This window comes from Stappia sp. WLB 29 (genome assembly GCF_023507705.1).
Lineage (GTDB): Bacteria > Pseudomonadota > Alphaproteobacteria > Rhizobiales > Stappiaceae > Stappia.
The window spans coordinates 402899-456475 of the sequence record NZ_JALBGD010000002.1 but is presented as its reverse complement, the minus strand read 5'-3'; the positions used below and the strand labels follow the sequence as shown (position 1 = coordinate 456475).

Here is a 53577-nt window from a genome sequence, read left to right as displayed (position 1 = left end):
TGCGCCGGCTGATGCCCGGGTCCTCGTCGCTGACATAGGTAAGGGTGCCCATTGCATCTTCCGCCGGCTGCCCATCGGGCGTTGTCGTCACGACAAAGACAACGCCGGCACCCCCGGCAGGTTCCGCGTCCGGGTCCACCGCCCGCTATTCGGCGGCCTTGTAGGTGAGGTTCTCCGCGACCGCATCGAGCGGGTTCGCGCTGCCGTCCTTGCGCAGCGCCGACCAGGGCGCATGCAGCGACCAGTAGAGCCCGTCCGGCCGGTACTCCAGCGTCACGCTGGCCGAGAAGGCCGCCGCCGCATGCCGCTCGATGATCACCGAGCCGAAGCCGCTCCGCTCGGGCGGCGAGACGGGCGGTCCGCCCTCCTCCGTCCACTCCAGCAGCACGCCCGGCTCGTCCCGCCGGTCGCCGGCGCTCCTCCAGGAGATGCGGATGCATCCGTGCGGGCTCTGCAGCGCCCCGTACTTGATGGAATTGGTGGCAAGCTCATGCAGCACGAGGCCGAGATTCTGTACCGCGCTGACCCCGAGCACGAAATCCTCGCCGTCGATTGCCCGCTGGTCGAGCGACACGCCGACGGTCGTCAGATGCTGGTCGATCAGGCTGTGCATCGACACGCCGTACCAGTTTTCCTGGGCCAGCAGCTCGACGGACTGGGCCAGGCCCTGCAGCCGGCTGTCCGCCGCCTCCTGGAACTCTTCCTTGGTGGCGGACTGGCGGGCGATCTGCCGCAGGATCGCCTGCACCAGGGTCAGCACGTTCTTGGTGCGATGGACCAGCTCGCGCAGCAGCAGATGGACGCGGTTTTCGGCCTCGCTCCGGTCGAAGGAGGCATTGCACAGCGCCACGGCGATCTGGTTCACCTCCAGCACCCGCGTCTCCAGCGGCGCGACAACCTCGCCGCGCCCCATCCGCTCGGCCATTCGCGACAGCTGCCGCACGGACCGGCTGAGCTGGCGGGCCACCAGATAGGCCAGCAGCATGCTCATGGCGATGAAGGCGATGCTGCCGAAGACCAGCACCTTCCACGTCACGACCGACGACTGCACCGAGGCGACCGGCCCCGACACGACCACCACCCAGGGAAAGCTGGGCAGCCGGGCATAGCCGCTCACCATCGCCTCGCCGCCCTGCTCGAACTCCACCGCATCGCTGTACCGGCTGAAGCCGTTGTGCGGATCGGCGGGAAAGGAGGACGCAGTAGGCAGACCGCTGGCGCCGCTGGAGGCGATGACCATGTCGGTCTGGTCGATGACGGCGGCGCTCCAGCCGGGCGGGATCGCCTCGCGCGACAGCACGGCCTGCACCTGATCGGTGCCCTGGGTCAGGACGAGAGCGGCGCCGACATCGCGCAGGCTCTCGGGAAGCGGCATGGTGACGTTGAACACCCACTCTCCCCCGGTCTTGCCGAAGAAGATGTCGGAGACGGTGGTCTTGCCGCTCGAAAGGGCCGTTTCCAGCGCGGCGACATTGGAAGTGGGGCCGAGCGGCGTGCCGTAGGGAACGCGGGTGTTGAGCAACTGCTGCCCGGTCTCGTCCATCAGGATGAGATACATGGAATGCGACGACAGGATGTGCTGCGTCCGGTTCTGGAAGCCGCGAAGGTCGCCGTCCTCCAGTTCCGGAAAGACCGCCAGCAGCCGCAGCGTCGACGTCATGTCGGTGAGGTGGCGCTCGACGATGCGCCCGAGCGCGCGCGCATCCGTGGTCGCCCGTTCGCGCAGCTCCTTTCGCTCGTTCGTCTCGATCTCCAGGAAGAGAAAGGTCGCGAACGCGATCAAGGGAACCGCAATGGCGGCCGCGAGCAACGTCAGATACGACGTGATGGATGCCGTTGCCGGCGCAAGCGAGAACGCAGAAAACAGTTTGCGCAAACGTGTCCGGTGCCGCCCACGCCCGCACATGCCCTCACGCGCGGCCCGACAACACCCCTTTCCGGCTAGACGTTCACCCCCCGATCCGTTGCAAACCGTACTATCAAATCGCAGGCTTGGCCATAACGCCATTTTTGCGAAGCTGTGAACAAAGGAACATCGACCGGTGCCGCGCGGTTCGACAGGGTCGACCCCCAGCCGCAGGAGCACGAAATGGCAACACCCAACCGCAAGACCACGACCGAGGCGACCGCCGGACGCCAGCGCAGGATCCAGGACGAAATCGACAAGGGCGGCGGCACGGCGCACGCAAAGAGCGGCGCCATGCAGGCCGGCGCCCGGCTCTATCCCGAGCCGCCGCTGCCCGAACAGCACCAGCCCAAGCCCGGCGCCGAATGGGCCCTCGATCCTCCGCCCATGTGCGATGCCCCCTATTACGAAGGCTCGCGCAAGCTCGCCGACAAGGTCGCGATCATCACCGGCGGGGATTCCGGCATCGGCCGCGCCGTCGCCATCCTGTTCGCCAGGGAAGGTGCGGATGTGGTGATCTCCTACCTGAGCGAAGACAGGGACGCCAAGGATACGGCCGAGATGGTGGAGAAGGAGGGCCGCCGCTGCCTGATGAGCCGGGGCGACCTGCGCGATCCCGCCTATTGCGCGCAGCTGGTGGACAAGACCGTCGACACGTTCGGCCGGCTCGATGTCCTGGTCAACAATGCCGCCTTCCAGGTGCATGCCGATGCGATCGAGGATCTGTCGACGGAGCATTTCACGGAAACCATCGAGACCAACCTGCACGGCCTGTTCCACATGTGCCGGGAAGCGGTGCCGCACATGAAGGCCGGCGCGGCGATCATCAACACCGGCTCGGTGGTCGGGCTCGAGGGCAAGGGGCAGCTGCTCGACTACGCGATCACCAAGGGCGGCATCCACGCCTTCACCAAGTCGCTGGCCGAGCAACTGCTGCCGCGCGGCATCCGGGTGAACGCGGTCGCCCCCGGCCCGGTCTGGACGCCGCTCAACCCGTCCGACCAGGCGGCCGACAGGATCGCCCGGTTCGGCGCCTCGGTGCCGATGAAGCGTCCGGCCCAGCCGGAGGAACTGGCCCCGGCCTATGTCTTCCTGGCCTCGTCGCACTGCTCCAGCTACATCACCGGCGAGATCCTGCCCGTGGTCGGCGGCTGAGGGGCGGACAGGCAGCACAGACGCGAAACGGGGCGGCCGAAGCCGCCCCGTTTCTCCAGCGAGGGCCTGTTACGGACCAGGCGGATCAGGTGGCCGCCCCGCCGACAGCAAGCAGGCCATTGCGTCGACGATCGCATGATCGTTGTAGGGCTTCGTAAAGAACCGGCTTTCCTCGGGAAGGCTGCTCTCTTCGAGGATCGCCTTGCCCGAAGCGACGATCAGCTTCACGGGAGGCCATCGGTCGCGGATGTAATGGGACAGCCTGATGCCGTCCATCGTCCCTGGCATCTGCACGTCGGTGAACACCAGATCGATGTCGGATCGCGACTCCAGAATGCGAATTGCCTCGTCCGCATTGTGTGCCTCCAACGCCTCGTAGCCCGCAGACAGCACCAGGCCGACAGCCCCCATGCGAAGGATCGCGCTGTCTTCGACCACCAGGACGACCGCCTTGCCGTTATGCATCTGTCACCCGGATCGATTGAGCCGATCAGATTAGCCGGCTTTTGATGAGATGGCGCTTTGCTGGCATGACGGCTCCTACTCTGCCGGTTGAAGGTCGGCCGGGAGTTCGCGGGAACTCCGGTGGCTGATGGTCACGGCAGTCCCGGGACCTGCATCGCTCAACCGGATTTCGGCCTCGCGGTTCCTGACGAGCGCCTCGACGATGCCGGTGCCCAACCCCGCCTTCGGGGCATCGCTGCCCGTGGGCATGCCTGTTCCGTTGTCGGTCACCGACAGGGTCCAGTCCGCACCGGTCGAGCTGTAGGCAATCGCGATCATGCCTTTCGACTGCTCCGGAAAGGCATGCTTGAGCGCGTTGATCACAAGTTCCGTCACGATAAGACCCAGGCTGACAGAAACGTCGGCCTGCACTGCGCTGTCGTCGACCGTCACCGATATCGAGAGCCGGTGCGGGTCGGCGATCATCGACGCACCGAGGCTTTCGCAAAGCTGCGTGAAGTAGGTGCGCAACTCGACAGTGCCGCCGCTGGACGTCGAGAGTTGCCGCTGCAAGGCTGCGATCGACATGACCCTGTGATGCGCGTTCTGCAGGTGGCCGCGCACTTCTTCCGACTGAACCTGACGCGCGCTCTGCATGAGAACGCTCGCGATGATCTGAAGGCTGTTGGCAACCCGGTGCTGGACCTCCTGAATCAGGATCGCCTTTTCCCGGACGAGGTCATCTTTCAGCCGGCCTTCGGCGCGCGCATCAGTCACATCGGTGACCGCCAGCAGAAGCCGAACATGGTCCTTGTCGCCATCGTCGAGGGTCTGCGCGGTGACGACCAGGTTTCGTGTTGCGTGGTTCGGCCGCTTGAGATCGATTTCGTAGGCTTCGATCTGGGCACTTCCGGACGCGGTTGCCTTCAGCAGCGAGGCAAGCTTTGGCATCGCCCATTCGCCGTTTCCAAGATCACTGAGGCGTCTGCCCGGAATTGTCGCCGGATCGACTTCGAAGGCCCGGCAGAACGATGTGCTCGCCGCGATCACCTTCTGGTCTTCGGTCAGGAAAAGCAGCGGCTCGTGCGACGAAACCACCACGGCGAGCGTGCTCGCCGCTTCGAAATGGATGAACGGTTCGTTGGACATGAAAATGGCCCTCATGGGCCGAAAACTCGCGGGGCGAGCCATCACTCGGCAGGAACGCCGTCAAACACAAACCCTGAGGCTGACGCTCCAAGACATCCTATCATATCTACCGCGGATCGGCACCACGCTTAATCCGGCGGCTGAGGGAAGGGCGAGCGGGCCGCACACGCGGAACGGGGCGACCGAAGCCGCCCCGTCTGCGTTGAAAGCCTGTTTCGGGTCATCGAAGGCCTGTTCCGAACCAGGCGGATCAGCTCGCCGCCGCCTGGTTGTGCGCCCCGCCGGGACGCACGACGCCGCTGAAGCCGATGCCCGTGACAGCCTGGTCCTGCTGCACCGCATCGGCCAGCGAGACGACGCCGGTCAGCCGCTTCTCGGCGTTCAGCACGACGAGGCGGCGCACCTGGATGTCGCCCATGTTCATCACCACGTCCTCGATCTCGTCGTCCTCGTGGCAGTATTTCACGTCGCGCGACATGACGTCCCGCACGCGGCCGGAGCCGTCGAGACCCCTTGCCACGCCGCGCACGACAATGTCCCGGTCGGTGATCATGCCGACCAGATGGTCGCCCTCGCCGACGGGAAGCAGGCCGATATCGCTTGACGCCATGCGCGAGGCGACGGCTTCCAGCGTGTCGTCGGGGCTCGCGATCTCCACGTCCCGCGTCATGATCTGAGAAATCTTCATGTCGGTCTCCCGGTGTCTGATGCCAGCGGTGCCGCCGCCCGCAAGGGGCAGCGAGACCTGGAAAGGCCGGCCCCCGCGGGCTGTCTCGTGTCCCGCGGCCCGGCACCTCCCGAACCGCAGCCGCATCCGGAATGTTCCCGGCCGGAAAGCGCCCGAGAGCGCCTGAGAGCGCCTGAGAGCGCCTGAGAGCGCCTGGAACATTCGCGCCACCTCGCCGGTTGTGCCCCAGTGAGGACGATCCGGCGAAGAGGATCCGAAACGGACCGAGCAAGGAGGCAAGCATGCCGTATCACGACGACGACATCCGGCAGGACGCCAGGCTGAGGGAACAACGCGCACGCGAGGCACTGCGGGACGAGCGGGAAGGTCGCCGCCGCCGCTCTCCCGGCATCGGCGCGCTGTACGGGCCCTATCCGATGATCGGCGAGGGGCTCTATCCCCCGTATCCGGGCTATTATGGCGAGGATTACGACGAGTACCGGCGCGACGACCCGTGGCGCGGGGCCGGCTATGCGGAACGGTATGGCGACCGGTATCGCCGCCGCGGCCGCGACGAGCGCGACTTCTGGGACCGCGCCAGCGACGAGGTCGCCTCGTGGTTCGGCGACGAGGATGCCGAGCATCGCCGCGACATGGACAAGCACCGCGGTAAGGGGCCGCGCGGCTACAAGCGCTCGGACGCACGCATCAGCGAAGACGTCCACGACCGGCTGAGCGACAATCCCTATCTCGACGCCAGCAACATCTCGGTCGAGGTCAACGACCGCGAGGTGACGCTGAGCGGGCTGGTCGACCACCGCCACGACAAGCGGCGGGCCGAGGACTGTGCCGAGTCCGTCTCCGGCGTCACCCATGTGCAGAACAACCTGCGCGTCCGTCCGCATCCGGTTCCGCCGCAAAGCGACCTGGCATGACGGACGCCGCGGCCGGCCCCTCTCCCGTTTCCTCCCCTCCCCGGGAGACGAGAGAGGGAGCCGGCCGCCGGCGCTTTCCCCCGCCCCCTTCGGCCTCCTTCCCCTATTTCCGTTCGAGGACGGCGAGCAGCGGCAGGTGGTCGGAGGCGAGGCGCGCCGGCGGCGTGCGCAGAGGCGTGCAGTCGAGGCAGCGCAGGCCCTTCGACAGGAAGATGTGATCGAGCCGCAGCAGGGGAAGGCGCGCGGGAAAGGTCGGCCCGGCAAGCCGGCCGGTTCTCGGCCGGGCAAGCTGCAGCACCGAAGCGACCTGCGCGAAGCTGGGCGAGGAGGGCACCGAGTTGAAATCCCCCATCAGCACCGTATCCTGTCCCCGGCACTCCGGATGGCCGAGCCAGGCCGGCCCGAGCAGCGTGCGCACCTGCGCCAGCCGCTCGCCCCGCCACAGGCCCAGATGCGTGTTGAAGACGTGGAGCGGGCGCGCGCCGTGCTCGATCTCGCACCAGATCGCGCCGCGCGGCTCGCCCCGCGAGGGGATCGGCCCGGTCTTGACCACGCGCATCGGCAGCGAGGTGAGGATGGCATCGCCGTATTTCTCCTCCGCCACATGCATGGCGGGATGGAAGACGGAGGTCATCTCCAGGGCCGCAGCGATCTCCTCCGCCTGGTCGATGCCGCCGCTGCGCAGGCGGCCGACATCGAGCTCCTGCAGGGCGACGACATCCGGCTGCGCCGCGGCGATCACCTCGACGATGCGGGCAAGATCGAGACGCCGGTCGCCGCCGACGCAGCCGTGCACATTGTAGGACAGGAGCCTCAAGCTAGAACCACGCCTTCAACATCCCGGTGAGGCGCGCGGCGGCAAAGCTGCCGACTTCGCGGAAGCGCTGCAGCGGCCAGTAGCGCCGTTTCGGATCGACGATGCCCGAGCCCAGATGCAGCAGGCCGGCGCGCTTGCGCGGATTGACCCGGTAAGGCCGCAGGCCGCGTTCGTTGACGTTGAGCTCGTCGATGACGGCCGTAAGCGAACCGGTGCGCGCGATCACCCGTTCGACCGCAGCCGGATCGGCGTCGAGATGCTCGGCCAGCAGAGAATTGCGCAAGCGCACGATCGCCTGCCGGCAGGCCTCGCCCTCCCCCGCGCCCTCTCCCGCGCTCGGGGCCTCGACCGCCAGGTCGCATTCCGTGTCGAAACCTTCCGAGCGGTTGTTGAGGTTCGACGAGCCGACGCGCACGAAGCGGTCGTCGACGATCACCAGCTTGGCGTGGATGAGCACTTCCTGCTCGCCGCCCTCGCCGTCGGGAACGACCGCATAGGCGATGCGCAGCCGGCCCTCGCCGTTGGCCCGCATCAGCCGGCGGATCGCCAGGGTGCGGCCGTAGCCCATCGTCCACTGCTCGAGAAGGCCGCGCGTGTCGCGGGTGACGAGGATCACCACTTCCGGCCCGCCCGGCTCGCGCAGGCGCGCGGTCAGATGCCGGACCACCCGCGTCGATACGAGATACTGGGTCTCGATATAGATGCTCTCGCGCGCCGCATCGATGGCGTCGCAGGTAAGCTGGATCGGATCCGTGCGCCGCTTGTGGTCGCTGCCGCCGGCCTCGGCCAGGGCGATGGCGATGTCGCACCCCGTAAGGTCGGGCTCCAGTTCGTCCGGCCAGGTCTCACCCGGCGCCTCGGCGGAGGGAAGCTCGTCCGGGACCGCCCGCCCCCAGCGCCGGCGTACAACATCCGCAACGACGCGCGCGCCCTCGCCCGACAGCGCCACCTGGATGTCGTGCACGGGTCCGTAAGGATCGCCGTTCGGCCGGCAGCGCAGCGGGTTCTGCGCCACGTGATCGGACGTGTCCCAACGCTGCGAGGTCAGGTCGATGCCGCCGACGAAGGCGAGTTCCTCGTCGATCACCAGCAGCTTCTGGTGATGGGAGGCGCGCAAGGGATGCTCGAAATCGTAATGCAGCGCGATGCGCGGATGCTCGCACCACTGGGTGTCCTGCAGCACCGGGATGCGGCCGCTGGAATAGACCGGCCCCTCGCCCCACACGAGGATGCGCACGTCGAGATCCGGCAGCGCCTCGACCCGCGAGCGCAGCAATTCGCCGAGCGTCATCGCGCCCTCGTTCTGCGGCTGCAGGCGGATCTCGGGATCGAAGTCCCAGCCGACGATCCAGATAGAGCGGCGTGCCTGCATCAAGGCAGCCTCGACCTGGCGGTAATAGGCGTCGCCGTCCACCAGGAAGGCGAGACGGTCCGCCCGCGCCACCCGCCAGGCATTGCGGTCGGTATCGATGATCGGGGAAGGGTCGGAAAAGGTGTCTGTGCGTGTCATCCGGGTGCCGCTGTTGCCTTGAAACATCAAGACGGGGAACATCAGGGGAAGGGGGCGCGCGCCGCGCTCCCTCTTCCGCGATGCGACGGACAAGCGTCAGCTGTCCCGCACGATCCGGTTGGACTCGTGATCCTGCCGCTGGTCGTTCTGCACACCCTTGCTGTCGAGGCCGCGCTCCTTGCCGTGGCGGGACTTGTCGCGGTTGGAAAGGGTCATGTTGTCGCCGAGGACGTCCTTGTCGGCGATGGTGCGCGCGCCGCTGCCGCTGCCCTTGCCCTGCGAACCGGCGCCCATGTGCTTCTTGCTTGCGTTGGCCATCTGGTTCTGTCCTCCTGCTGTGTGCGATCGGGCATGCGCCCGGATGGCGCCTGCCTCTAGGGATAAGTCGCGAGACAGGAAAACGTTCCCTGCCGCGGCGGCAGCCGCCATGAGGCGCGCCTTACGCGCTGCGCCGTTCCGGCACGGCCGCGACCTCCGCGCGGGTGCGCGGCAAGGCCTGCGGGAAGGTTTCACGGATATGGTCGATGAGCTTCTCGCGCACCTCGCAGCGCAGGTCGAAGGCGCGCCCGGCATCGCTGGCCGAGACGAGGATGCGGATCTCCATGACCTCCTCGCGGAAGTCGACCACCGCGACGTTGACGACCTGCCGGTCCCACAGCGGCGAGGCCGCGGCGATTTCCTCCACCTTCTCCCGCACCGCCTGAACGGGAATGGTGAAGTCGAGGAAGATCGTCACCGAGCCGATCAGCGAGGCGGTCTCGCGCGTCCAGTTCTGGAACGGCTTCTCGATGAAATAGCTGAGCGGCAGGACCAGCCGGCGCCAGTCCCAGATCTTCAGCACGACATAGGTGGAGGTGATTTCCTCGACCCGCCCCCACTCGCCCTCCACCAGCAGCGCATCGTCGATGCGGATCGGCTGGGTGATCGCCAGCTGGATGCCGGCGAACAGGTTCTTCAGCACCGGCTGCAGGGCGAGGCCCGCCACCAGGCCGGCCGCGCCCGCAGAGGCGAGCAGGCTGACGCCGTATTGGCGGATCGGCTCGCAGGTCATCATCACCCAGGACACGACGATGGCAACGATCAACACATTGGCGACACGCTGCAGGATGCGCGTCTGGGTGACATGCTTGCGGGCGAGAAGATTGTCCTCCGCATCCAGCTTGAACCGGCGCAGGTAGAGGACGAGCCAGATGTTGATGGCGGTGCGCGCCACCCAGCCGGCCAGCAGGATGAGGCAGACCGTCAACAGATGCTGGACCACATCCGCCTGGCGCGCCGACAGCGGGGCGAGCGAGGAGGCGATGACCAGCGCCAGGGCGAGCACCGCAAGCTGGCTCGGCCGGCGGGTGCGCGAGACGATGGACCGCCACACCAGGTCCTTGTCGGAGACGAGATAGGTCAGCGAGCGGAAGACGAGCCGCTGCACCACAAGCCCGGCCAGCAACGCGCCCGCGAACAGGGCGATGCCGACCACGTCCGGCCGGTCGAACAGGCTCTCGAGGCGCTCCATATAAAAGGTCATGACATGCGAACGGAGACGGGCACGACAGGTTCCCCAAGCCCCTCAGCCCGCCCGCAAGGTCTGGATGGAGGCGACCGGATGGTCGGCATCGCGCTCTACGGAGGAATTCGGCGAGCCCTCCCCCAGCTCTTCCAGCAGCCGGTGGCGGGCCCTGTTGAGCCGGCTCTTGATCGTGCCCATCGCGCAGCCGCAGATTTCCGTCGCTTCCTCGTAGGAGACGCCGCGCAGGCCGATGAGAACCAGGACCTCGCGCTGCTGCTCGGGAAGACGATCGATCGCTGCGGCGATCTCGTGCCCGCGGCACGACCATTCCTGCGTCGGGTCGGCGGCCGGGCGCAGGGACACGCAGTCGACCGCCCCCGGTGCCTCGCGCATGTCGATCTTGATCTTGGTGTAGAACGCGTTGCGCATGATCGTGAACAGCCACGACTTCATGCTGGTACCCGGACGGAACTGATGAATGCTGGTAAGCGCGCGCGTCAGGGTCTCCTGGACCAGGTCGTCGGCATGGGTCGGTTCCCGGTAGAACGTCCTTGCGAAGGCACGCAGGGCGGGGATCAGGTGGACGATCTCGGATTGCGGACCGCTTAGACGGGCGCGTGTGCGTATTCCCGGCATCGGGGCTCCTCCTCGACTGCAAGATCTGGCTGGCCCCCGATACCCCGTACACGGACTCAACTTTTCGTGAGCGGCAAGGTTCCCGATCCGCCGCTCTTTCTGTGCGCCCCAGGCAGTTCCGACAGGTCTCGATGCCGGCCCGGCAGCTTTTTCCGCAAAGTCCGCGTATCTACGGAACACCTGGGCCTGCCGCTTGTTCCATCCCGAGCATTCTTTCCCTGTCCGAAGCGGAGAAAAACCATGGGATCAGCGACCAGAACCACCGATCACGACACGATCCGCACATGGGCCGAGACCCGGGGCGGCCGGCCCGCGCGCGTGCGCAGCGAGGAGCCCGGCGGCATCCTCAGGATCGATTTCGGCAAGCCAGAAGAACGGCTGGAGGAAATCGGCTGGGACGAGTTCTTCGAGATCTTCGACAGGAACGGGCTGACCTTCCTCTACCAGGAGGAAACCGAGGACGGCGAAACGAGCCGCTTCAACAAGTTCGTGCACGGGGACGGATGAGCGGGCGCGGGCGCAACTCGGGACGACAAGAGGAAACGGGCGAATGGCGGATCTCGGGCTCGACATCGATCTCCTGTTTCACGATCTCCAGTTCGTCGTCACCGCCTTCCTTCTTGCCCTGCCGATCGGCTGGGAACGCGGCCGGGGGCCGCACAGCCCCGGTTTCCGCACCTTGCCCATCGTGGCGATGGCGTCCTGCGGTTTCGCGCTGATCATCGACTTCGGTGCGGACGACACGGAAGCCAGGGCCCGCGTTCTGCAGGGCGTGGTCACCGGCATCGGCTTCATTGGCGGCGGCGCGATCATCAAGCGCGGGCGCGACGTGCGCGGGCTCGCCACCGCGGCCAGTATCTGGAACGCCGGCGCTATCGGCCTCGCCGTAGGCCTCGGCCGCGTCAACGTCGCCATCCTGCTCAGCCTCATCAATCTGCTCGGCCTGTGGCTTCTCGCCGGCCTGAACGGAGAAGACCGGGATTGAACCGCTGTGGCAGGGGCGTGGAACAGGATTGCCGGTCAAGGGTTTGGAACACTGTGGCCTGCCGCGACAGCGGCAGGCCGCAACGGGCGGAAGGCCCGTTGCGGATCATGGGCCTTCCGCCTGCGGCCCCGGCACGGTTCGGTGCCGAAACCCCTGCCCGACCGCCAGCAAGGAGAGATGCCGTGACCCATCACGCAGCCAATGACAGCCATTCGCGCATCACCGGGTGCTTCGCCACGCGCGGCGACGCCGAGCGCGCCGTGGAACACCTCGTCCAGGAGCACGGCATCGACCGCTCTGCCATCTCGGTCGGTGCGGCCCGTCAAGCCAACAGCGCCGGCACGAAGGCCTCCGGAGCGGACGCCGCCGCCAATCCGGACGAAGGCTCCGCCTTCGAGCCGGCGCTGGGCGGGCCCATCGAGGTCTCCGTCCAGTTGAAGGACGCGAACGGCGCCCAAGCGGAAAAGGCCTTCCGCAGCGCCGGCGCAACCGACATCGTACAAAGGTGAGCCGCCATGTCGCAGCTGGAACCGTTCGAACTGGAAGGCCGTCTCAACGGATTGCGCGATGCGCTGGAGATCGTCCTGCGCCACCTGATCGCCCAGGGCGGAGCGCAGGACCTGCGCGCGCAACTGGAGGCGCGGCGGGAGCTTGCCGACCAGCAGGAGGATCCCGGCGCGGTGCCGCAGGCCGCCTTTGCCGTGGAAGCGGCGGCAGCGCGCGAGATCAAGCTGCTGCTGGAACGGGTCGAGGCCGGCCTGGAGCAGCGCCGGACATGAGACGAAGGCAGTTCGGCGGCAGCACTCCGCCGCCGCCGGACCGGGTTGCCTGACCTTATTCGATGACGGCGCAGGCCCGCCGGTCGCCGGCATCGCCGGTCGGCTGGCTGGAATAGTCGTCCTTGCCGCCATGGATCATCAGCGCCTTGCCGCGAATGGCCTGCTCGCCGTCCAGCGTCACCTTGGCGTTGAATACCTGCGCCCGCAGCGTGCCTGCGTCGTCGACCCACTGGTTCGGCATGTCGCCCGCATGCGGGCCCTTTTCCGCAAGGTAGCCGTGATCGGCGCCGCCCGGATTGAAGTGGCCGCCGGCCGACTTGTGGCCGTCGGAGGCATCGCACGTGCCGGTCTCGTGCACATGGAAGGCCACCCACTGGCCGGCGGGAAGGCCGCTCACCTCGAGGTCGATGAGCACGCCGGAAGACGTACCGGTGAGGGTGGCGCGGCCGGTCTCCTGGCCGTCCTGGCCGATGAAGGTGGCGCTCGCCTCCTGCCGGGCCTCATCCTGCGCGGCCGCTGGCAGCGCGGCAATGGCAATGAGGCCGGCGGCGATCATGACAGATTTCATCCCTGGATCTCCTGCATTTGGCGGTGACGGCGACGGAACGGCGAAGGCCGCCGTCCGCCCGTCTGCGACGAACCAGCGAACAGCAGGCATGTTCCGCGTTTCTTTCCCGCAGCTTTCCGCCCGCTGGTCCCGCTTCGCCATCCTGCAGGGAACATGCGGCGCCCTTGCGGCGTTGGAATCGAAATCGCCCAAACCATAGTCCGAACCCTCATCCGAACCAGGGAGGCTCCCGTGACAGCGAGATCCGCACCTCTTTTCCTTGCCGCGCTGCTGGCCCTTGCCGGACCGGCGAGCGCCCAGCAGCAGGACGCCGAGCCGCCCGCCATGGGCGACGAGCGCTGCCGCCTCAGTCCCGATCCGGACGGCGAGGGCCTCACCGGCCAGCCGGGCACGGAGGGCGAAGGCGAGACGCTGTCCGGCATGCTGGACGACTGCGAGGGCGTGCTGGAGCCGCCGCCTTCGAACAATGGCGAGTTCGTCCAGCCGGCGCCGGATGCCGGCGAGACCCCGGTGATCCCGCCCGGCGCCCTGCCCGGGCAGCAGACGCCGGACGGCGAAACGACAACCCAGTAACGGAACGGCACGCAAGGTGGGAGGTTCGCCAGACATGACCCGCAGGATCTACAAGCTCGTGCCCATCGCCGCCGCATGGGATCCGAACTGGGAGCGCGCCGGCGGCAGCGGCATCGTTCTGGTGCGCGCCGACTCGGCCGGCGATGCAAGGCTCGTCGCCAGCGAGGCCGAGCCGGATTTCCTCGACATCGACCGCAAGCCCTCGCACGGCGTCTCGACGCGCTTTGCCAGCGCCTTTCGCGACGAAAAGCTCTACGCGGTCGAAGATTGCGAGAGCTCCGGCCATTCCCCCGACGGGCCGCGCGAGGTGGTGGAAGGGACGATCCGGAATCCGCTTCAGGACTAACGGTGGAGGACGGCGGAAGCCGCCTCCCTCCTGCCGCCCCCATGGACCGCGTGAACGGGCGTCAGCTGTCGACCTCGGTCTGCGGCCGGTCGTTGCCCGCCTCCTGCTCGACATGCCAGGCGCCGGTCTCGTCCTGATATTCGATCCACTCCGCATCGCCCGGCCGGGTCTGTTCGCGCGCGGCCTGCACCGCGGCAAGGCGTGCCTCGTCGGCCGTGGCGAAGGTCTCGGAAAAGACGTCCTCGACGCGGTAGGCCCAGCCGCCGTCATGCTCGACGACGTGATAGACGACCTTGGTCATGTTGCGCTCCTTTGCGGTCGGCGGATGCTCAGCGGGCGCTGAGCACCATTTCCCGTACCCATCGCAGCAGCAGCTCGTCGTAGGAGCGCCGGCTTTCGGCGTCCGACAGGCCGTGGTCCGCGCCCTTGATGATGCGGTGGGTGATCGAGCAGGCATTGCTGAAGGCGGCGAGATAGCTGGCGATGGTGGGATGCGGAACGAGATGGTCGTTCTCCGATTCCACCACCAGCACGTCGCCGGAAAAATCCTGGCAGTGGCGCAGGGCCCGGTTGGCATCGCGCGCCACCTGCCGGCTGCGGTATTTCTGCAGCTCGCGCCGGTCGAGCGAGACCTTTGGCGTGTCCCAGTCCTCGTCGCGGTAGAGCGCCGGCACGCGCAGCGCCAGCCACCTGACCCGCCGCGAGGTCGCAAGAAAAGTGCTCAGATAGGCGCCGTAGCTGCTGGCGATGACGGCGATGGACGAGGTGTCGACCGCCGGATGCGAGGCAAGCACGTCATAGGCGGCGCAGATGTCGGCCAGATTGTCCGCGCGGCTGACCTTGGTCTTGTCCGAATCCATGGCGCCATGGCCGCGCATGTCGAAGGTGAGGCAGATGCAGCCGAGCCGCGAGATGGCGCGCGAGCGCTTTTCGTCGCGCTTCTGGCTGCCGCCCCAGCCGTGGACGAAGAGGACGCCCGGCCAGCCGGTCTGCGGCTCGAAGATCTGGCCGGCAAGCCGGGCGCCCGCAACCTCGATATGTGTGTCGGTCTTCCTCAAGGTGCGTCCTGTACGAAAGCGTATTTCAGGACCGGCCCGACCTCGGCATCGGTGCCGTGGAAATAGAGCCTGGCGTTCTCAGGGGGAACGGCCGTGGCGCCGTATCGTTCCACGGAAGCTGCGATAACGTGGCGGCGCGCCGGATCGCGGTCCAGCACCTCCAGCGCGGCAAGCTCGGCCGGGCTCGCCCCGCCGACCCGCCAGGACTGTTCCAGCACCGCGCAGCGCTGCTCGCCGGACTGGTCGGTGCCGACGATGATGTCGTAGTTGCGCCGCGAGGCGACGAGGCCGAGCTCGCGCTCGGCCAGCCGGTCGAAGCGCATGGCCATGGCGCAGAGTTTCGCCACGTCCGGCGGCACCAGCTTCAGCAGGTCGGCATAGCCGCCGCGGGCGACGAACAGGCGCGAGCCGCCATAGACCTGATCGCCGGTGTTGCTGAGGGTGAGCTCCTGCGTGCCGACATAGGCCGCATGCAGGTCGCCGAGCATCACCTCGCCGACGCTGTAGGTCTTCACATTCTCCAGATGCTCTTCCAGCACCAGCCCTTGCGCGAGCAGGCCGATCTCCTCGACCCGCGCCAGCACCCGGTCGAGCTCGCCCGGCGAGCGTGCCACGAACTGGCCGAGGCCGCCGCTGGCGCCGACCGCCTTGACCCGCACCGGACCGCGCTCGAGCAGCCGGCGGCCCGCCTGCGCCGCCCCCTCTGTGGTGAAGGCGCTCGCCCCGACCAGAACCACGTCGCAGGCAGCTGCAGCAAAGGCGGCGGGCCAGCCCTCCGGCGGCGTTTCGCCGGGCGCCAGCGGATGGACGATGGCCTTGGTCGCCAGGAGCCCGGCCGGCACCCACCCGCCGAAGAAGCGCGCAGGATCGGGCCCGGCGGGGCCGAACACCGCCGAGCCGTCGTCGGCAAGGAGCGTGCTACGGGGAATGCAATAGCAGGCCTCGGCGTCGCCGACATCTTCCAGGCGGCCGCCGTAGCGGCGGCGCAGGAGCACGGCGGCATGCCGGGCAAGGGCCATATGGGTCTGCGCCTGATGGGTCGGCACGTCCTCGCACCCCCATGTCACGAGCAGACCCTCATCTGAAGATCCGCGATCTTCGGTGCTGGACGTCATCGCAGTGTCCCCAAGCATGCGCGGGGCCGGAGGGAGGCAGGCCGCGCAGGCCGCCTCCCTCGATCCGGCAACCGCCGATCAACAGCGGTTACTCCTTGATCCAGCCGCAAGCCTGCTGGATGGACGCGGTGTGGTCCGACTTCGCGGTCGGCAGCGCCGTGCCCGCGGGCGGCTGGCCACCGGCGGACCCGGTCGAGCCGGTCACGTCGCTGCCCGCACCCGGCGTCGTGCTGACGTTGCTGGCGGTGTCGACGCTGGCGCAGTGGGAACGCACCTGAGCCTGCTGCTCGCTGCTAAGCGTATCCCAGTTCGCCCGCACCTCGCCTTCCGAGCGCAGCGTGCCGGCCTCGGTGTCGCTGAAGAAGGCATCGCCGATGGCGCCGTCCCAGCCCATCGGAAGGCCGGAACCGGTGCTGGTGCCGGTGCTGGTGCTGGTGCCGGCCGCTGCCGGATCCGTGCCGGTCTGGGGCGCGGTCTGGGCCACGGCGCCGGTGGCAAGACCCAGCGAGAGCGAGGCGGCGATCAGAAACTTGCAAGACATGGACAGTCCTCCTGTTGCGTGGAGCCCTGCCAACACGCGGCGACGGGTTATGTTCCGAAGATCCGCGCTGATGCCGCATTATTTTGCGAAGGCCGTCGCCTCACTGGCAGGTGGACAGGAAGAAGACGCCGGCAAAGGAAAAAACGCTGGCGCCGAGCGCCGCGATCGCCGCGAAATAGGCAAGCGGATAGAGAAAACCCCGGTCCTTCCACAACCGCAGCACCACGACCACCGCCGCCCCGGCCGCCAGGTGCACGAGGAAGATCGCAATCAGTTGCAGACGCTGCAGCGACAGGCCGCCGGCCATGTCGAGGGCCACCTCGTGCCAGCCGAAGCGACAGCCGACCGACAGCATGGCGTAGAGCGCGACGAAGGCCACCGCCCAGACCGTGAAGCCGGCCCCGAGAAGCAGGAGGCTGCGCGGCCTCACGAGCCCGCCCCCCCAGATGTCGCCAGCCAGGCGAAGGCGAAAGCGGCACCCAGGCCGATGAGGCCGGTGGCGGCGGCATAGTCGTGCCAGACCCGGCCGATGCGAAGGTCGAGGCTGCGCGCCGCCGATAGGAAACCGGCCCGCAAGCGCCAAAGCCCATAGCCGGCAAGGACCGCGCCGAAGCCGGCCCTGAGACCGCAAAGGGCCAGCAGCACCAGCGCCGTCGCGTTGTGCGCATGCGCTGTCGGCGTTGGCACGCGCGCCGCCATCAGCGCGAACAAAAGCGCCGCCCCGCCATGGGCGAGCGCGCAAAGGACAAGGCCCAAGGCGGGAGAGCGCTCGCGGAGCAGCGAGGCAAGACCGCCCCGCCCGGACAGTGCGGCCAGCACCAGGAGGACGGCGCAAGCGGCGGCAAGCAAGGGATCGGGCATTGCCGGGCGGGCCGGCGGCCATTGCGGCGCGACGAGCCACAGGAACAGCCCGCCGAACAGCAGCGAGGAGAACAGCGTCGCCTCGGCGGCACAGGTGAGCACCATCGCCCACCAGGAGGGAGGCCCCTCGGTCTCCCAATGCGGGCGGGCGGAGGCACCGTTGCCGATGGGAAGCGCTCCCACGTCCTGCCGCGCGCCGGTGGCGCCGGTCCAGGCCAGCAGCGAAACGACGACGGCAAGGAAGGCCGCGAGCGCCAGCCAATAGACCTTGGCGAGCAGGCACAGGACCATGGCGGCGGTGAGGAGCCCGCTCCACAGCGGCAGGAAGGTCTGGCGCGGCAGCACGATCAGCTGGTCCGGCCGACCGCCGACCATGTCGACGCCGAGCGTCTCCATCCAGCCGTTGCGGGTGAAGCCGAGATAGCCGCGCCCGCCGGCGAGCCGTGCGCCCTCCCGTGCGGGCGAGAGCCGGTCGCCCCGCTCCTCGATATGCGGCAGCGAGGCGAAGGCATAAGAGGTCGGGGGCGTCGGCATCGCCCATTCCAGCGTGCGCGCGGCCCAGGGATTGCGCCGGAACCTGCGCCCGAAGCGCATGTGGACCACCAGGTCGACGACGAACAGGGCAAAGCCGATGGTCATGACGAAGGAGCCGACGGAGGACAGGAGGTTGAGCCAGTCGAGCCGCGCCTCGACGGGATAGGTATCGACCCGGCGCGGCATGCCGCGCAGGCCCGTCAGGTGCATGTGGAAGAAGGTCAGGTTGAAGCCGATGAAGATCGCCCAGAACGCGGTTTTCGACAGCCGGTGCTCGGCAAGCCGCCCGGTGAAGTGCGGCAGCCAGTAATAGGCGGCGGCCATCATCGGGAAGACGAAGCCGCCGACCAGCACGTAGTGCAGATGCGCGACGACGAAATGCGTGTCGTGCGCCTGCCAGTTGAACGGCACCATCGCCAGCATGACGCCGGTCAGTCCGCCGACGACGAAGATGAAGAAGAACCCACCGAGATAGAGCATCGGCACGTCGAAGCGCGGCCGCCCCGCCGCCAGCGTCGCGATCCAGGCGAAGATCTGCACCGCGGTGGGAATCGCCACCAGCCCGCTGGCGGCGGAGAAGAAGGCCAGCGCCAGATGCGGAATGCCGACGGTGAACATGTGGTGGACCCACAGGCCGAAGGACAGGAAGGCCATGGCGATCACCGCGACGATGACCGCGCGGTAGCCGACCAGCTCGTGCCGGGCGAAGGTCGGGATCATCATCGAGATCGCCCCGGCTGCCGGCAGGAAGATGATGTAGACCTCCGGATGGCCGAACAGCCAGAACAGGTGCTGCCACAGGAGCGAGTCGCCGCCTCTCGTCGGATCGAAGAACGGCAGATCGGCGGCCCGCTCCAGCTCCAGCAGGATCGAGCCGAGGATCAGCGGCGGAAAGCCGAACAGCATCATCAGGGCGGTGATGAGCAGGTACCACGCCAGGATCGGCATGCGGGCAAGGCTCATGCCCGGCGCACGCACCTTCAACACCGAGACGGTGATCTCGACCGCCGCCGACAGCGCCGAGATCTCCACGAAGGTGATGCCGAGCAGCCAGACATCGGCATTGATGCCGGGCGAGTAGGTCGCGGAGGACAGCGGCGTGTACATGAACCAGCCGCTGTCGGGCGCAACGCCGGCGATCATGGCGAAGAGCAGGATCGTGGCGCCGAAGATGTAGCACCAGAAGCCGTAGGCGGTGAGGCGCGGGAAGGCGAGATCGCGCGCGCCCAGCAGCTTGGGCAAGAGGTAGATCGCGAACCCTTCGAACATCGGGATCGCGAACAGGAACATCATCACCGTGCCGTGCATGGTGAAGAGCTGGCCGTAGATCTCCGGCCCGACGAAAGCCGTGCCGGAGGTGGCGAGCTGCACGCGGATCAGCATGGCGAGCAGTCCGCCGACCCCGAAGAAGAAGAAGGCGGCGAGGATGAACCGCTTGCCGAGGATGGAGTGGTTGACGGCACCGAGCTGCTGCCTGCCGGCCGGCGTGTCCCACAGGGCGGCAAGCTCCCGGTGCAGGCGGATCGGATCGGCGGGGGGCGGTGTGGGGGTCTCTTCCCCCTGCGGCGGCAGGTTCCGGTTCATCGTCCGCCCTCCCCGTCAGCTGCCATGCCCCCTGCCTCATCCGGCGGCAGGCCGACGGCCCGTGCGAAGGCTTCCGGCTCGTGCGCCTCGACGGAAAAGCGCATCGGCGCATGACCGATGCCGCAATATTCGGCGCAGACCCCGCCATAGGTGCCGGGCCGGTCCGCCCTGAGGCGGATGATGTTGGTATGGCCCGGAATGGCGTCGAGCTTGCCGCCGAGACGCGGCACCCAGAAACCGTGGATGACGTCCTCGCTGGTCAGGACGATGTCGACATCGCGCCCGGCCGGCAGGTGGAGAAGGTCGACCGTCTCATGGCCGCCCGGATAGCGGAAGTGCCAGGACCACCGGCGCGCCATGGCCTCGATTCGCAGGGCCTCGTCCTGGCGCACCACCAGAACCCGCTCGCCCAGCGCGAAGGCCGCCGTCACCAGGCCGGCCAGGACGACGAGCGGAACGACGAGCCCGCCCCACAGGATCAGCCGTGTCCCGCCGAAGCGGCGCAGCCAGGCGGGTCGGACGAAGGCCAGCACCAGCACCGCGGCGACGGCGAGGAAAATCGCCGTTCCGGCAACCAGCATGATCCACCACAGCGTGCCGATGCCGCGCGCCGCCGGCCCTTCCGGCTGCAGCGCCGACAGCGGTCCGTCGCAGGCCGACAGGACGAGACCGCCGGCCAGAATCGCGCCGAAGCGGAACAAAACCCTCGTGCCGCGGCTTTTCCTGACAAAGGAAGGGATACAATGAACGAAATGGACGACACGGACAGCCCGGTCATCGAGGCGGTGGCCGACGAGCCCGTCGCCTCCACCGTTGCCGTTGCGGGGCACCCGCTGCATGCCATGAGCGTGCATTTTCCCATCGCCCTGGTCGTCGCGACGCTGGGCTGCGACGTGTTCTACTGGTGGTCGGGCGATCCGTTCTGGCTGCGTGCCGGCCTGTGGTCGGCGGGCATCGCCTTCTTCGCCGGCGTGGGGGCAGGACTTGTCGGAACCGCCGAGCTGCTGCTGGTGTCCGGCATCCGCATCCGCGTGGCGAGCTGGACCCATGCCGTGGCCGCGATGATGCTGATCGCAACCGCCGGCACCAATTGGGGCCTGCGGCTGACCGACCCCGACGCGGTGCTGCCGCAAGGCCTGATGCTGTCGGTGCTGGCCAGCGTCTTCACCGGGCTGGCGGGCTGGCATGGCGGCAAACTCGTGTTCGATCACGGCATCGGCCTCATCATCTCCGAAAAGGACTGAGCGCGCCGGCAAGACGCCGGAGCCCGCCGGGCTCGGACAGGATCGGCGGCAGCAGGTCCGCAAAGTCCGGCTTGGCGAGCACCACGACGAGGATCGCGGCAGCCGTGACCGAGACGGCCGTCGTGGCGATCATCCCTCGCCAGAGCGGATAGGCACTGCCCCGCCGGAACAGCCCGATGATGACGGTCCCGGCAAGGACGTGCAGCGCGACCAGGACCGCGACGAAGGCGAGCTTGAGCTGGAACCACGCATCGAAGGTCTGCCGCAGGAACACCAGCGCGGTGCCGCTGCCGACGGCGACGAAGGCCGCCGGCGAGACGATCGCCACATAGAGGAACCGCACGGTGACGTGCAGCGTGTTGAAGGCGGTCTCGTCACGGACATGAGCGCGGCGCAGATAGAGCCCCGGCAGGCAGACCAGCCCGGCGACCCAGACGGCGATGGCGGCGATGTGCAGCGCCTTGACCCACAACATCAGCGCACGCGCCGCGAGGCGGGCGCCAGCTGCGCCGAGAGCAGCAGGAGCGCGGCCACCAGATAGGGCAGCGAGGCGGGAACCCACATGATCAGGCCCGCGAGCTGCTGGTCCGCCAGCGGCGAGAGGCCGAAAGGCTGCGTGGTGAGCGAATGCGCCGCATAGAGCGGCGTGCGAGCGAAGGTGAGCAGCGCGCCGAGCATGCCCATCTGCACCATGGTCGCAAGCAGGGCGAACAGCGCGGATCCGGGATGTGCGGTCGGCGCGAGCACCCCGCGCCACAGGGCGAAGGCGGCGAAAAGCAGGCTGAGCTGCATGGTCCAGTAGGGCAATGCGCCGACGATGGCGACGTCATAGACCTGCGGCACGTGCCAGAACCACAGCAGCAGCGCGTTGAGCACGGTCAGCACGCCGAGCGGCAAGGCGGGCGCGAGAAGACGGACGCTGCGAAAGGCCAGCGCCAGCAACGGCGCGGCAACGCCGATCAGCAGCGCATGATGGGCGACACGGGCGGAAAACAGCGAAACGGTGAGGGCGCAGAGCGGGGAGAGAAACAGCAGCGCCAGCACGCCGGTGCCGGCGAAGGCCAGCGACCGGCCGTCCCGCCGGCCGGAAGCGGCATGGGCCCCGAGGATCGCCGCGCAGAGCGCGATGGCGACCAAGTCGAAGTTCCAGGCAAAGAGCAGGGTCTGCGGCGCTGGCGCCGGTCCGCAATAGACGTCTGGCATATCGGTTCCCCCTCGCGGTCGAAACCGAAACGCCGTTCCGGCCGGATTGTTCCCGAACCTGCGACGGGCACAGCGAGGAAACGGGCCTGCGAGCCCGTTCCGGTACCCGTCTTGCTACGTCGTCACCCCTTGTCGGGGTCGCCGTTTTCCGGTTTGCCGCCGCGCTTGCCGTGCCGCTCAGCCAGCGCTTGCTCCAGCTGATGCGCAAGATCGAGAAGCCGGTCCGGCACGGGCTCGTTTTCGACGTTTTTCAAAAGGTCGGCGAAATAGCGCCCGCCCAGCGGACTGGGCTGGTGGGGCCGGCGTGTCGTCTTGCCGGCTTTATCGTCGTTGCCAAAGGTCATGTCGGTCCTGCATTCCTGCGCCTCGTTCCCGGCGCCTCGTCCCGCCCCCGCCGCAGCCTTGGCGAGCAAGTCATAATACACCTTGCCCGACCAAGCGGGCCTATCGCCCCGCTCTTTCCAGGCATCTCGTGCATGCTGCGGCGGGCTATCGGTTTCGTCCGGATTGGGCAAGGGATCCTCGTCCGGCAGCCGCCCGGGATCCGGCTCGCGCACGGGCGGCGGCGGAAAGGGCGTCGGCGCCGGTGTCGGCCCCGGCTCGGGACGGGGATTTTCCTGACACGAATTTCGCATGCTCATGGCGCTGTCTCCTGCTGCATAACCTGCGCCGGCCCGGCTTGTTCCCGCCGCACGCGATCTTTTCCCGGCAGCGAGACGGGCTCGCCCAAGACCCGGCCGGTCCAGATCTGCTTGACCACGACCAGGCAGACGACGGCGAGCGGCGTTGCAAGCAGGACCCCCAAGGGTCCGAACAGGACGCCGAAGGCCAGCAGCGCGAACATCGTCACGGCGGGGGGCAACGAGACGGCCTGCTGCTGGATCAGGGGGTTGAGCACATTACCCTCGAACTGCTGGATCCCGAGATAGAGCAGCAGCACCCAGATCGCGGTCGTGGTGTCCACGCCCAGCGCCAGGGCGAGCGCCGGCACCGTGGCAAGGACCGGGCCGAAGAACGGAATGAACTCGAGAAGGCCGGCGATGAAGGCCAGGGCCAGCGACGCCTCAAGGCCGATGACCCACAGGCCGAGAAACGTCAGCGTGCCGACCACCACCATCGAGGCCAGCTGGCCCATCAGCCAGCGCTGCAGCGCGCTGCCCAGCGCATCCATGGTCGCGCCCGCCGCCGGCCGCGCCCGGCGGGGAAACAGCGCGAGCACGCCGCCGCGATACATCCCGGGCCGAAAGCCGATATAGAGCCCGGCCGCCGCAACCAGAAGCACATTGGCAAGGAGCGTGGCGGCCCAGCCGGACAAGCCGGCGATCCGGCTCATCACCGCCCCTTCCGAGACCATGGCCTCCGCCCGCTCGACCAGCCATTCGCCGACATCGCCGCTGCCGAGCCAGGTCTCCACCGGCGCCAACAGTTCCGGCAGACGGTCCCACAGCTCGAGCAGCTGCGCCTGCAGCTGGGCGCCGAGCATGGTGACGAACACGGCCACCGCGACAACCGCCGCCGCTGTGGCGACGACGAAGGACCACCCCTCGCCAAGGCCCGTCGGCCGCGCGAGGAGGTCGGCGAGGCTGCGCAGGACGACAGCGAACAGGATGGCGGCAAAGACCAGGAGCAGCAGGCTGCGCAGCTGCCACAGGGTCAGCGCGGCGACGATGACGAGGCTGACGGCGACCAGCCGCTGGGTGAAGGTGCCGAGGGTGGCAGGTGAGGATTGCACGGTCATCGGCAAGCCGCCCTCCTCCGGTTCGCAGGCCGGTCCCTGGCCCGGTCGTTCGGCGTCCCCGTTCCTGGCAGCCAACTGGCGATGATGGTCATTGCGGCGTCCCCGGTTTGCGATTCTGGTTCGGGAGCACAACTGCCGGGCGCGCCAAATGTTCGCGCAGGACCGGAGGGAACATTCGCAGGCGCCGACAGTTGAAGGGGCTGAGACAACCGGATGGGAGAGAAAAGATGCCCGCAAAATCCAAGTCCCAGCAGAAAGCCGCCGGCGCCGCCCTGTCGGCGAAACGCGGCGAGACCGACAAGAGCGACCTGAAGGGGGCCTCCAGGGAAATGATGGAGTCCATGACCGAGAAGGAACTCGAGGAGCTGGCCTCCACTTCCCGCAAGGGCAAGCCCGAACATGCGTCCAAGTCGTAGGCCCAGGTCACAGGAGGCGGACATGGTTCACAAGGACAGGCGGTTTTTCGGCGAGCCCCCCGAATTTCTTTCCGACCCCTCGCCCGCCGCGGAGCTGGAGGCTCAGGTCGCCTCGGCGCTGGCGAACGACGGCACCGTCGACGCCTCGGACGTGATGGTGACCGCCGATCACGGTGGCATTACGCTGGCCGGGACAGTTGCCAGCACCGAAGAGATCGCCAGATGTTCGCAGATCGCTCTGGAGGTCGGCGGCGTGCGCCGCGTTCGCAATATCATCGGGGTGTGGGGAGCAAAGATATAGGGCAGGCCTTGAAAACCTCGCCCCCTCCGGCAACCCGCCGCCCGCGAACCGAGAAGGCCCGACCTATTCGGTCGCGCCCTCCGGTTCGCGTCTCAACGTCTCGTCCGGCAAGACCGGCGAAGACGGCTCGTAGCGCTCGCCGCCGGTCAGTTCTTCGGTCTGCTCCTCGGGAGCGAGCGCCGCTTCCCGGTAGATGTCGAGCCCCCACCAGGCGAGCAGCGCCAGCACGAGCGACACCACCAGCAGGATCAGGATGCGGGGCGAGCCCGTTCCCTGACGCGCCCTGCCCGGCGCCACTTCGAGCGGTTCGGTTCGTTTGTTCCGGTTCTCGGCCATCCTGTGTCCTTTGCGTTGATGATCATGTGTCGACGGGATCATGACGCTCCCGGTGGGTCGCGGGCAGCGCCGACCTCAGCCGAAGCCGAGGAAGGAAAGAATGGCGACCACGACCACGACGAGGCCGACGATATAAATGATGTTGTGCACGGACTTTCTCCTCGTTGCTGAACTGCCCTCTCAACGCCGCGACCGGCCGGGTTGTTCCATCGAAGCGGCCGCGCATTCGCCTACACCTCGTCGAAACGCCCGCCTTCCCGCGACGGATTGCGGCGGATCACCGCCTCTGCGTCGTCGTCCGGCAGCGCCTCGTCGCTGCGCTGGTACGGGTTGTCGGCCTCCTCGCCGGGCAGCTCGCCATCCGGCTCGGCAAGCGGCAGCTCGGGAAGCGGCCGCCCGTTTGCGTCCGCCGGCACCCGGCCCGTGAAGGGCGCCTCGCCTTCCAGCGCGTCCCAATCCTGCTGTTCCAGCTGCGGCCCCTCCTCGCGCGTTTCCTCTCGTTGCGCCGAACGGTCGGGTTTCTTCAGCGGATCCATTTCGTGTCTCCTCAAGGCTGTTGGCGAAGGAACAGTCCGGCAGGCAGTCACGCGCCGGAACTCTTCCCCCCGTTCAACTTCCCCCGTTCAACCCGGAAAGGGCGGGCAATGTTCCGTCCGCCGGTCTTCCTCGTTTTGGGCTCGTTTCGGCGGATGAGGATTTTTGCAGCTTTCCGGAACCTCGGCGGCTCCTGCCTGTTCGGGAGGCGACAAGACCGGAAAGGAGTCCCCCCATGGGCACATGCCACCAATGCGGAAACGACTACGACAAGTCCTTCGAAGTGACGATGGCGGGCGAAACCTACGTCTTCGACAGCTTCGAATGCGCCATCCAGACGCTCGCGCCGACCTGCGCGCATTGCGGCTGCCGGGTGATCGGCCACGGCGTCGAGCAGGGCGACACGATCTATTGCTGCGCCCATTGCGCAGCCCACGAGGGGGCGACCGAGCTGACGGACAGAGCCCCGTGACATGGCCGACCGCAAGGACCCCGGAAAGCTGACGGCGATCGCCCTCAACGCCACGCTGAAGACCTCCGCCGGCGGCGCCTCGTCCACCCGGAGCATGTTGCAGCTGGTGCTGGACGCGCTGGCCCGCCACGGCGTCGAGGGCGAAATCGTCCGCCTCGCCGACCACGACATCAAGCCCGGCGTCACCTCGGACGAGGGCGAAGGCGATGCCTGGCCGGACCTGCGCCGGCGCATCCTCGCCGCCGACATCCTGATCCTCGGCACGCCGATCTGGCTCGGCCAGCCCTCCAGCGTGTGCAAGCGCGCTCTGGAGCGGATGGACGCGTTCCTGTCGGAAACCGACGACCAGGGACGGATGGTCTCCTATGGCCGCGTGGCGGCGGTCGCCGTGGTCGGCAACGAGGACGGCGCGCATCATGTCTCGGCCGAACTCTACCAGGCGCTCAACGACGTCGGCTTCACCCTGGCGCCCAACGCCGTCGCCTACTGGGTGGGAGAGGCGATGGGGTCGGTCGACTTCCAGGACCTCGAGACCGTCCCGGACAAGGTGACGTCCACCGCCGCCACGCTGGCGCGCAACACCGCCCATCTGGCGCGCCTGCTGAAGGGCAGCGCCTATCCCGGCGAGACCTGAAACGGACCCGGCCGGACCCGGCCTGCGGGCGGAACAAATCGGCCGCCGGCCGCGTTGGTCATACGACCGGACATCCGCCAGCTCAGCAGGAAGCTTCGCGCCATGACCCAATTGTCGAGCCCTCCATCTCCCGTTCCCCCGAGCGACATTCCCGTGGCCCTGGCAGGCACGGCCGCCACGCCGGACGCCTCCGCGCATCTGGAGGAGATCGGCGGCGATGCGGAGACCGGCCGGCTGGTCGTCGTCTCCAACCGCGTCGCCAACCTGCGCAACACCGGCCAGGCCGGCGGCCTGGCGGTGGGGCTCGCCGAAACGCTGAAGGAGCGCGACGGCATCTGGTTCGGCTGGAACGGAGCGCCCGACGGCGTCACCGGGGGCGAGGTGCAGGTGGAGCGGGTCGGCCCGGCCGAGCAGGTGACGGTGCCGCTGTCGCCGAAGGATGTTGCCGGCTACTATCTCGGCTATGCCAACAGCGTTTTGTGGCCGCTCTTCCACTACCGGCTCGACCTCGTGGACTACCGGCCGGCCTTCTACGAGAGCTACCAGCGGGTCAACGAGACCTTCGCGCGGCAACTGATGCCCTTCCTGAAGGACGGCGATCTCGTCTGGGTGCACGACTATCACCTGATCCCGCTCGCCCGCTGCCTGCGCAGGGCCGGTTGCCGCCAGCGGATCGGCTTCTTCCTGCACATCCCCTTCCCCCCGCCCGACATCCTGGTGGCCTCGCCCAACCATGCCGAGCTGGTCGAGGCGCTGCTGGACTACGACGTGATCGGCTTCCAGACCCAGGCGGATGCGGGCAACCTCAAGGCCTATCTCGCCGAGCGCAGCTCGGCCGTGCAGCTGGACGACACCCGGTTCCGCGTCGGAACCCGCACGGTGACGGTCGACCGCTTCCCCATCGGCATCGACGCGCAGGGCTTTGCCGCCATGACCCGCGAGGCGGACGACGAGGTGCAGATCGACCTGATGCGCCGGCAGGTGCTCGGCCGGCGCCAGATCATCGGCGTCGACCGGCTCGACTATTCCAAGGGCCTGCCGGAGCGGCTGAAGGCCTTCGACCGGCTGATGGCGCAGCATCCGGAGCTGGAAAAGTCGGTGACCTACCTGCAGGTCGCCCCGCCGACCCGCGAGAAAGTGGGCGCCTATGGCGACATCCGCGCCGAGTTGGAGGCGCTGGTCGGCGCGATCAACGGCCGGCTCGCCGATTTCAACTGGACGCCGATCCGCTACATCCACCGGAGCGTCGACCGCGCCAAGCTCGCGCCCCTGATGCGCGGCAGCCAGGTCGGCTTCGTCACCCCCTTGCGCGACGGCATGAACCTGGTCGCCAAGGAATACGTGGCGGCGCAGGATCCGGAGAACCCCGGTGTCCTCGTCCTGTCGCGCTTTGCCGGTGCGGCCGAGGAGATGCACGAGGCGCTGCTCGTCAACCCCTACGACACCGACGAGATGGCACGAACGCTCTACCGGGCGCTGACCATGCCCCTGGCCGAACGCCGGCGCCGGCACGAAGCCCTGCTCGACCATGTCATGCGGCACGATGCCCGCGCCTGGCAGGAGGCGTTCCTCGCCGCCCTCAGCGGGGCGACAGGCAGCGCCGCACGCCCGCAGCAGGCGCCGTCGTAAGGCCGAGCGGACCCGAGAGCGGACCAAGAGGGGGAGGAGACAGCGCATGACGGCACGGGCCATCTGGAAAGGGCATCTGAGCGTCGGCGAGCTGTCCTGCGGCGTCGCGCTCTATTCCGCCGCGACCACGTCCGAGCGCATCTCCTTCCACTATGTGAACCGCAGGAGCGGCAACCGCCTGCGCCGGGAGTTCGTCGACGAGGCGACCGGCAAGCCGGTGGAGCGCGACGAGCAGGTCAAGGGCTACGAAACGGCCAAGGACACCTATGTGATGCTGGAGCCGGACGACATTGCCGGCGCAGTGCCGAAGGGCGACAAGACGCTGGAGATCTGCGAGTTCATCGCCTGCGACGACGTCGACACGGTCTATTTCGACAAGCCTTATTTCCTCAAGCCCGCGGACGAGGCGGACGAGGAGGCTTTTGCGCTGATCCGCGAGGGCATGCGCGCCAGGAAGGTCGCAGCGCTGGCCCGGGCGGTGCTGTTCCGGCGGGTTCGCTCCATGCTGATCCGTCCGCGCGGCTGCGGGTTGCTCGGCCATACGCTGCATTTCGATTACGAGGTGCGGGCGGCGGAGGAAGTGTTCGACGACCTCCCCGACGTCACCATCAAGGGCGAGATGCGCTCGCTGGCAAAGCACATCATCGAGACCAAGACCGGCAGTTTCGATCCCGCCGCCTTCGACGACCGCTACGACGCGGCCCTTGCGGAGCTGGTCAAGGCCAAGGCCGAGGGGCGCGAGATCCCGAAGCCCAGGTCAGAAGCCAAGGGCAAGGTGGTCGATCTGATGGAGGCGCTGCGCGAAAGCGCGGCCGCCGCCGACAAGCAGAAGAAGACGGCCGGCCGGAAGAAGCCGGAAAAGAAGAGCGGAGCGAAACGCGCCGCCCCGCAAAGGCGCAAGGCGGGCTGACCCATGTCTCTCGAAACCTATCGCCGCAAACGGGATTTCGCCGCGACGCCGGAGCCCAAAGGAGAGGCGTCCAAGGGAGGCGCGACGCACAGCTTCGTCGTCCAGGAGCATCACGCCCGGCGGCTGCACTACGACCTGCGGCTGGAACTGGGCGGGGTCTACAAGAGCTGGGCGGTCACGCGGGGGCCAAGCCTCGTCGCCGGCGTCAAGCGCCTTGCCGTGGAGGTGGAGGACCACCCGCTGGCCTATGGCAGTTTCGAAGGCACGATCCCGAAGGGCGAATACGGCGCCGGCACGGTGACGATCTGGGACAAGGGCAGCTGGACGCCCGAAGGCGATGCGGAGAAGGGCCTCGCCAAGGGGCATCTGGAATTCACGCTGTCGGGCGACAAGCTGAAAGGCCGGTGGCACTTGGTGCGCATGGCCCGCAAGGGCCGGGAAAAGCGCAACAACTGGCTGCTGATCAAGAGCGAGGACGAACACGCACGGGACGAGGACGAGCCCGATATCCTGGACGAGGACGGCACGGCGGAGACCGCCGACCGGGAAAAACCCGCCGCGCCCCTCAAGGGCTCGAAGAAGGCGAAGTTGCCGGACTTCGTGCCGCCGCAGCTGGCGACGCTGAAACGGCATGCGCCGACGGGCAAGGGCTGGATCCACGAGATCAAGTTCGACGGCTACCGGCTGCAGGCGCGGATCGAGGCCGGCAAGGCGGTGCTGCTGACCCGCAGCGGCCTCGACTGGACGGAGCGGTTCGGGCCCGATGTGGTCGAGGCGCTGGCCGGCCTGCCCGTGCAGCAGGCCGTGCTGGATGGCGAGCTGGTGGTCGAGGCTTCCGGCGGGGCCTCGGATTTTTCCGCGCTGCAGGCCGATCTCAGCGCCGGGCGCACGGACCGTTTCGTCTATGTCGCCTTCGATCTTCTCCATCTCGACGGTCGCGACCTCACCGGCATGCGCCTCGACGCGCGCAAGGCCGCGCTGGAACCGCTGCTGGACAAGGCGCCGGAGGTGCTGCGCTACAGCGAGCATTTCGAGGAAGACGGCGAGATGGTGCTGCGCCATGCCTGCCGGCTGAGCCTGGAAGGCGTCATCTCCAAGCGCGCCTCCGGCAGCTATCGCTCCGGCCGCAGCAAGGACTGGATCAAGTCGAAATGCGGCGAGCGGCAGGAAATGGTGATCGCCGGCTATGTGCCCTCCTCCGTGTCGGACGAGGCCATCGGCTCGCTGGTGCTCGGCGTCCATGCGGACGGCAAGCTGCGCCATGCCGGGCGGGTCGGCACCGGCTTTTCCCGGGCGGTGGCCGAGGATCTCTACCAGCGGCTGCATGCGATCGAGCGCAAGACCTCGCCCTTTGCCGGGCGGCTCGACGCCACCGCCCGGCGCGGTGTCCGCTTCGTCAAGCCGGAGCTGGTCGCCGAGGTCGAGTTCCGCACGTGGACGGCGGACCGGCGCGTGCGCCATGCCTCCTTCCGGGGCCTGCGCGAGGACAAACCCGCGCGCGACGTCACCCGCGAGGCGCCGGCGGGCAAGGACGATCCCCCGGCGCAGCCGCGACCGAGCGTCAGGCTGACCCATCCCGACCGGGTCTACTGGGCCGATGCCGGCGTGACCAAGGAAGGGCTTGCCGACTATTACACGCAAGTCTGGCGCTTCATGGCGCCGCTGGTCGTCTCGCGGCCGCTCGCCCTGCTGCGCTGTCCGCGCGGAACGGCGCAGAAATGCTTCTTCCAGAAACATGCCTGGAAAGGCATGAACGGCGAGATCCTGACCCGGCAGGACCCGCTCGGCGACGAGGGCGACAGCCTGATCGCCATCGACTCGCTGGACGGGCTGATCGGCCTCGTCCAGGGCGCGGCGCTGGAGATCCATCCCTGGCAGGCCTCGCTGGACGATCTGGAGCGGCCCGACCAGATGGTGATCGACCTCGATCCGGGCGATGGCGTCGACTGGCCGGTGATGCTGGACGCCGCCCGCCAGGTGCGGGACCGGCTGCAGGATGCGGGGCTCGTGCCCTTCGTCAAGACGACCGGCGGAAAGGGCCTGCATGTGGTCGCGCCCTTGAAGCCGAAGGCGGGCTGGGACGAGGTGAAGGGCTTTGCCCGCGACATTGCCGATGCGATGGAGGCGGACGATCCGGAGCTTTTCATCGCCAGGTCGACCAAGGCGGCACGCAAGGGGCGGATCTTCGTCGACTACCTGCGCAACGGGCGCAACAACACCGCCATCGCCCCCTATTCGTCCCGCGCCCGCGACGGCGCGACCGTCGCCATGCCCTTGGCGTGGGACGAGCTCGACCCGTCCATCGGCTCAGGCCATTTCACAGTGGTCAACGCCATGGCCCGGCTCGACAGCCTGGCCGAGGACCCCTGGGCGGATTTCCGCAAGGCGGAAGCAGTGCTGAACCCGAAGGCGGGCAAAAAACGCAAAGGCTAGCGGCGGGATTTGCCGGTTGACTTCTTGTCCGAAGCCTTTTCCGCCGCAACGCTCTTGCGCAGGGCGTCCATGATCGACACCACGTTGCCGGACGCCTCGTCGGAGGCTTCGCTCTCGGCCTGCTTCGCCGACCGGCGGGGAGCCTTCGGCTTCTGCTTGCGCTTCTTCACCGCGATGATCGCCTTGAGGCGCTTCTGCACCGGATCCTTGACCATCTCGCCGGACCACTCGGCCGTACGCTCCTCGATCAGCTTGCCGATCAGCTTCAGCGCCTTCGGCTCGGGCCGCGACGTGTCGATGTCGGCGAAATAGTCCTCCGCCTCGCGGACCTCGTCGCCGTAGCGCAGGGTCCACACGACGATGCCCTTGCCGCGCGGCTCCAGCGTCACCGCCCGCTCGCGGCGATAGAGCACCAGCCGGGCGATGCCGACCGTGCCGGTGGCGGCCATCGCCTCGCGGATGACGGCGAAGGCCTCCCCGGCGATCTTGTCGTCCGGCGTCAGGTAATGGGCGTCGTCGAGATAGATCCAGCCGATATCCTCGCGCGGGACGAAGGTCTCGATGTCGATCATGCGGGTGCTCTCGAGCGCCACCGCGTCGAGCTCCTCGTCCTCCATCACGATCAGCTTGTCCTCGGAGATGGGATAGCCGCGCCGCTGGTCCTGCTCGCGCACCGGCTTGCCGGTCTTCTCGTCGACATAGCGGCTCTCGACCCGGTTGCCGGTGGCGCGGTTCAGCGTGTGGAAGCGGATCTTCTTGCCCGTGGTGGTGGCCGGCATCATCGCCACCCGGCAGGTGACGAGCGAAAGCCGCAGATAGCCCTTCCAGAAGCTGCGCGGTGCCATGCCGTTCTTCCCTCCCCCTTTGCCAAGACAGACCAAAGCAACCGAACGCGCCGAAGCGGGTCCGTGTTCCCTCCGGCACTTTTCCCGGGAACAGGCGGGCCGCTGCGGTGTTGGGGGGAAGAACAGGAGGGCCGACCCATGTGGAACCGACTGCAAGGCCTGATGGCCGAACTGCTGCCCGGCTGGGCCCGCGACTACGCCCTGCACCGCCAGCGCCGGCGCACGCTCCGCGATGCCGCCTACCCGGCTGCCGACGAGGCGACGGCCACGCGCCCTGCCCCGACGGCAGCACGGGCAGAGGATCGTCCGGAGGATGGTCGCGGAACATAAGCCCGCCGGATCGGTTCGTCCTGCATGACCCGGCTCAACCGATTTCTCCTCGTCAACCTGACGACCGGCCTCCTTGCCGGATGCGCCGTTGCTGTCGGCTATCTCCAGTCGGTCGGTGAGCTGGACCTTTTCACCCGCGAACCGCTGGCCGCAGCGATGGTGCTGTGGGGCTTCGCCGCCAGCACCGGCATCGGCGCCATCGGCACCGGGCTATGCCTGCTGGGGCAGGAGTGAGCCGGCGCCGGCACGCACAACCTTCAGGGAGCACGCATGTCCTATCGCCGGTTTCTTGCAATGATCGCCACGTCGACGGTGGTCATGTTCGTCCTGATGTACCTGAACACCTACGCGCTCGACCACATCGCCTACAGCCAGACGCGCACCTGGATGGCCCTGCTGATGGGCGCGGTGATGGCCGTAGTGATGATGGGCTTCATGTGGCCGATGTATCCGCGCAAGCAGCTCAACGCCGCGATCCTGGTCCTTGCCGCCGGCGTCTTCGCGCTGTCGCTCTGGCTGGTCCGCAGCCAGGCGACGGTCGACGACGTCAGCTACATGAAGGCGATGATCCCTCACCATTCCATCGCCATCCTGACCAGCGAGCGCGCCAATATCCGCGACCCGCGGGTGCGCCGGCTGGCGGACGAGATCATCGAGGCGCAGGTGCGCGAGATCGGCGAGATGCGCGAACTGATCGAGCGCCTGGAAGCCGATCCGCCTGCCGACGACGCACCGGTGCTGCCGTCCTATCGCGCATTGGGGCGCGAGGCGCCGGCCGGCGGTCAGGGCGCGGACTGACGCGAAGAGCAAGACAGGAGAACGCCATGAGCCCCGACCGCAAGCCGCGTCAGGAAGCAGCAGAAGAAAAAATCTCCGGCCGACCGCACACGAGCGAGACGGAGGCCCCGACGATCTCGGCCGAGGACGCGCGCCAGGGCGAGATCATCCTGCGCACGCGCCGCAGGCGCATCATCTTCCTCTCCGGACTTGTCGGCTTCGTCGTGCTTGTCCTCGTCATGAGGATCCTCGCGTGACCGGCGGGCGGAGCCTGAAGCCCGCCGGTCCACATCAATACCGGCCCGCGTCAATAGACGAGGCCGGCTTCCTTGCAGGCCTGCAAGGTGACGGAGGCCAGATCGTCGCCTGTGCCGGCATCGCCCGCTCCGTCTCCGCTTTCGCCCGAGTCTGCCGACCTGCCGGGCGGGCGGGTGCCGCTGCCGCCCCCTTCCCCGGACGCAGCGCTTCCCTCGCCGGACGAGGCGAGCGCATCGACCGACAGCGACAGGGCACCCCGGTCGGCGGGCACCTCTGCCGGTGCTTCTTCTGAAGACGGGTCTTCCGGGGACGCGGCCTGCCGCATCTGCTCGCCGGCAGGTGCCGCCGGCGACGCCACGGGATTTTCCGAACCGCGGGTAAAGCCTGCCGCCTGCTGCGCATCCGGTGCGTCCGCAGCAAGGGAGGCGCAGCGCTCGATGGCCGCGCGGATCTGGCCGCGATCCGCGGTGTCGATTTCATGCTCGCCGAGATAGAGCGTCTGCGCCGCCGCGGGGGCGGCCAGCAGCAGGGCGAGAGCGGACGCGCAAAGCGCCGGGACGGGGAACTGCCGGATCATCGCATGTCCTCATTTCTCCTGGAGATGGGCGCGCATGTCCTCGACCTCGCCGGCCGAGACGGGTCCGGCCTTGCGATCGGAGGCCGCGCGCAGATAGGTGACGACATCGGCCACCTGCTGGTCGGTCAGTTTCCAGGCGAAAGGCGGCATCGCGATCTGGCTGGGCACCGCCTCCGTCTGTTGCGCCCGCGCGCCGCCGAGGATGATGCGGATGGCCGTGGAAGGATCCTCGGCCGTCACCTTGTTGGAGCTGTCCAGCGGGGCGAAGATGTAGGGAACGCCCGAGCGGTCGGCCGAGTGGCAAGCCGCGCAATTGTCGAAATAGATCGCCTCGCCGGTCTCGAAACGCGCCTGCGACGGGGTCTCGGCCTCCTCGCGCGGGGCGTCGTCGAGGCTCTTGAGATAGACCGCGATCGCCATCAGGTCCTCGTCCCGCAGATGCTGGGTGGACAGGCCGACGACCTCGCCCATGCGCTGCATCGGCGCGGTGTGGCGCGAGCGGCCCTCGCCGAGGAAGCGGACGATGTCCTCCGCCTCCCAGTCGGCAAGGCCGCCGTTGACGCCGCCGCGAATGTTGGGGGCGTACCAGTTGTCGAGGGTTCCCCCGCGCAGGTATTCGTCCTCCTTGTCGGCGCCCAGCAGGTTCTTGCCCGTGTGGCAGGCGCCGCAATGGGCCAGCGCATCGACGAGGTAGCGGCCGCGGTTCCATTCCTCCGACTGGTCCGGATCAACCGCGAAGCCCTCCTTGTCGAAGAACAGCAGCTTCCAGCCAGCCACCGACATGCGGATGCTGAGCGGGAAGGGCAGCGCGTTCTCCGGAATCTCCGCCGTCACCGGTTCCAGCGTGCGCAGATAGGCGAAGATCGCATCCGCGTCCTCCCGGGACATCTTGGTGAAATGCGGATAGGGCATGGCCGGATAGAGATGCGACCCGTCCCGGCTGATCCCCTCGTTGAGCGCACGGTAGAACTCGTCGCGGCTCCAGCGGCCGAGGCCCGTCGCCTCGTCCGGCGTCAGATTGCTCGAATAGATCGTGCCGAACGGCGTTTCCAGCCCGCGCCCGCCGGCATAGCGTTTGCCGCCCTCCTCGATATCGGTGTGGCAGGCGACGCAGTCGCTGGCGGTCGCAAGGTAGCGGCCGCGCTCCACCTGCGAGAAGGAGAGTTCCTGCGCCAGTGCCGCAGGAGCGATTCCGAGGCCCAGCGCGCCGGCGAAGGTGCCCGCCAGCAAGGCATTGCGAAGCCGGCTCATGGGCGCACCAGGGGGCCGGGATCCGGCAGATATTGATTGATGATGGCATCGACCGACCAATAGGCGAGCGCCCCCACCGTACCGGTCGGGTTGTAGCCGGCGTTTTGCGGGAAGAGCCCGGCGCCGGTTACGAACAGGTTCGGCAGGTCCCAGCTCTGGCCGTAGCGGTTGACGACGCTGCTTGCCGGATCGGTCCCCATGATGGTGCCTCCCGTGTTGTGCGTGGTCTGATAGGGCTTGCTGTCGTAGGAACCGCGGCGGGCGTTGACCTTCACATGCGCGCCGCCCATGCCGCGGGCGATCTCCTCGGCAACCGGCGTCAGGTGCTCGGTGAGCCGCCGGTCGTTGAGCGTGAAATCGTAGGTCATCCGCAGAAGCGGGCGGCCCCATACATCCTTGTAGGTCGGGTCGAGATCGAGATAGTTGCTGCGATGGGCCATCGAGGCACCATGCACGCCGACGCTGGTGGTCTTCAGGAAGTTCTCCCTCACCGCCTTCTTCCAGGCCGAGCCCCAGCGCGGCACGTCCTCCGGCACCGGATGGCTCTCGATCGGCCGGGCATTGGTGGTGCCGCAGGCGATATAGCCGCCGCCGATGAAGCCGAGTCCGGAATGGTCGAAATTGTCGCCGTTGTAGTCGTCGACGACCATGCCGAGCGCGCCCGCGCCGACGAAGCCGTTGGTGTATTCGTCCTCGAAGAACACCGTCGCCGAGGACATGACCTGGTAACAGTAGTTCTTGCCGACGACGCCTTCGCCGGTGCGCGGGTCGTAGGGCGCGCCGATCTCCGACAGCAGCAGCAAACGCGTGTTCTGCAGCGGATAGGCGCACAGGATGACGATGTCGGCCGGCTGGAACCAGACCTCGCCGCTGGTGTCCACATAGGTGACGCCGGTCGCGTGCTTGCCGTCGGGGGTCTTTTCCACCGACAGCACCTCGGAATTGGTCCGCAGGCCGAAATTCGGCCGGCGCATCAGGACCGGGATGATCGTCGTCTGCGGCGAGGCCTTGGAATAGTTGCCGCAGCCGTGCTTTTCGCAAAAGCCGCAATAGGTGCAGGGCGCCATCTGCAACCCCAGCGGATTGACATAGGCGCGCGACATGTTGGCGGACGGGACGGGAAAGGGATTGAGCCCCAGAGCCCGGGCGGAGGCCGCGAAACGATCCTGCGAGAAGGTCATGCGCATCGGCGGGTTGGGATACTGGTCGCTGCGCATGCCCTCGAAAGGATTACCGCCCTCGATGGTCTCGCCGTTGACGTTGCCGGCCTGGCCGCAGATGCCGCAGATCTTCTCGAAATAGTCGAAATGCGGCTCCAGCTCCTCGTAGGTGACGCCGTAGTCCTGCACCGTCATGTCCGCGGGCAGCGGACCGTAGCGCTCCTCGTTGTGGCTGCGCGCGACGAAGTCGGAGGGAAGAAAGCGATAGGTCTGGCCGTTCCAGTGGACGCCGGCCCCGCCGACGCCGTTGCCGGGCAGGAACGAGCCCCAGCGCCGCATCGGCAGCGCCGTCTGGGCGCTGTTGTTGCGGAAGGTCAGGGTGTCCTGCGAGGCCTCCTGGAACATGCCGTGCCGCCAGTAGTAGCGCAGCTCGTCCTGCGCGAAGGTGGTGGCGAAGTCGGACGGCGTGTCGCGCCAGGGCCCGCGCTCCAGCGCCAGCACGTCGAGGCCGGCGGCCGTGAGCTTTTCGGCGAAGATCGCCCCGGTCCAGCCGAATCCGACCAGAACCACGTCGACGCGCGGAAGGTGCTTGGTCATGGGTCTCCCTCTGGCTGTTTCGGTCAGGGCTGCGACCAGCCCGGACGCCCTTGCAGGCTGACGGGCTCGAGCGGAATGGCGGCGCCGTTGTGGCCGACGAAGTCGCGATAGTCGTAGCGGGTGCCGGGAAAGCCGACATAGCGCCAGCCGACCATGTCGCGGTTGCCGCCATAGAGCGGGTCGGCGAAGAAGCCCTCGACGGTGTTTTCCAGGACGAGGTCGAAGAAGGTCTTGGCGGACACGCGCTCGAACGCGATCTCGCCCTCGTCGAGCCCGGTGAGGACCGCGTCCTGGTCCTCCTCGGACAGTTCGGCGAAGGCGCCGCCGCGCTGCGACCGGCAGTAATCGTCGAGCTCGGCAAGGGCGAGGCGATAGAGCATCGCCGGCGGATGTTCGCTCTGGTAGCCCTGCGTCGACGTGCCTTCCGCGAACGGCCCCTGCATGTACCAGTGCTGGGCGCGGCCGTAGAAGCCGGCCATCTGTCGGTCGATGAAGGTGACGACATCAGCCTCGGTTGCGCCCGGCCCGTCCTCGTCGCTGGGGATCAGCCTTGCGCAGATCGCGGCGACCGCCAGCCGCTCGTCACGGCTGAAGAAGCGGTCCGCGCCGGTGCCGTAATAGGGGACCTCCCCCGACATCGGCGACCAGGGCATGCCCGCCCCGCGCCCGTATTCGGCGGCGAGCACGCGCGAAGCCGCAAGGGCCGTGCCCGCCATCAACATCAGTCTCAGCGTCTGTCGCCGCGTGTAATGCGTCACGGATGCCCTCCAGGTTGCTGCCCTGTCCGAACAGACCGGGCCACCGGATGTTCCTCGCCTCCCTGCATTTTTTGCCAAGCCCTGTTCTGCGGCGATCGGGCGCGGGCACAAAACGGCAAGGGCCGCGACGTTGCTGCCGCGGCCCCGAACCCTTCGCAATGCTGCATCCTGCCCGGTCAGCGCGCGTCCATGCCCGACCAGAATTCGTCGACCGGCCCACGGGCGTCCTGCCTCATCTCGGAATTGCGGAACTCGTCGGGCTCGATGGTCGGCGCCTGTTCCAGTTCCTCCTGGCTGAGCGTCAGCACGATGGTCTCGAGGCCCGGCGTCGCATGCAGGCGCTCCCAGGGAACCGCCACATATTCCTCGCCGAGACCCAGGAAGCCGCCGCGCGCGACCAGAATGTAGGACACGGTGCCGGATGCCGGGTCGAGGATCACGTCATGCACGCTGCCGAGATTCTCGTCCTCGACATTGCGCACGTCGGTGCCGGTCAGGTTGTCGATGCGGTAGGACTGCATGCCTTCGACCTGATCGATCGGCTGCGCGAGAGCGAGCTGTTCCTGGCGCCAGTCGGTCACGGCTCCCGGCTCGACGCCGGCCGAGGTGAGCTGGCTCGTGTAGTCGTCGTAGACCGCATCGAGCTGGCCGGCGACATAGTCGCAGCCTTCCTGCTCGCCGCGTTGGGACAGGATATGGGCGGCGAAGTAGAGCGTGCGGATCTGCTCGCGCGGCGAATAGGCGCCTTCCACCGTGCCGCGCGGATCGCCGGCCATAGGCTCGCGCACCCCCGTGGGCGAAGCCGGCGTCTCGGCGCCCGGACGCGCGGCGCCGTCCGGGGCGGCGGTGGGCGTGCCGACCGGTTGCGTGCCGTAACCGGCGCCCCAGCCCGTCAGCCAGAACTGATCCTCGCGCATGCGCTCGGCCGACTGTTCAAGGCGCGCCTGGCACTGGCTCGCCATCTGGGCAGTCGCCTGCCGGCCGGCGGCATTCTGACCAGTGGCGTTCTGCCCCTGGCCCTGCTGGCGCATCTGCTGCTCCTGACCTGCCGGCGCAGCGCCCTGCTGGGCGAGCGCTGCATGAGGCAGCAGCGACAGCGCGGTGGCGGCGAGCAGCACGCCGGCGGTCTTGGTTGCGTAGCGGGTCATTCGTTACCTCCTTGGTGTGGCTTTTCCCGGCGCACGGCATCGCCGCGCCTCCCGGTCTGCCCTGCCAACACCTGTCTCCTGCGGATGTTCCGTTTCGCCCCGCCGGTTCCTTGCAGCCGCAGATGCACTGGGCACGGAGGGAACAAACATCGCGGCGAGACGTTCGCACACCGCACCGCCCGGCGGTGACCAACTCACGAAAGGGACATTGACATGGCCAAGGAAAAGACCCTCGAAGACCTGTTCCACGACACCCTCAAGGACATCTACTACGCCGAGCGCAAGATCCTGAAGACGCTGCCGAAGATGCAGCGCGCGGCGCAGTCCGAAGATCTGAAGAAGGCCTTCGAGAAGCACCGCGAGGAGACCGAAGGTCACGTCGAGCGCCTGCAGCAGGTGTTCGAGATCCTCGGCAAGGCCCCGCGCGGCAAGACCTGCGATGCGATCGAAGGCATCATCGCGGAAGGCGAGGAGATCATCGACGAGTTCAAGGGCACCCCTGCCCTGGATGCCGGCCTGATTTCGTCCGCGCAGGCGGTCGAGCACTACGAGATCACCCGCTACGGCACGCTGCACCGCTGGGCCAACGAGCTGGGCCTCAAGGATGCGGCCAAGCTGCTCCAGGACACCTTGAAGGAAGAGGCGAAGACCGACGAGAACCTGACCAAGCTCGCCGACGCTTCGGCCAACCAGCGCGCCAAGGCGGCCTGACCGTCCCCGGACCTGCCGGTCATCGGCCCGGCGGGCATGTGATCGGCTCGCCGGCGGGACATGCGGCTTTTCCCCTTCGCCATCCGGGGAGGGGAAAAGATGCGCAAGGGGCGCGCGGCAGGGCCGCCGCCCCGCTCGCGCCGGGCCGGATCGGGTCGGGTCGAGTTGACGGGGGCCCGGCCAGAAAGAGAGACGAATGTCGTTCTACAAGTTGCTTCTTCGGCTCGTGATCGTCGTGGCGATCGGCATCGCGACCTATCTGCTCTACCGGACGCTGAGCCAATATTCGCTCGACGAGATCCTGGAGTCCGTCCGTACCATTCCGGCCACGTATCTTGCCCGCGCCTTCGCCTTTGCCGCAGCGTCCTATCTTTGCCTCACCTTTTTCGACTGGCTGGCCGTCCGCTATGCCGGCAAGCCGCTCGCCTGGCACCGCACGGCGCTCGCCTCCTTCACCGCCCTGTCCATCGGCCACAATGTCGGGGTCGCGGCCCTGTCCAGCGGCGCCATCCGCTACCGCTTCTATGCGCGCTGGGGCCTCGGTGTCGGGGATGTCGCCAAGGTGATCCTGTTCTGCGGCATCACCGTGGGACTGGGACTGGCGACGATGGGCGGCATCGCCCTCCTGCTCTATCCCTCGACCGCCGAAGGGCTGATGGGCGTCGACGGGCCGGAGTTGAAGGGCATGGCGATCGTCTGCCTCTCCCTGCCGGTCGCCTATGTCGTGCTGTCCGCCGTCATGCGGAGGGAACTGACGCTGCACAAATGGTCGGTGAAACTGCCGCCCCTGCCGCTCGCCCTCGGCCAGGTCGCGGCGGGCACGGCCAACTATGCCTGCGTCGCCGCCTGCCTGCACCAGCTGCTCGCGGCAACGTCGGAGGTGAACTATCTCGAGGTGGCGGCGATCTATGTGATCGGCATCCTCGCCTCCCTGATCAGCCACGTACCGGGCGGCTTGGGCGTGCTGGAGGCGACCGTGCTCTATCTGCAGCCCGGCGCGGAAGCCGTCGGCGCGCTGCTCGTATTCCGCCTGGTGTATTTCCTGGTGCCGCTGGCGCTCGGCCTGCCGACCCTGTTGGCGAGCGAGTATTTCCTGCGCCCGGCAGGCAAGCGGCAGCAGCGCGCGAAGACGCCGTCCGGGGCGACCTCCGCCGCCGACGGCCGTCCCTGATCCGCAGTTTCGAAACGCAAGAGATCGGGCCGGCGCGAGCGGCCGGCCCGGCTCCAATCACATCGCGTTGAGACGCAGCGCGATCTTGTTCAGCGCCTCGACCTTCGCTTCGGCGGAGCCGCCCGCATAGGCGGTCTCGAGCGTCTGCAGCAGATCACGGAACTGCTCCAGCGCCTGGCCGGCGACGTCGAGCGTCAGCGGCTGGTCGTCATAGGCATCGACGAAAGCCTGGGCCGCGCGCGACACCAGCAGCCAGGCGACAGCATGCTCCGGCTCGCCGGCGATGCGGGCACGGGCCTCGCGCGCGCACGCCTCGAAGCTCCGCACGCTCGCGCTGTGCTCGGTCAGACCATTCGCAACCTCAATGAACATCACGCTCTCCCTTGAAGAAGATTTTTTCGCCGGCTTGGCCGCCGGCCCTTACGACCTGCGGGCCGCGACCGTCCAGCGGACCGGCACCATGGGGTCGAAAACCGTGACCGTGCCGTCGCCGGTCACCACCTTGTCCGGCACCGGGACCGGCGCCTCGCGCTTTTCCAGGACGAGCCGGCCCTCGTTCGGCGGCAGACGGTAGAAGGCCGGTCCGTTGAGCGAGGCGAAGGCCTCGAGCTTGTCGAGCGCGCCCTCCTCCTCGAAGACATGGGCAAGGCAGGCCATCGCGTTCGGCGCGGTGAAGATGCCGGCGCAGCCGCAACCGCATTCCTTCGCCGGATCCACATGCGGCGCCGAATCGGTGCCGAGGAAGAAGCGCGCGTCGCCCGAGGTCGCGGCCTCGCGCAGCGCCAGCCGGTGTTCCTCGCGCTTGGCGACGGGCAGGCAGTAGTAGTGCGGGCGGATGCCGCCGGCGAAGATCGCATTGCGGTTGATCATCAGGTGATGAACCGTGATCGTCGCGGCCAGATCCTTCTCCTGCGAGCGCACATACTCGACGCCGTTGCGCGTCGTCACATGCTCCAGCACGACGCGCAGGCCCGGAACGCGCCGGCGCAGCGGATCGAGCACCGTTTCCAGGAACACCGCCTCGCGATCGAAGATGTCCACGGCAGGATCCGTCACCTCGCCATGCACGCAGAGCGGCAGGCCGATCTCGGCCATGCGCTCCAGCACCGGGATGACCTTGGAAAAGTCGCGCACGCCGCCATGCGAATTGGTGGTGGCGCCGGCCGGATAGAGCTTCACCGCCTTGACGAGGCCGCTCCGGAAACCGGCCTCGACATCGTCCGCCTCGGTGTCCTCGGTCAGGTAGAGCACCATGAGCGGCGTGAAGTCGTGCCCCTCGGGAAGGGCGGCGAGGATGCGCTGGCGATAGGCTTCCGCATGGGCGGTGGTGACCACCGGCGGCACCAGGTTCGGCATGATGATCGCACGCGCGAAATCGGCGGAGCTGTGCGGCAGGACGCCGGCGAGCATCGCCCCGTCGCGCAGGTGGAGATGCCAGTCGTCGGGCGTCCGGATCGTCAGCTGTGTCATGGCGCAACCATAAGATATTGATGGACGATATCGGTGGCGGAAAGGAGATCGGGCAGCTCCATCGCCTCCTGCGGATTGTGCGAGCCGTTGCGATTGCGCACGAAGACCATGCCGGCCGGCACGCCGGCGGCCGAGAAGACCGCCGCATCGTGTCCGCCGCCGCTCGCCATCACGAACGGCTCCTGGCCGACTGTCTCCATGGCCTTGCTCAGGCGCGCGACGAGATCGGCATCGCACAGGGCGGGGGCAACGCGCAACTCCTCGTCGAGCTCGAAGCGCACTTTCCGGTCCCGCTCGATCTGCGCCATCTCCGTCTTCAGCAGGTCGCGCATCTCGTCCAGCACCCGCGCGCTCTGGCTGCGGATGTCGAGACTGAAGGACACCTGGTCGGGAATGCGCGTCATCGCGTGCTTATCCGGGTCGGTGCCGACGATGCCGCTGGTCAGCACCAGGTCGTCGCCCTTGGCGAGAATCGTTGCCCAGCTTTCGTCGAGCCGCACCAGGAGGTCGGCCATGGCCAGCACCGGATCGCGGCGGAAGGCGCGCGGCACGGCGCCGGAATGGCCGGCCTCGCCGACGCAGCGCAGGGAGCGGTAGCGGATGTTGCCACGGATGCCCGAGACCACGGCGGCCGGGACCGCCTTGCCGATCAGCAGCGGCCCCTGCTCGATATGCACCTCGAGATAGGCCTCGATCCGCGACAGGTCGATCAAGGGCTTGCCGGCGCGCACCGGCGCCATGTCGATGCCGATGGCTTCCATATGCGCATCGAGCGTGCGGCCGTCGCCCTTGTGGCGGGCGGCGAGATCGGAGGCGGACAGCGTGCCGGTCAGCGCCTTGGAGCCGATGTAGCACGGGCCGAACCAGGCGCTTTCCTCGCCGCGCATGGCAAGCACATGCACCGGGAAAGCGAACTTGCGCCCCTCGCGCCGCGCCCGCACCAGGCACAGCAGGCCGGCGACGACACCGGCAAGGCCGTCGAAATTGCCGCCGAAGGGGACGCTGTCGACATGCGAGCCGATGACCGTGTAGCGCTCGGCGTCGCGGTCGCCCGGCAGGCAGAAATTGGCGTTGAGCCCGGCGTCGTACCAGACCTCCAGCCCCTCGCGGCGGGCGAAGTCCTCCAGGAAGGACAGCGTCTTCGTCTCGATGTCGGAAAAGGCCGGACGGCTGACGCCCTCCACGTCCGGCGACATGCGCGCGATCTCGTCGAAGAGGAAGCCGGCAAGGCGCAGTTCCTCCGCGCGGTCGTAGGCCCCGGACTTCCTCAGCGCGGTCACGGCGCCGCCTCCATGAACACGACGCCCTCCTTCTGCTCCTCGTCGATCAGCGTGCCGATCAGGTCGCGGACGGACGACAGCTTCTCGCGCTCCAGATAGCGCTCCAGCTCGGCGATGACGGTGACCATCGCGGTCGGATTGATGAAGGTGGCGGTGCCCACCTGCACGGCGGTGGCACCGGCGATGAGGAACTCGATCACGTCCTCGGCGGTGGAGATGCCGCCGCAGCCGATCACCGGGATCGTCGTCGACTTGGCGCACTGATAGGCCATCCGCAGGGCGATGGGCTTCAGCGAGGGGCCCGACAGGCCGCCCATCAGGTTGCCGAGCTTCGGCCGCCGGGTGCGGATGTCGATGGCCATGGCCAGCAGCGTGTTGGCGACGACCAGCGCGTCGGCGCCGCCTTCCTGCGCCGCGCGCGCCACTTCCGGCGTCTCGCCGGTGTTGGGCGTCAGCTTGGCCCACAGCGGCAGATGCGTCGCCGCGCGCAGCTTGCGCATCACGTCGTAGGTCGAGGAGGGACGGATGGCAAAGGCCTTGCCGTCTTCCTCGATGTTCGGACAGGAGATGTTGACCTCGATGGCGGCAACGCCCTCCACCGTCACTTCCGAGCACAGGCGGGCGAATTCGTCCGCCGTGTTGCCGGAGATCGACACGACCAGCGGCGTCTCGTAGGCGCGGTAGAACGGCACCACCTTGTCGAGGAAGGCGCTAACGCCCTTGCTCGGGATGCCGATGGAATTGAGCATCGACGAGCCGACCTCGCACACGCGCGGCGTCGGATTGCCGTCGCGCAGGCCCCGGGTGATCGTCTTGGTGACATGGGCGCCGAGGCACTCGATGTCGAAGACCTCCGCCAGTTCCTCGGAGAAGGTGCCCGAAGCGGGCATGATCGGGTTCTTCAGCGTCAGGCCGGCGATGTCGACGGACAGGTCTACCATGGCATGGCCTCCTGGATATCGAAGACGGGGCCTTCGCGGCACACGCGCAGCTGCACGGTCTTGTCGCCCTTGCGGAACGGCCGGACGCAGCAGTGGCACATGCCGAGGCCGCAGGCCATCTGCTGCTCCAGCGCGATCTCGCCGGGAATGCCGTGGCGCTTGCCGATGCGCTGCAACAGGGTCAGCAGGCGGTTGGAGCCGCAGGTGTAGAAGGCATCGATGCCGGGACCTGCGACCCTCTCCTCGATCACCTGTTCCAGATGCTCGAGCGACGAGGTGCCTTCCGCGTCGGTGACCGGGATGATCTCGGCCCCCAGCTCGCGGAAATAGTCGATGGACATCAGCAGGTCCGGATGGCGGGCGCTGCAGATCGCGGTGAGATGGCGGCCGAGGCGGTTGGCCTCCAGCGCCAGCGGCGCCAGCGTTGCAAGGCCGACGCCGCGGGCGACGAGCACCAGCCGCTGCCAGTCGTCGTCGATGCGGAAGCCCTGGCCGAGCGGGCCCATGACGTTGAGCGCATCGCCCTCGCGCAGCTGCGCCAGCGCCCGGGTGCCGGCCCCCGCCACCTTGTAGAGGAAGTGCAACTCGCCGCGCTCGGGATAGAAGCCGTAGATGCTCATCGGCCGGCGCAGATAGGGCGTCTCGCCGCCGAGCGCCGGGCACAGCAGGTTGAAGAACTGGCCGGCACGGCACAGATCGAGCATCTCGCGCGGGGCCGCCAGGACGAGGCGCATGTACTCGCCGTTGACCGGGTCGTTGGAGAGCACGGCGAGGCCCCGCTCGAAGACGACGGGTTGCGCCCGTCCGCCGGCAGCGGACGCGGGTCTTGTCAGAACGCTGGTCATCCGAACACCAGATTGGGCAGGAAGGTGGAGATCGACGGGATGTAGGTGATGATCCCGAGGGCCACGAGATTGGCGATCACGAAGGGCCAGATGCCGGAAATGATCGTCATCACCGGCTTGCCGAGCGTCGAGGACGCCACGAACAGGTCGAGCCCGAAGGGTGGCGTGATCATGCCGGCGGAGATGTTGAGCGTGACGATCATGCCGAAATGCACCGGGTCGATGCCCATCGCCATCGCCACCGGATAGAGCGGCGGCACGAGGATCAGCAGCGCCGAATTCGGGTCGATGAACATGCCCGCGATCAGGAAGACGACGTTGACCACCAGCAGGAAGACGATCGGCCCCGCATCGACGGCGGCCAGGAACTCCAGGATCTGCCCCGGGATCTGCGCCAGCGTGATGAAGTAGGAGAGCAGGCCGCCGAGCGCCAGCAGGATGAAGATGATGGCGGTGGACACGGCCGCCCGCTCGGTCACCTTGAACAGCTTCGCCAGGGTCAGCTCGCGGAACACGACCATCTCCACGAAGATGGCGTAGACGACGCTGACGGCGGCGGCCTCGGTCGGGGTGAAGACGCCCGAATAGATGCCGCCGAGGATGATCGCCGGCATGCCGAGCGCCCAGCCCGAATGCGCGACGGCGCGCAAACGGTCGCCCCAGGAGGTGCGCTCGCCGGCCGAAACCCCGGCGCGGCGCGCCTCGACGGCGACCATGATGGCGAAGACGAGGCCGAGCACCACGCCGACCGCCATGCCGGCGACGAACAGGCGCGCGACCGAGGTGCCGGTCATCCAGCCGTAGATGATGAAGGTGATCGACGGCGGGATCAGCAACGCCGTCTCGGCGCTGGAGGCGATGAGGCCGAGCGAGAACTTGTCGCTGAAGCCGGCCTTGCGCATTTCCGGATAGACCAGCCGGCCCATCGCCGCCACCGTCGCCGGCGCCGAGCCGGACACGGAGCCGAAGGCCATCGAGCCGCCGACGATGGTGTAGCCGATGCCGCCCTTGCGATGGCCGAGCAGCGACTGGACGAGGCTGGTGAGGCGGCGGGCGATCTGGCCCTCGCCCATCAGCTCCGCCGCCAGGATGAAGAAGGGAATGGCGAGCAGCGTCGAATGGTTGATGCCGCCGAGAATCTTCTGCACCACGACCGGATCCGGCAGGGAGCCGTAGAAGAACTGCTTGATCAAGAGGGCCGGCACGCCGAGCACGAGAAACATCTCGAAGCCCGCGATCAGCAGCACGACGGCCAGCGCAACGATGAGGAAGAGGAGAATCATGCCTCGTCGGCCTCCCGTGCCGGCGTGCGGTCGATCAGCCCGAGGAAGCTCAGCAGGTAGCGCAGGGCAAGCAGCCCGAAGCCGACCAGGGGCGCGACATAGATCCAACCCATCTCGAGGCCCAGCGTCGGGCTTTTTTGGCCGGAGCCGAAGACGAACAGCGTCATCTTCCAGGCGAGCCAGACGAGATAGAGCGAAAAGAGGAAACCGACGGCATCGATGATGCGCTGGACCGGCAGGCGGGTCGCCTCGGCGATGCGAGACCGCCAGGTATCGACGGCGACGTGCCGGCCGATCTCGAGCGCGTAGCCGAGGGCGAGGAAGACCAGGTAGAGGTTCATCAACCGGACCGCCTCCTCGATCCAGCCGAGGCTGGAGGCAAGGGGGCTGCCCGAGGCGCGAACGACGACATTGACGAAGTAGAGCCCCGCCATCGCCAGGAAAATCGAAACGAGTGCGCACCGTTCGACGGTGCGCAGGACCGAAAGAGCACTGCGCATAGATCTGCTCCAGACATCCGCCGCATGGTCCGTCCCGTCCGCCACCGGACGGTGGTCGGGAGGAAGCTTGCGGGCGCGGTCCGAGCCGCGCGGACATTCAGGTCTGTACTGACGCCGGCCGGTACGGGCCGGGTGGCATCCGCCCGCTGCAACACCGCAGGCGGAAGACTGTGCGGGCTTTGTCCGGGCCCGCCCTGCCGGACGAAGCGGCAGGTAAAGAGCCTGCGGGCGCGGTCCGGGCCGCGCCCGCGGGCACCGCCGACGATTACTTGGTAACCGCGGCGTATTCCTGTTCGTACAGGTTCACCAGCTCGAGGCCTTCCTCGCCCGCGCCCTGGATGTAGGCGTTACGGGCAGCCGGGTACATGGTCTCGCGGAACGCGGCCTTCTCCTCGGCGGAGAGCTCGCGCACCTCGACGCCGGCAGCCTTGATCTCTTCCAGCGAGGAGGCGACCGAGGCCTTCTTGTGGGCGATCAAGTCCGGGACGACCTCGGCGAAGGCGTCGGTGATGATGGTGCGGTACTCTTCCGGCAGGCTGGCCCAGAAGGTCGGATTGAAGAGGATCACGTCCTCCATCGCGCCGTGGTTGGAGAGCACCAGGTACTTCTGCACCTCGTAGAACTTCATGGCGCGGATGGTGTCGAGCGGGTTCTCCTGGGCATCGACGACGCCGGTCTGCAGCGAGGTGTAGAGCTCGCCGAAGGGCAGCGCGATGGCGGAGGCGCCGACGGCCTTGAACTGCTCGATCAGGATGCTGGAATCCATCACGCGGAACTTCTGGCCGGAGAAGTCTTCCATGGAGGCGAGCGGCTTGCTGGAGGAGAAGTTCTTCCGGCCGTTCGGCCAGAGCATCAGGCACTCGACGCCGCGGCTTTCGAAGGACTCGCAAAGCGCCTTGCCGAAGGTGCCCGAACGCAGTTCCTGGGCCTTGGCATCGTCTTCCGGCAGCAGGAAGGGAATGTCGAGGATCGACACGACCGGGTTGAAGCCGCCGAGGAAGGCAGCCGGAGCGACGGTCGCCTCAAGCGAGCCGAGCTGCACGCCCTCGGTCATCTCGCGCTGCTGGCCGAGCTGGCCCTGCGGGAAGATCTGGAACTCGACGGCGCCGTTGGTGCGCTCGGCGACCAGTGCCGCAACCTTCTCGAGGTGCACGTGGCGGGACTGCTGGGTCGACTCCAGATGGCCGATCTTGGCGACGAAATCCGCCGCGAAGGCACCGGTCGAGAAGGCGACACCGGCAACGGCGAGAACGGCCGTTGCGGCCAGTTTGCGAACAGTATGTGTCATAGGGCTCCACCTCTAAGGCTAACAGGCACTGGATACGCTTTTGTTTCTTGGCGCGATACAGGCGCGGAAGAGAACAGCGTATTGAGCGATCCGGATGCTGTCAACGACTCATCTCAAAAATGAGACAATTGGACAATTCGTCCAAGAACTGATTATCATGCCAGGAATTGAACACTGCAACGGTCATCCGGCCTCGCGCCGGCATCGCCTGCTCCCAGCCCACGGGACACCCTTTTGACCCAGGACGACGACACCATCCGTTTCAGCGATATCGGCGCAAGGCTGAGGGCCTATCGCCTCGGCAAGGGGCTGACGCCGGAGGCGCTGGCGGAGAAGCTCGGCATTTCTCGGGCTGCCCTCTACCGGGCCGAAAAGGGCGAGATTCGCAAGATCGAGATGCTGACCTCCATCGCCGACGAACTCGGCGTGTCGCTGCCGAGCCTGCTCGGCGTCGGCGTGGAATATGTCAGCACGTCCATCGGCTTCTTCGAGCGCATGCGCCAGCTGGAGGACGAGTGCCAGCAGATCATCGGCCTGTTCAGCCCGATGTCCTACCTGCTCACCTCCGACGGCTACGACGAGATCCTCAAGGAAGTGCTGCTCGAATCGATTCCCGAAGGCACGGACCCTGCGGGCGAGGCCGCCGAGGCGGTGGAGCGGCTGCTGGAGATCCTGCATGCGCGAAAGGACGCCTTCCGCCTGCGCCGGCCGCTGATCGTCAGCCTGATCTCCTCGGCCGACCTGGAGCGGTTCCTGCTGCACGGGCTGATCGGCCGCCACGACCTGCCGCCGGAAACGGCGGAACGCCGCCGGCTGATGGCACGGCGCGAGGCGGAGTATCTGCTGGCGATGCTGCGCGACCAGCCCATCGGCATCCAGATCGGCATCGTGCGCGGCCCGGTGCCGGCGACGAGCTTCCAGATCTTCCGACAGCCCAACCGCTCGGTGCTGGCGATCAGCCCGTTCCGGCTCGGCGAACAGCCGAACGTGCGCCTCGGCGTTGCCTTGATCACCTCGGCCGCCGAGGCGATGACGCTGCACGAATCCATCGCCGAACGCCTGTGGGGCGACGCCCTCAAGGGCGCGGAGGCGATCGCCTATCTGGAAGCGATGATCGACAAATACGCGATCGCGGACACGCCGGCCGCCGGCTGAGACGGCGCAGTCGCCCTACGGCAGCGCCGACCTAGGGAAGTACGGGGGCGGACAGCGCCGCCAGGCACTCCTCGTCCGAGCGCCGCTTGCCCTTCTGCCGCGCGGAAGGGCCGGCCTGCAGCCCGTTCTCCGGCAGGGCGAGCGAGCGGTTGATCACCAGGATATGCTCCTGCAGCAGGGCATGCGCCGCATCGAACTCGCGCCGCACGATGAGGTCGCGCATCTCTACATGCTCGGAGAAGGACCGGCTCCAGAAATTGCCCTCGCCCGACTGCAGCCTTGCGCGCAGCGCCTCCAGCGCCGTCGCGGTGAGGTCGTAGGCCTTTTCCAGGTAGCGGTTGCCGGCCATCTGCAGGATGACCCGGTGATAGGCGCTGTCGGCGCGGCTGTAGAGCCACCACTCGCCCACGTCGATGGCGTGCTGCATCTGGGAGATCGCCCCGTTCAGCCGGTGTACCAGCGCATCGGGATCGCGCGCCAGCGCATCCTGCAGCGCCTCGCGCTCGAGCATCGCGCGGAAGCGGCTCATCTCCGCAACATCCTGCCGCGAGGGCGTGACCACATAGGTGCCGGCCTGCGGCACGATGGTGACCAGCCCCATGTCGCGCAGGTCCATGAAGGCCGCGCGCACCGGCGCCTTGCTCATGCCCAGTGCCCGGGCGATCTGCTCTTCCGAGAGCCGTTCGCCGAACTCGAACTTGCCCGACACGATCGCATCGCGCAGCCGCTCGCAGGCCTCCTGAGTGAGTGACAAGGGCATCTCCTTCCCGGTCCGGCGGCAGTCCCAGCGCGGACGAACAAGCCTGAAATCACCCGAATTCCGGACTTTTTCAAGCGCGATAAAAACCGTTTGACATTCCATGAAATTCTAGAATTCTAGAATGGAAACGTCAATCGCCAATTGCGTACCGAGAACTCCAAGAGGTTCCCCATGTCCCGCCTACGCCTGCTGACCCCCGACGCCCAGTACCCGGACGACGCCCTGATCGAGAGGGCGACGGCGGGCGAGGAGGTCGACTGGGACATCCATCGGGAGCGTAGCTTCGACCGGCTGCCGGACGTGGTGCTGCGCGGCTGCGACGCAATGGTGGTGTGGCACGAGATGCCGGTGACGCGCGAGATGATCGCAAGGCTGGAGCGCTGCCGCATCATCGTGCGGGCCGGCGTCGGCTTCGACCATATCGACCTGGACGCGGCCGCCGCGGCCGGCATCCCGGTCTGCAACACCCCCGACTACGGCACCAGCGAGGTGGCCGACCACGCCATCGCCCTGATGCTGACCCTGCGCCGCGGCATCGGCTCCTATCACCGCAACCTGATGGCCTCGCCACAGGACGGCTTCGACCATGCCCGCGCCCCGCTGCTCGCCCGCCTGAGAGGCAAGACCTTCGGCGTCGTCGGGCTGGGCCGCATCGGCATCGCCGCGGCGCTGCGGGCCAAGGCCTTCGGCATGCGCGTGCTCGCCTATGACCCGCTGGTCTCGCGCGGCACGGAGATCGCTGCCGGTGTCGACCGCTGCGACCGTCTGGAGGAGCTGCTGGCGCAGGCGGACGTGGTCAGCCTGCACTGCCCGCTGACGCCGCAGACGCTGAAGATGATCAATGCGGAGCGGCTGGCGCAGATGCAGCCGCATGCAGTGCTGATCAACACCGCCCGCGGCGCCATCATCGACATGGATGCGCTGCTGGAGGCCCTGCGCAACGGCACTATCGCGGGAGCGGGTATAGACGTGCTGCCGGTCGAGCCGCCCTCGCCTGCGGATGCCATCGCCCGCGCCTATGCGAACGGCGCCGACCCTATCGTCGGGGAACGTCTGTTCGTCACCCCGCATGCCGCCTGGTCCAGCCCGGAAAGCGTTGCCGACGCCCGCCGCCTGTCGGTGGAGACGGCCATGCAGTTTCTGCGCGAGGGACGGCTGCGCAACCTGGTGAATTCGCCGGTCACGACCTCGCTGAGCGGCGTCGCCTGACGTGGCAGACTTCGCGGGAAACACCTGCGACACGATCCTAGGACATGGGATCAGACAAACATGTCCGCCCCTGGGAGGAAAACCATGAGAAAGATGCTTGCAACCGCCATCCTGGCCACCGGCATGCTGGCCGGCACCGGTGCCCTGGCGCAGGAGTTCGAGTTCACGTTCCAGTCGGTCGACCCGGCCGGCAACCCGAACTTCGCCATCCAGCAGGCCTGGACCGAACGGGTGAAGGAAATGTCGGGCGGCCGCCTCGTCATCGAACTGCTGCCGGTCGGCGCCGTGGTCGAATACAACGAGACCCAGGACGCCGTCGGCTCCGGCATTCTCGACGGCCATATCACCGATGTCAGCTACTTCTCCGGCAAGGACCCGGCCTTCGGCCTGATCGCCAACCCGATCGGCGCCTGGTCGTCGCCCGACGAGATGTTCCGCTTCATCAACTATGGTGGCGGCCACGAGCTGATGAACGAGCTGGAAGGCCCCTACGGCCTGCGCTTCATCGGCGCCACCACGACGGGCCTGGAAGGGTTCGTCTCCGCCCGTCCGCTCGACGGGGTCGACGACCTCAAGGGCCTGAAGGTCCGCGCTCCGGAAGGCCTGATCCAGGAAGTCTTCGCCGCCGCCGGCGCGGTGCCGGTTAACCTTCCCTATTCGGAGGTCTATACCGCGCTCGACAAGGGCGTGATCGATGCCGCGGACTCCACCGTGTTCTCGACCAATCACCAGCAGGGCCTGCACAAGGTCGCCCCGCATCCCGTCTATCCCGGCTTCCACTCCATGCCGCTGGTCGAGGTGTCGATGAACCTCGAGAAGTGGAACGCCCTGCCGGCCGACCTGCAGGCGATCCTCACCGTCTCGGTGCGCGACTTCGCGCAGGATTCGGTCGCCATCCTGTCGATGAACGACCTGAAGACCTATGCGGAAGCCACCGCCGATCCGAACATCACCGTCCACAACTGGCCGGCGGACGAGCGGGCCCGGTTCCGCACCATCGCCATGGATCAGTGGGCCAAGATCGCCGAGCGTTCGGACAACGCCCGCAAGGTCTACGACACGCTGACCACCTACCTGGAAAGCCAGGGCCTGCTGAACTGAGCCAGGCCCGCATGCCCCCCGGGCGCACATCCCGTGCGCCCGGGCCTTTTGCCCAAGAACACCCGACAGCACCGCGCCCCAGACCGGAGTGGCTCCCCATGTCCGAAGCCCCGGACCCGCGTCCAGACATAGCCGGCATCGCCGGTGCCCCCGCAAGGCGGCTCGAACACCTGCCGGAAGCCGGGCGGCTCGGCTGGGCCATCACCCGGATCGCACGGCTTTTCGCCGTCGGCATCATCGTTGCGATGGCCGTGCTCGTGCTGGAGATCTTCCTGCGCTACGTCTTCAACTCGCCGACCACCTGGGCCCACGAGACGACGACCTTCCTCAGCGCCCTCACCTTCATCTTCGGCGGCCTCTACTGCGTCGCGCGCAACAGCCACATCCGTGTCGTGCTGATCTACGACCTCGTCGGCCCGCGCCTGCGCAACCTGCTCGACGTGCTGATCTCCCTCGCCTGCCTCGGCGCCAGCCTATCCTTCGCCTGGGCCGCCTGGCTGATGGCGCGGAAGGCGATTTATCGCCCCGACGGCAGCTTCGCGCTGGAAACAAGCGGCAGCGCCTGGAACTCGCCCGCCCCGGCGGTCCTGAAAGTTTTCCTGTTCGCCGTCCTGGTGACGATGAGCCTCCAGTTCCTGGTCCTCA

General features: G+C 67.7%; 65 protein-coding genes (2 of these 65 only partly in view). 26 read left to right on the top strand and 39 right to left on the bottom strand.

The window, feature by feature from the left end; genetic code table 11:
* Positions 1–52, bottom strand: the 5' portion of a protein-coding gene (locus MNI96_RS05465) for a DNA topoisomerase IB (protein WP_249691068.1). Its footprint begins 950 nt before the window's first position; the window shows 52 of its 1002 coding nt (coding positions 1–52); the start codon lies at positions 50–52; its stop codon lies beyond the left edge, outside the window.
* Positions 53–145: 93 nt separating this feature from the next.
* Entirely contained in the window at positions 146–1783 is a 1638-nt protein-coding gene (locus MNI96_RS05460; RefSeq protein WP_249691066.1) for a sensor histidine kinase, read from the bottom strand.
* Between the two features lie 306 nt (positions 1784–2089).
* Here MNI96_RS05460 and MNI96_RS05455 point away from each other — a divergent pair, with 306 nt between their 5' ends.
* Positions 2090–3061 carry an SDR family oxidoreductase gene (locus MNI96_RS05455; protein WP_249691063.1) on the top strand — a complete coding sequence of 324 codons (972 nt, stop codon included), beginning with the start codon at positions 2090–2092 and terminating at the stop codon, positions 3059–3061.
* A 69-nt stretch (positions 3062–3130) separates the two neighbouring features.
* Here the strand turns inward: MNI96_RS05455 and MNI96_RS05450 are convergent, their stop codons facing one another.
* From MNI96_RS05450 to MNI96_RS05440, 3 genes are all read right to left on the bottom strand, one after another.
* Positions 3131–3526 carry a response regulator gene (locus MNI96_RS05450; protein ID WP_249691061.1) on the bottom strand — a complete coding sequence of 132 codons (396 nt, stop codon included), beginning with the start codon at positions 3524–3526 and terminating at the stop codon, positions 3131–3133.
* 75 nt (positions 3527–3601) lie between these two features.
* Positions 3602–4654 (bottom strand): sensor histidine kinase, encoded by a 1053-nt coding sequence (locus MNI96_RS05445; RefSeq protein ID WP_249691060.1) that lies wholly within the window; start codon positions 4652–4654, stop codon positions 3602–3604.
* Positions 4655–4904: 250 nt separating this feature from the next.
* Positions 4905–5342, bottom strand: a complete 438-nt coding sequence (locus MNI96_RS05440; protein WP_249691059.1) for a CBS domain-containing protein — start codon at positions 5340–5342, stop codon at positions 4905–4907.
* Positions 5343–5623: 281 nt separating this feature from the next.
* Between MNI96_RS05440 and MNI96_RS05435 the strand changes: the two genes are divergently transcribed.
* A complete protein-coding gene (locus MNI96_RS05435) occupies positions 5624–6256 on the top strand; it encodes a BON domain-containing protein (protein WP_249691058.1) in 633 nt (210 codons plus the stop codon).
* A 103-nt stretch (positions 6257–6359) separates the two neighbouring features.
* Here MNI96_RS05435 and MNI96_RS05430 read toward each other — a convergent pair whose 3' ends face one another.
* From MNI96_RS05430 to MNI96_RS05410, 5 genes are all read right to left on the bottom strand, one after another.
* A complete protein-coding gene (locus MNI96_RS05430; RefSeq protein WP_249691057.1) occupies positions 6360–7073 on the bottom strand; it encodes an endonuclease/exonuclease/phosphatase family protein in 714 nt (237 codons plus the stop codon).
* A 1-nt stretch (position 7074) separates the two neighbouring features.
* Positions 7075–8583 (bottom strand): phospholipase D-like domain-containing protein, encoded by a 1509-nt coding sequence (locus tag MNI96_RS05425; RefSeq protein WP_249691056.1) that lies wholly within the window; start codon positions 8581–8583, stop codon positions 7075–7077.
* Positions 8584–8679: 96 nt separating this feature from the next.
* Complete coding sequence (locus MNI96_RS05420) at positions 8680–8901, bottom strand: hypothetical protein (RefSeq protein WP_249691055.1); 222 nt, start codon at positions 8899–8901, stop codon at positions 8680–8682.
* 121 nt (positions 8902–9022) lie between these two features.
* A complete protein-coding gene (locus MNI96_RS05415) occupies positions 9023–10105 on the bottom strand; it encodes a mechanosensitive ion channel family protein (protein WP_249691054.1) in 1083 nt (360 codons plus the stop codon).
* Positions 10106–10147: 42 nt separating this feature from the next.
* Positions 10148–10723, bottom strand: a complete 576-nt coding sequence (locus MNI96_RS05410; RefSeq protein WP_249691052.1) for a sigma-70 family RNA polymerase sigma factor — start codon at positions 10721–10723, stop codon at positions 10148–10150.
* A gap of 240 nt (positions 10724–10963) precedes the next feature.
* On the opposite strand from MNI96_RS05410, the gene MNI96_RS05405 reads away from it, so the two are divergent.
* The 4 genes from MNI96_RS05405 to MNI96_RS05390 all read left to right on the top strand — a co-directional run bounded on the left by MNI96_RS05405 (position 10964) and on the right by MNI96_RS05390 (position 12487).
* Complete coding sequence (locus MNI96_RS05405) at positions 10964–11230, top strand: hypothetical protein (RefSeq protein WP_249691050.1); 267 nt, start codon at positions 10964–10966, stop codon at positions 11228–11230.
* Between the two features lie 43 nt (positions 11231–11273).
* Complete coding sequence (locus MNI96_RS05400) at positions 11274–11708, top strand: MgtC/SapB family protein (RefSeq protein WP_249691048.1); 435 nt, start codon at positions 11274–11276, stop codon at positions 11706–11708.
* 182 nt (positions 11709–11890) lie between these two features.
* Positions 11891–12217 carry a hypothetical protein gene (locus tag MNI96_RS05395; RefSeq protein WP_249691046.1) on the top strand — a complete coding sequence of 109 codons (327 nt, stop codon included), beginning with the start codon at positions 11891–11893 and terminating at the stop codon, positions 12215–12217.
* A 6-nt stretch (positions 12218–12223) separates the two neighbouring features.
* The gene (locus MNI96_RS05390) at positions 12224–12487 is read left to right on the top strand and encodes a hypothetical protein (RefSeq protein WP_249691045.1); all 264 of its coding nucleotides are present in this window, start codon (positions 12224–12226) and stop codon (positions 12485–12487) included.
* Between the two features lie 55 nt (positions 12488–12542).
* Here the strand turns inward: MNI96_RS05390 and MNI96_RS05385 are convergent, their stop codons facing one another.
* Positions 12543–13055 carry a superoxide dismutase family protein gene (locus MNI96_RS05385; RefSeq protein ID WP_249691037.1) on the bottom strand — a complete coding sequence of 171 codons (513 nt, stop codon included), beginning with the start codon at positions 13053–13055 and terminating at the stop codon, positions 12543–12545.
* A gap of 231 nt (positions 13056–13286) precedes the next feature.
* On the opposite strand from MNI96_RS05385, the gene MNI96_RS05380 reads away from it, so the two are divergent.
* Positions 13287–13628 (top strand): hypothetical protein, encoded by a 342-nt coding sequence (locus MNI96_RS05380; protein ID WP_249691034.1) that lies wholly within the window; start codon positions 13287–13289, stop codon positions 13626–13628.
* Positions 13629–13662: 34 nt separating this feature from the next.
* Positions 13663–13974, top strand: a complete 312-nt coding sequence (locus tag MNI96_RS05375; protein ID WP_249691033.1) for a hypothetical protein — start codon at positions 13663–13665, stop codon at positions 13972–13974.
* Between the two features lie 61 nt (positions 13975–14035).
* Here the strand turns inward: MNI96_RS05375 and MNI96_RS05370 are convergent, their stop codons facing one another.
* From MNI96_RS05370 to coxB, 7 genes are all read right to left on the bottom strand, one after another.
* Positions 14036–14275, bottom strand: a complete 240-nt coding sequence (locus tag MNI96_RS05370) for a DUF2188 domain-containing protein (protein ID WP_249691031.1) — start codon at positions 14273–14275, stop codon at positions 14036–14038.
* Positions 14276–14303: 28 nt separating this feature from the next.
* On the bottom strand, positions 14304–15032 hold the full coding sequence (locus MNI96_RS05365) for an alpha/beta hydrolase family protein (protein ID WP_249691029.1): 729 nt from the start codon (positions 15030–15032) through the stop codon (positions 14304–14306).
* Positions 15029–16147 carry a DUF3182 family protein gene (locus MNI96_RS05360; RefSeq protein ID WP_249691027.1) on the bottom strand — a complete coding sequence of 373 codons (1119 nt, stop codon included), beginning with the start codon at positions 16145–16147 and terminating at the stop codon, positions 15029–15031. Before MNI96_RS05360 ends, MNI96_RS05365 begins: the two co-directional genes overlap by 4 nt.
* An 88-nt stretch (positions 16148–16235) precedes the next feature.
* Positions 16236–16688, bottom strand: a complete 453-nt coding sequence (locus MNI96_RS05355) for a hypothetical protein (protein WP_249691025.1) — start codon at positions 16686–16688, stop codon at positions 16236–16238.
* A gap of 100 nt (positions 16689–16788) precedes the next feature.
* Positions 16789–17118: a hypothetical protein gene (locus MNI96_RS05350; protein WP_249691023.1), complete on the bottom strand. Its 330-nt coding sequence runs from the start codon at positions 17116–17118 to the stop codon at positions 16789–16791.
* Positions 17115–19667: a cytochrome c oxidase subunit I gene (gene ctaD, locus MNI96_RS05345; RefSeq protein ID WP_249691021.1), complete on the bottom strand. Its 2553-nt coding sequence runs from the start codon at positions 19665–19667 to the stop codon at positions 17115–17117. The genes MNI96_RS05350 and ctaD overlap by 4 nt, the downstream gene beginning before the upstream one ends.
* Complete coding sequence (gene coxB / locus MNI96_RS05340; RefSeq protein ID WP_249691020.1) at positions 19664–20368, bottom strand: cytochrome c oxidase subunit II; 705 nt, start codon at positions 20366–20368, stop codon at positions 19664–19666. Before coxB ends, ctaD begins: the two co-directional genes overlap by 4 nt.
* Positions 20369–20419: 51 nt before the next feature.
* Here coxB and MNI96_RS05335 point away from each other — a divergent pair, with 51 nt between their 5' ends.
* On the top strand, positions 20420–20911 hold the full coding sequence (locus MNI96_RS05335) for a DUF2231 domain-containing protein (protein ID WP_502960307.1): 492 nt from the start codon (positions 20420–20422) through the stop codon (positions 20909–20911).
* Here the strand turns inward: MNI96_RS05335 and MNI96_RS05330 are convergent.
* From MNI96_RS05330 to MNI96_RS05315, 4 genes are all read right to left on the bottom strand, one after another.
* Positions 20892–21386: a CopD family protein gene (locus tag MNI96_RS05330; RefSeq protein WP_249691015.1), complete on the bottom strand. Its 495-nt coding sequence runs from the start codon at positions 21384–21386 to the stop codon at positions 20892–20894. The two genes, MNI96_RS05335 and MNI96_RS05330, sit on opposite strands and share 20 nt — an antisense overlap.
* Positions 21386–22114, bottom strand: coding sequence for a cytochrome c oxidase assembly protein (locus tag MNI96_RS05325; RefSeq protein ID WP_249691013.1), 729 nt, complete (start codon positions 22112–22114; stop codon positions 21386–21388). Before MNI96_RS05325 ends, MNI96_RS05330 begins: the two co-directional genes overlap by 1 nt.
* Before the next feature lie 122 nt (positions 22115–22236).
* Positions 22237–22755, bottom strand: coding sequence for a hypothetical protein (locus MNI96_RS05320; protein WP_249691393.1), 519 nt, complete (start codon positions 22753–22755; stop codon positions 22237–22239).
* Positions 22752–23852, bottom strand: a complete 1101-nt coding sequence (locus MNI96_RS05315) for an AI-2E family transporter (RefSeq protein ID WP_249691011.1) — start codon at positions 23850–23852, stop codon at positions 22752–22754. Before MNI96_RS05315 ends, MNI96_RS05320 begins: the two co-directional genes overlap by 4 nt.
* A 227-nt stretch (positions 23853–24079) precedes the next feature.
* Here MNI96_RS05315 and MNI96_RS05310 point away from each other — a divergent pair, with 227 nt between their 5' ends.
* Together MNI96_RS05310 and MNI96_RS05305 are read left to right on the top strand one after the other, a co-directional pair.
* A complete protein-coding gene (locus MNI96_RS05310) occupies positions 24080–24268 on the top strand; it encodes a DUF3008 family protein (RefSeq protein WP_249691009.1) in 189 nt (62 codons plus the stop codon).
* 22 nt (positions 24269–24290) lie between these two features.
* Entirely contained in the window at positions 24291–24569 is a 279-nt protein-coding gene (locus MNI96_RS05305) for a BON domain-containing protein (protein ID WP_249691007.1), read from the top strand.
* 63 nt (positions 24570–24632) lie between these two features.
* Here MNI96_RS05305 and MNI96_RS05300 read toward each other — a convergent pair whose 3' ends face one another.
* A complete protein-coding gene (locus MNI96_RS05300) occupies positions 24633–24905 on the bottom strand; it encodes a hypothetical protein (protein WP_249691005.1) in 273 nt (90 codons plus the stop codon).
* 230 nt (positions 24906–25135) lie between these two features.
* Positions 25136–25441: a hypothetical protein gene (locus tag MNI96_RS05295; protein WP_249691004.1), complete on the bottom strand. Its 306-nt coding sequence runs from the start codon at positions 25439–25441 to the stop codon at positions 25136–25138.
* A gap of 233 nt (positions 25442–25674) precedes the next feature.
* On the opposite strand from MNI96_RS05295, the gene MNI96_RS05290 reads away from it, so the two are divergent.
* The 5 genes from MNI96_RS05290 to ligD all read left to right on the top strand — a co-directional run bounded on the left by MNI96_RS05290 (position 25675) and on the right by ligD (position 31517).
* A complete protein-coding gene (locus tag MNI96_RS05290; RefSeq protein ID WP_249691001.1) occupies positions 25675–25911 on the top strand; it encodes a metallothionein in 237 nt (78 codons plus the stop codon).
* Between the two features lies 1 nt (position 25912).
* Positions 25913–26545 carry a flavodoxin family protein gene (locus MNI96_RS05285; RefSeq protein WP_249690999.1) on the top strand — a complete coding sequence of 211 codons (633 nt, stop codon included), beginning with the start codon at positions 25913–25915 and terminating at the stop codon, positions 26543–26545.
* A 153-nt stretch (positions 26546–26698) separates the two neighbouring features.
* A complete protein-coding gene (locus MNI96_RS05280) occupies positions 26699–28174 on the top strand; it encodes an alpha,alpha-trehalose-phosphate synthase (UDP-forming) (protein WP_249690997.1) in 1476 nt (491 codons plus the stop codon).
* A 46-nt stretch (positions 28175–28220) separates the two neighbouring features.
* Entirely contained in the window at positions 28221–29084 is an 864-nt protein-coding gene (gene ku, locus MNI96_RS05275) for a non-homologous end joining protein Ku (RefSeq protein WP_249690995.1), read from the top strand.
* A gap of 3 nt (positions 29085–29087) precedes the next feature.
* Positions 29088–31517 carry a DNA ligase D gene (ligD, locus tag MNI96_RS05270; RefSeq protein WP_249690993.1) on the top strand — a complete coding sequence of 810 codons (2430 nt, stop codon included), beginning with the start codon at positions 29088–29090 and terminating at the stop codon, positions 31515–31517.
* Here ligD and ku (MNI96_RS05265) read toward each other — a convergent pair.
* The gene (ku, locus tag MNI96_RS05265) at positions 31514–32362 is read right to left on the bottom strand and encodes a non-homologous end joining protein Ku (RefSeq protein WP_249690991.1); all 849 of its coding nucleotides are present in this window, start codon (positions 32360–32362) and stop codon (positions 31514–31516) included. The genes ligD and ku (MNI96_RS05265) overlap by 4 nt on opposite strands.
* Positions 32363–32500: 138 nt before the next feature.
* On the opposite strand from ku (MNI96_RS05265), the gene MNI96_RS05260 reads away from it, so the two are divergent.
* From MNI96_RS05260 to MNI96_RS05245, 4 genes are read left to right on the top strand one after another with little or no spacing between them, the layout of a single operon-like run.
* The gene (locus MNI96_RS05260) at positions 32501–32692 is read left to right on the top strand and encodes a hypothetical protein (RefSeq protein ID WP_249690989.1); all 192 of its coding nucleotides are present in this window, start codon (positions 32501–32503) and stop codon (positions 32690–32692) included.
* 24 nt (positions 32693–32716) lie between these two features.
* A complete protein-coding gene (locus tag MNI96_RS05255) occupies positions 32717–32926 on the top strand; it encodes a hypothetical protein (RefSeq protein WP_249690987.1) in 210 nt (69 codons plus the stop codon).
* Between the two features lie 36 nt (positions 32927–32962).
* On the top strand, positions 32963–33490 hold the full coding sequence (locus MNI96_RS05250) for a DUF305 domain-containing protein (protein WP_249690985.1): 528 nt from the start codon (positions 32963–32965) through the stop codon (positions 33488–33490).
* 26 nt (positions 33491–33516) lie between these two features.
* Positions 33517–33726: a hypothetical protein gene (locus tag MNI96_RS05245; RefSeq protein WP_249690983.1), complete on the top strand. Its 210-nt coding sequence runs from the start codon at positions 33517–33519 to the stop codon at positions 33724–33726.
* A gap of 50 nt (positions 33727–33776) precedes the next feature.
* Here the strand turns inward: MNI96_RS05245 and MNI96_RS05240 are convergent, their stop codons facing one another.
* The 5 genes from MNI96_RS05240 to MNI96_RS05220 form a co-directional block, all read right to left on the bottom strand.
* A complete protein-coding gene (locus MNI96_RS05240) occupies positions 33777–34304 on the bottom strand; it encodes a hypothetical protein (protein ID WP_249690981.1) in 528 nt (175 codons plus the stop codon).
* A 9-nt stretch (positions 34305–34313) separates the two neighbouring features.
* Complete coding sequence (locus MNI96_RS05235) at positions 34314–35555, bottom strand: cytochrome c (protein WP_249690979.1); 1242 nt, start codon at positions 35553–35555, stop codon at positions 34314–34316.
* Positions 35552–37312 carry a GMC family oxidoreductase gene (locus MNI96_RS05230; protein WP_249690977.1) on the bottom strand — a complete coding sequence of 587 codons (1761 nt, stop codon included), beginning with the start codon at positions 37310–37312 and terminating at the stop codon, positions 35552–35554. The genes MNI96_RS05235 and MNI96_RS05230 overlap by 4 nt, the downstream gene beginning before the upstream one ends.
* Positions 37313–37335: 23 nt before the next feature.
* Positions 37336–38070 carry a gluconate 2-dehydrogenase subunit 3 family protein gene (locus MNI96_RS05225; RefSeq protein WP_249690975.1) on the bottom strand — a complete coding sequence of 245 codons (735 nt, stop codon included), beginning with the start codon at positions 38068–38070 and terminating at the stop codon, positions 37336–37338.
* 176 nt (positions 38071–38246) lie between these two features.
* Positions 38247–39218, bottom strand: coding sequence for a PRC-barrel domain-containing protein (locus tag MNI96_RS05220; RefSeq protein WP_249690973.1), 972 nt, complete (start codon positions 39216–39218; stop codon positions 38247–38249).
* Positions 39219–39431: 213 nt separating this feature from the next.
* On the opposite strand from MNI96_RS05220, the gene MNI96_RS05215 reads away from it, so the two are divergent.
* A complete protein-coding gene (locus MNI96_RS05215) occupies positions 39432–39929 on the top strand; it encodes a YciE/YciF ferroxidase family protein (protein WP_249690971.1) in 498 nt (165 codons plus the stop codon).
* Positions 39930–40125: 196 nt separating this feature from the next.
* Positions 40126–41100 (top strand): lysylphosphatidylglycerol synthase domain-containing protein, encoded by a 975-nt coding sequence (locus MNI96_RS05210; protein WP_249690969.1) that lies wholly within the window; start codon positions 40126–40128, stop codon positions 41098–41100.
* 57 nt (positions 41101–41157) lie between these two features.
* Here the strand turns inward: MNI96_RS05210 and MNI96_RS05205 are convergent, their stop codons facing one another.
* The 8 genes from MNI96_RS05205 to MNI96_RS05170 all read right to left on the bottom strand — a co-directional run bounded on the left by MNI96_RS05205 (position 41158) and on the right by MNI96_RS05170 (position 48707).
* Complete coding sequence (locus MNI96_RS05205) at positions 41158–41472, bottom strand: hypothetical protein (RefSeq protein WP_158193608.1); 315 nt, start codon at positions 41470–41472, stop codon at positions 41158–41160.
* A gap of 48 nt (positions 41473–41520) precedes the next feature.
* A complete protein-coding gene (gene pyrC, locus MNI96_RS05200; RefSeq protein WP_249690967.1) occupies positions 41521–42570 on the bottom strand; it encodes a dihydroorotase in 1050 nt (349 codons plus the stop codon).
* Positions 42567–43850 (bottom strand): Zn-dependent hydrolase, encoded by a 1284-nt coding sequence (locus tag MNI96_RS05195; protein ID WP_249690965.1) that lies wholly within the window; start codon positions 43848–43850, stop codon positions 42567–42569. Before MNI96_RS05195 ends, pyrC begins: the two co-directional genes overlap by 4 nt.
* Positions 43847–44791, bottom strand: a complete 945-nt coding sequence (locus tag MNI96_RS05190) for a dihydroorotate dehydrogenase (RefSeq protein ID WP_249690963.1) — start codon at positions 44789–44791, stop codon at positions 43847–43849. The genes MNI96_RS05195 and MNI96_RS05190 overlap by 4 nt, the downstream gene beginning before the upstream one ends.
* Positions 44785–45636, bottom strand: a complete 852-nt coding sequence (locus MNI96_RS05185) for a dihydroorotate dehydrogenase electron transfer subunit (protein ID WP_249690960.1) — start codon at positions 45634–45636, stop codon at positions 44785–44787. Before MNI96_RS05185 ends, MNI96_RS05190 begins: the two co-directional genes overlap by 7 nt.
* Positions 45633–46919 (bottom strand): TRAP transporter large permease, encoded by a 1287-nt coding sequence (locus MNI96_RS05180; RefSeq protein WP_249690958.1) that lies wholly within the window; start codon positions 46917–46919, stop codon positions 45633–45635. The genes MNI96_RS05185 and MNI96_RS05180 overlap by 4 nt, the downstream gene beginning before the upstream one ends.
* Complete coding sequence (locus MNI96_RS05175) at positions 46916–47419, bottom strand: TRAP transporter small permease (protein ID WP_249690956.1); 504 nt, start codon at positions 47417–47419, stop codon at positions 46916–46918. The genes MNI96_RS05180 and MNI96_RS05175 overlap by 4 nt, the downstream gene beginning before the upstream one ends.
* Positions 47420–47684: 265 nt before the next feature.
* Positions 47685–48707: a TRAP transporter substrate-binding protein gene (locus MNI96_RS05170; RefSeq protein ID WP_249690954.1), complete on the bottom strand. Its 1023-nt coding sequence runs from the start codon at positions 48705–48707 to the stop codon at positions 47685–47687.
* Between the two features lie 234 nt (positions 48708–48941).
* On the opposite strand from MNI96_RS05170, the gene MNI96_RS05165 reads away from it, so the two are divergent.
* Positions 48942–49862 carry a helix-turn-helix domain-containing protein gene (locus MNI96_RS05165; RefSeq protein WP_249690952.1) on the top strand — a complete coding sequence of 307 codons (921 nt, stop codon included), beginning with the start codon at positions 48942–48944 and terminating at the stop codon, positions 49860–49862.
* Positions 49863–49893: 31 nt separating this feature from the next.
* Here the strand turns inward: MNI96_RS05165 and MNI96_RS05160 are convergent, their stop codons facing one another.
* Positions 49894–50616 (bottom strand): GntR family transcriptional regulator, encoded by a 723-nt coding sequence (locus MNI96_RS05160; protein ID WP_249690950.1) that lies wholly within the window; start codon positions 50614–50616, stop codon positions 49894–49896.
* A 177-nt stretch (positions 50617–50793) separates the two neighbouring features.
* On the opposite strand from MNI96_RS05160, the gene MNI96_RS05155 reads away from it, so the two are divergent.
* The 3 genes from MNI96_RS05155 to MNI96_RS05145 all read left to right on the top strand — a co-directional run.
* Entirely contained in the window at positions 50794–51831 is a 1038-nt protein-coding gene (locus MNI96_RS05155) for a C-terminal binding protein (protein ID WP_249690949.1), read from the top strand.
* An 84-nt stretch (positions 51832–51915) separates the two neighbouring features.
* Positions 51916–52932 (top strand): TRAP transporter substrate-binding protein, encoded by a 1017-nt coding sequence (locus tag MNI96_RS05150; RefSeq protein WP_249690947.1) that lies wholly within the window; start codon positions 51916–51918, stop codon positions 52930–52932.
* Positions 52933–53030: 98 nt separating this feature from the next.
* Positions 53031–53577, top strand: the 5' portion of a protein-coding gene (locus MNI96_RS05145) for a TRAP transporter small permease subunit (RefSeq protein ID WP_249690945.1). The gene runs 53 nt beyond the window's last position; the window shows 547 of its 600 coding nt (coding positions 1–547); the start codon lies at positions 53031–53033; its stop codon lies beyond the right edge, outside the window.

Bases quoted from the DNA above. Each gene is read 5' to 3' on its own strand.
- MNI96_RS05455 (WP_249691063.1), top strand. From the start codon at position 2,090: ATGGCAACACCCAACCGCAAGACCACGACCGAGGCGACCGCCGGACGC.
- MNI96_RS05450 (WP_249691061.1), bottom strand. From the start codon at position 3,526: ATGCATAACGGCAAGGCGGTCGTCCTGGTGGTCGAAGACAGCGCGATC.
- MNI96_RS05445 (WP_249691060.1), bottom strand. From the start codon at position 4,654: ATGTCCAACGAACCGTTCATCCATTTCGAAGCGGCGAGCACGCTCGCC.
- MNI96_RS05440 (WP_249691059.1), bottom strand. From the start codon at position 5,342: ATGAAGATTTCTCAGATCATGACGCGGGACGTGGAGATCGCGAGCCCC.
- MNI96_RS05435 (WP_249691058.1), top strand. From the start codon at position 5,624: ATGCCGTATCACGACGACGACATCCGGCAGGACGCCAGGCTGAGGGAA.
- MNI96_RS05425 (WP_249691056.1), bottom strand. From the start codon at position 8,583: ATGACACGCACAGACACCTTTTCCGACCCTTCCCCGATCATCGATACC.
- MNI96_RS05420 (WP_249691055.1), bottom strand. From the start codon at position 8,901: ATGGCCAACGCAAGCAAGAAGCACATGGGCGCCGGTTCGCAGGGCAAG.
- MNI96_RS05415 (WP_249691054.1), bottom strand. From the start codon at position 10,105: ATGACCTTTTATATGGAGCGCCTCGAGAGCCTGTTCGACCGGCCGGAC.
- MNI96_RS05410 (WP_249691052.1), bottom strand. From the start codon at position 10,723: ATGCCGGGAATACGCACACGCGCCCGTCTAAGCGGTCCGCAATCCGAG.
- MNI96_RS05405 (WP_249691050.1), top strand. From the start codon at position 10,964: ATGGGATCAGCGACCAGAACCACCGATCACGACACGATCCGCACATGG.
- MNI96_RS05400 (WP_249691048.1), top strand. From the start codon at position 11,274: ATGGCGGATCTCGGGCTCGACATCGATCTCCTGTTTCACGATCTCCAG.
- MNI96_RS05390 (WP_249691045.1), top strand. From the start codon at position 12,224: ATGTCGCAGCTGGAACCGTTCGAACTGGAAGGCCGTCTCAACGGATTG.
- MNI96_RS05385 (WP_249691037.1), bottom strand. From the start codon at position 13,055: ATGAAATCTGTCATGATCGCCGCCGGCCTCATTGCCATTGCCGCGCTG.
- MNI96_RS05375 (WP_249691033.1), top strand. From the start codon at position 13,663: ATGACCCGCAGGATCTACAAGCTCGTGCCCATCGCCGCCGCATGGGAT.
- MNI96_RS05370 (WP_249691031.1), bottom strand. From the start codon at position 14,275: ATGACCAAGGTCGTCTATCACGTCGTCGAGCATGACGGCGGCTGGGCC.
- MNI96_RS05360 (WP_249691027.1), bottom strand. From the start codon at position 16,147: ATGACGTCCAGCACCGAAGATCGCGGATCTTCAGATGAGGGTCTGCTC.
- MNI96_RS05355 (WP_249691025.1), bottom strand. From the start codon at position 16,688: ATGTCTTGCAAGTTTCTGATCGCCGCCTCGCTCTCGCTGGGTCTTGCC.
- ctaD (WP_249691021.1), bottom strand. From the start codon at position 19,667: ATGAACCGGAACCTGCCGCCGCAGGGGGAAGAGACCCCCACACCGCCC.
- MNI96_RS05335 (WP_502960307.1), top strand. From the start codon at position 20,420: ATGGACGACACGGACAGCCCGGTCATCGAGGCGGTGGCCGACGAGCCC.
- MNI96_RS05330 (WP_249691015.1), bottom strand. From the start codon at position 21,386: ATGTTGTGGGTCAAGGCGCTGCACATCGCCGCCATCGCCGTCTGGGTC.
- MNI96_RS05325 (WP_249691013.1), bottom strand. From the start codon at position 22,114: ATGCCAGACGTCTATTGCGGACCGGCGCCAGCGCCGCAGACCCTGCTC.
- MNI96_RS05320 (WP_249691393.1), bottom strand. From the start codon at position 22,755: ATGAGCATGCGAAATTCGTGTCAGGAAAATCCCCGTCCCGAGCCGGGG.
- MNI96_RS05315 (WP_249691011.1), bottom strand. From the start codon at position 23,852: ATGACCGTGCAATCCTCACCTGCCACCCTCGGCACCTTCACCCAGCGG.
- MNI96_RS05310 (WP_249691009.1), top strand. From the start codon at position 24,080: ATGCCCGCAAAATCCAAGTCCCAGCAGAAAGCCGCCGGCGCCGCCCTG.
- MNI96_RS05305 (WP_249691007.1), top strand. From the start codon at position 24,291: ATGGTTCACAAGGACAGGCGGTTTTTCGGCGAGCCCCCCGAATTTCTT.
- MNI96_RS05300 (WP_249691005.1), bottom strand. From the start codon at position 24,905: ATGGCCGAGAACCGGAACAAACGAACCGAACCGCTCGAAGTGGCGCCG.
- MNI96_RS05295 (WP_249691004.1), bottom strand. From the start codon at position 25,441: ATGGATCCGCTGAAGAAACCCGACCGTTCGGCGCAACGAGAGGAAACG.
- MNI96_RS05290 (WP_249691001.1), top strand. From the start codon at position 25,675: ATGGGCACATGCCACCAATGCGGAAACGACTACGACAAGTCCTTCGAA.
- MNI96_RS05285 (WP_249690999.1), top strand. From the start codon at position 25,913: ATGGCCGACCGCAAGGACCCCGGAAAGCTGACGGCGATCGCCCTCAAC.
- ku (WP_249690995.1), top strand. From the start codon at position 28,221: ATGACGGCACGGGCCATCTGGAAAGGGCATCTGAGCGTCGGCGAGCTG.
- ligD (WP_249690993.1), top strand. From the start codon at position 29,088: ATGTCTCTCGAAACCTATCGCCGCAAACGGGATTTCGCCGCGACGCCG.
- ku (WP_249690991.1), bottom strand. From the start codon at position 32,362: ATGGCACCGCGCAGCTTCTGGAAGGGCTATCTGCGGCTTTCGCTCGTC.
- MNI96_RS05260 (WP_249690989.1), top strand. From the start codon at position 32,501: ATGTGGAACCGACTGCAAGGCCTGATGGCCGAACTGCTGCCCGGCTGG.
- MNI96_RS05255 (WP_249690987.1), top strand. From the start codon at position 32,717: ATGACCCGGCTCAACCGATTTCTCCTCGTCAACCTGACGACCGGCCTC.
- MNI96_RS05250 (WP_249690985.1), top strand. From the start codon at position 32,963: ATGTCCTATCGCCGGTTTCTTGCAATGATCGCCACGTCGACGGTGGTC.
- MNI96_RS05245 (WP_249690983.1), top strand. From the start codon at position 33,517: ATGAGCCCCGACCGCAAGCCGCGTCAGGAAGCAGCAGAAGAAAAAATC.
- MNI96_RS05240 (WP_249690981.1), bottom strand. From the start codon at position 34,304: ATGATCCGGCAGTTCCCCGTCCCGGCGCTTTGCGCGTCCGCTCTCGCC.
- MNI96_RS05235 (WP_249690979.1), bottom strand. From the start codon at position 35,555: ATGAGCCGGCTTCGCAATGCCTTGCTGGCGGGCACCTTCGCCGGCGCG.
- MNI96_RS05230 (WP_249690977.1), bottom strand. From the start codon at position 37,312: ATGACCAAGCACCTTCCGCGCGTCGACGTGGTTCTGGTCGGATTCGGC.
- MNI96_RS05220 (WP_249690973.1), bottom strand. From the start codon at position 39,218: ATGACCCGCTACGCAACCAAGACCGCCGGCGTGCTGCTCGCCGCCACC.
- MNI96_RS05215 (WP_249690971.1), top strand. From the start codon at position 39,432: ATGGCCAAGGAAAAGACCCTCGAAGACCTGTTCCACGACACCCTCAAG.
- MNI96_RS05210 (WP_249690969.1), top strand. From the start codon at position 40,126: ATGTCGTTCTACAAGTTGCTTCTTCGGCTCGTGATCGTCGTGGCGATC.
- MNI96_RS05205 (WP_158193608.1), bottom strand. From the start codon at position 41,472: ATGTTCATTGAGGTTGCGAATGGTCTGACCGAGCACAGCGCGAGCGTG.
- pyrC (WP_249690967.1), bottom strand. From the start codon at position 42,570: ATGACACAGCTGACGATCCGGACGCCCGACGACTGGCATCTCCACCTG.
- MNI96_RS05190 (WP_249690963.1), bottom strand. From the start codon at position 44,791: ATGGTAGACCTGTCCGTCGACATCGCCGGCCTGACGCTGAAGAACCCG.
- MNI96_RS05185 (WP_249690960.1), bottom strand. From the start codon at position 45,636: ATGACCAGCGTTCTGACAAGACCCGCGTCCGCTGCCGGCGGACGGGCG.
- MNI96_RS05180 (WP_249690958.1), bottom strand. From the start codon at position 46,919: ATGATTCTCCTCTTCCTCATCGTTGCGCTGGCCGTCGTGCTGCTGATC.
- MNI96_RS05175 (WP_249690956.1), bottom strand. From the start codon at position 47,419: ATGCGCAGTGCTCTTTCGGTCCTGCGCACCGTCGAACGGTGCGCACTC.
- MNI96_RS05170 (WP_249690954.1), bottom strand. From the start codon at position 48,707: ATGACACATACTGTTCGCAAACTGGCCGCAACGGCCGTTCTCGCCGTT.
- MNI96_RS05155 (WP_249690949.1), top strand. From the start codon at position 50,794: ATGTCCCGCCTACGCCTGCTGACCCCCGACGCCCAGTACCCGGACGAC.
- MNI96_RS05150 (WP_249690947.1), top strand. From the start codon at position 51,916: ATGAGAAAGATGCTTGCAACCGCCATCCTGGCCACCGGCATGCTGGCC.